The organism is Halorubrum tebenquichense DSM 14210 (genome assembly GCF_000337415.1).
GTDB lineage: Archaea > Halobacteriota > Halobacteria > Halobacteriales > Haloferacaceae > Halorubrum > Halorubrum tebenquichense.
Genome location: NZ_AOJD01000035.1, coordinates 1 through 56550 on the forward strand (window position 1 = coordinate 1; position 56550 = coordinate 56550).

The window sequence follows — 56550 nt, forward strand, 5'->3', positions numbered from 1 at the left end:
GTAAGCACCGCAGCGAGCAACGCGAGCGAGGAGCACAGCGAGCGTCTGGCCGCCTCCCGGCTGGGGCTTCGGGGGCCGTGTTCCCAGCGACAACTACGACGGACGGTCGGTCGGATATTCGGCGGCATCAGCGTCGACGAGAGAGGTTCGAACCACGGGAAACCGGACCCGCCGCGTAAATCGCCGGAACCCGCCGCCCCGAGAGACCATCCCGATCAATCATGATAACGTTCATAGTTCCCGACCACATGGTGTGAGAAGTATGCCAGGCGGACACGCTCAGACCCTGCGACCGTTCATGTGGCGCGCGGAACGACTGTACCCGGACACCGAGATCGTCTCGCGCACCCACGAGGGGCGCACGCGGCACACGTACGCCGAGTACGCCGACCGGACCGCGCGGCTCGCGAACGCGTTGGACGCCCACGGGATCGAGCGCGGCGACCGGGTAGCGACGTTCTGTTGGAACAACACGCGGCACTTCGAGACGTACTTCGGCGTCCCGAACACGGGGGCGCAGCTCCACACGATCAACCCGCTGTTGCCCGACGAGCACATCCAGTACATCGTCGACGACGCCGACGACGAGATCATCTTCGTCGACCCCTCGCTGGCCGAGAAGATCGCGGGCGCGGCGGAGGGCGCGGAGGAGTTCGAAGGAGTCGACTTCGTCGCGATGGGATCGGAGGGGATCGACGCGCTCGACGCGCCCGCCTACGAGGAGTTCATCGCGGACCACTCGACCGAGTACGACTGGCCCGACCTCGACGGCGACCAGCCGGCCGGCCTCTGTTACACCTCCGGCACGACGGGGAAGCCGAAGGGCGTCGAGTACACCCAGTCGATGCTGTGGAGCCACACGATGGCCTCCCAGACGCCGCAGGGGATCCCGATGGAGGACTCCGACGTGGTCATGCCCGTCGTCCCCATGTTCCACGTCAACGCGTGGGGGATGCCGTTCACGGCGACCGCCGCGGGCGCGAAACACGTCTACCCCGGACCGTCGCCGGATCCGGCCGACCTCGCGTCGCTGATCGAGGAGGAGGGCGTCACCGTCTCCGCGGGCGTCCCGACGGTGTGGCTCGGGCTCCGCGAGTTCATCGAGGAGGGTAACGAGGTGGACCTCTCGACGCTCGACACCGTGATCATCGGCGGCGCGGCCGCGCCGAAGGCGCTGGTCGAGTGGTACGACGAGCGCGACGTCGAGGTGCTCCACGCGTGGGGCATGACGGAGCTGTCGCCGATCGGCACCGTCTCGCATCTCAAGCACGACCTGCGCGACGCCGACTACGAGACGCAGGTGAACAAGCGCTCGAAGCAGGGGCTCGTCGCGCCCGGCTTGGAGTTCGAGGTCATCGACGAGGACGGCGAGGAGATCGCGTGGGACGGAGAGGAGTTCGGCGAGCTCCGGATCCGCGGTCCGTGGGTCACGAAGGAGTACTTCAAGCGTCCCGAGGCCAACGAGGAGGAGTTCGTCGACGGCTGGCTGAAGACCGGCGACGTGGTCACCGTCGACGAGGACGGCTACATGCAGCTCGTCGACCGGACGAAAGACGTGATCAAGTCGGGCGGAGAGTGGATCTCCAGCGTCGAACTCGAGAACGCGATCATGGCGTACGACGGCGTCAGCGAGGCGGCCGTGGTCGGCGTGCCCCACGAGCGGTGGCAGGAGCGCCCCGTGGCGTTCGTCGTCGTTGCCGAGGGCGTCGACCGCGAGGAGCTCGTCGACCGGATCGAGTCCGGCCTCCGCGAGGAGTATCCCAAGTGGTGGCTGCCGGACGCGGTGGAGTTCATCGACGAGGTGCCGAAGACCGCCACCGGGAAGTTCTCGAAGAAGGACCTCCGCGAGCAGTACGGCGACCAGTCGCTCGTCGAGGGCGCGGTCCCCGAGGACGACGCGCCCGACTCCGAGTGACGGCGGTGTAGCCCGGGTTCCGCGGGCTCGGTCGTCGCAGCCGCTTTTCAGGCGTCGCGCTCGCCGATTACCCACTTGTGCGAGTAGCTCTCGCCGCAGGTACAGTGGGCGTACGCGTGGACCACGTCGCCCTCGGCGTAGAGCCCGCCGACCTCCTCGTTTTGCGCCTCCGCGAACGCGAAGACGAATCGGATCTCGTGGTCGTCGTCGGGATTCTCCGCGGCGAACGGACACGTCCCGTCGTCGAGCGAGCGCGCGATCTCCCCGTCCGCTCCCATCGCCGTCTTCGCGAACTCCATCGCGCCCATGCCCGTGCCGGCCTGGAACGCGGACCGGCCGGTCTCGCCGTCGAGGATCAGCCGGACGCCGCCGCCGACCTCGGTGCCGACGCTCCGGAGCCGGGAGTCGTCGTCGAGGTACGCGTCGCTCACGTAGAAGACCACGTCGTCGAGCCGCTCGCCCGCGAGGAACTCGTCGAGGTTGCTCATGCCGGGCGGAGGCGCGTGAGCGGTAAAAGGCGTGCGAGTCGCGGCCGAGAGCGCGGGCCGCGGCGGGGCGAGAGGGGGTCGCGGCGGGGCGAGAGGGGGTCGCGGCGGGGTGAGAGGAGGTCGTTCCGCGCCGACCGATGCTAAATCGTGTAGAATAGGGGTAAGCGTTAATACGTCTCACGGAGATCCGTCGCGTGATGAGCGCGCAGACACGATCCGGCGACCGGCTCGCGGAGTGGGCGCAGCTGGTCGACGAGGACGTTCCGGAGGAGCTCCGAGAGGAGCGCTCGACCGACGGTTAACTTCCACCCCGCTTCGCGAAGGCTTTAGGCCGAAGGCGGCGAAGCACCGCCGATGGCGACCGAAGCCGCCGGGATCGACCGACACCTGCTCGTCGACGGGTTCTTACAGCGACGCCGGTACCAGCTCCAGCTGGCGGACGCCGCCGCCGACGAACACACGCTCGTCTGTCTCCCGACCGGCCTCGGCAAGACGACGGTCAGCCTGCTCGTCACCGCGGAACGGCTCCACGAGGCGGGCGGGAAAGCGCTGTTTTTAGCCCCCACGAAGCCGCTCGTTCAGCAGCACGCGGACTTCTACCGCGAGGCGCTCTCGATCCCCGACGAGGAGATCGTCGTGTTCACCGGCGACGTGAAGCCCGACGACCGCGCCGCGCTGTGGGACGACGCCCGGATCGTGATCGCGACGCCGCAGGTGGTCGAGAACGACCTCGTCGGCAACCGGATCTCGCTGCGGGACGTGACCCACCTCACCTTCGACGAGTGTCACCGCGCGACCGGCGACTACGCGTACGTCTACATCGCGGAGCGCTACCACGCCGACGCGGCCGACCCGCTCGTCACCGGGATGTCGGCCTCGCCCGGCGGCGACACCGAGGAGATCGAGACGGTCTGTGAGAACCTCGGGCTCGTCAACGTCGAGGTGATGACCGAGGAGGACGCCGACGTCGACGAGTACACCCACGACACCGACGTCCAGTGGGAGCAGGTCACCCTCCCGGACGAGGTCTTAGCGATCCGCGACGCGCTCAACGAGGTGATCACCGACCGGCTGGAGAAGCTCAAGTCGCTCGGCGTGACGAACACGACGAACCCCGACCTGTCACAGAAGGACCTCAACAAGATGCGGGGGAAGCTCAAGAAGATGATGGACAACGACCAGTCGGACGGGTACAAGGGGATGAGCACCCACGCCGAGGTGATGAAGCTCCGGCGCGCGACCGAACTGGTCGAGACGCAGTCGGTCGAATCCGTCCGGCGCTACTTCGAGCGCCAGCGCGAGGCCGCCAGGTCGTCGGGCGCGTCGAAGGCGAGCCAGCGGATGGTCGCGGACCCCAAGGTGCGCGAGGCGATGCGGAAGGCGGAGTCGTTCGACGGCCTCCACCCGAAGTTCTCGAAGGCCCGGATCCTCTTGGCCGAGACCCTCGGGATCGACGGGGGCGAGCGCGCCATCCTGTTCACGGAGTCGCGCGACACCGCCGAGGCGCTCGTGGAGTTCCTCTCCGCGAGCTTCGACGTGCGGAAGTTCGTCGGGCAGGGCGACAAGGACGGCTCCGACGGGATGAGCCAGAAACAGCAGCAGGAGACGCTCGACGAGTTCAAGGCCGGCGAGTTCGAGGTGCTCGTCTCTACGAGCGTCGCCGAGGAGGGGCTGGACGTGCCCGAGGTCGATCTGGTCTGCTTCTACGAACCGGTGCCGACCGCGATCCGCTCGATCCAGCGCAAGGGCCGGACCGGCCGGCAGGCCGAGGGGAAGGTGGTCGTCCTGATGGCCGAGGACACCCGCGACGAGGCGTTCTTCTGGATCTCGCGCCGCCGCGAGAAGGAGATGGCGAGCCAGCTCGCCGAGCTGAAGGAGGCGACCGACGACATCGAGGAGACCGTCGGCGACGACGGGCAGGCCGGCCTCGGCGCGTTCTCCGGGGGGTCCGACGGCGAGAGCGACGACGCCGGATCGGACGGTGACGAGGGGGTAGACGACACGGCCGAGGAGTCCGGAGGCGACGCGGACGACAACGCCGGACTCACCGACTTCGCGGCCGAAGCCCGGGACGGGTCGGATGGCGGCGACGAGGACGCCGAAGAGGACGAGACGACCGACGACGAAGCCGAAGAGAACGAGACGACCGACGACGAAGCCGAAGAGAACGAGACGACCGACGACGAAGCCGACGCGGACGACGACGGCGTCGTCGCGACCGCCGGCGTCGACGGCGGAGTCGAGGTCGTCGTCGACCAGCGCGAACTCGACTCCTCGATCGCGAAGGACCTCTCGACGCGCGACGGGCTCGTCACGCGGCTGGAGACGCTCGCGGTCGGCGACTACGTCCTCTCCGACCGGGTCGCCGTCGAGCGGAAGTCCGCGGCCGACTTCGTCGACTCCATGCTCGATTCCGACCGCTCGATGTTCGAGCAGGTGGGCGAGCTCTCGCGGGCGTACGCCCGCCCCGTGATGATCGTCGAGGGGACGAACCTCTACGGCCAGCGCGACATCGACCCTAACGCGATCCGCGGCGCGCTCGCGTCGCTCGCGGTCGACTTCGACGTGAGCGTCCTCCGGACCGAAGGCGAGGAGGACACCACCGAACTGCTCGCGACGGTCGCGAAACGGGAGCAGGAGACGCGCGACCGGGAGGTGAGCGTCCACGGCGAGAAGACGACGAAGACCCGCGCCGAACAGCAGGAGTACGTCGTCTCCTCCATCGCCGACATCGGCCCGGTCACCGCCCGAACGCTCCTCGAACACTTCGGCACGGTCGAGGCCGTGATGACCGCGCCCGAGGACGACCTGCTCGAAGTCGACGGCGTCGGCCCGGTGACCGCGGAGCGCATCCGCGAGGTCGTCGGGAGCGAGTACGAGTAGCGCTCTCCGCTCGCGCTCGGACCGTCAGCGGGTCAGTCGAAGCCGCTCACCAGCGTCACGACCCACTGGCCGAAGTCGTACTCCGACCGGACCTCCACGCGCGTCACCCACTTCACCCACTGGAAGCCGCGCCGGTCGGGAGCGACGAGGCGAGCGGGCGCGCCGTGGCCGTGAGTCAGTTGCTCGCCGCCGACGCGCGTCGCGATCAGGGCGTCCTCGGCCTCGTCGATCGGGAGGCTCCAGCGGTAGCCGGTGACGGAGGTGAACCGGACGTAGGCGGCGTCTTCACCCAGTTCGCCGGCCGCGTCGAGCAGGTCGCCGACGCGGATCCCACCCCACTCCTGGACCGTGTACCAGCCGCTCGTACAGTCGAGCAGCGCCTCCGCCTCGTGGCCGGCCTCGAGGTCGTCGACGGTCAGTTCGGCGGGGTCGGAGACGAGCCCCGCGACCGTCAGCCGGTAGTCGTCGCGGTCGATCGGGCCGGGGTCGTCGGCGACCCACGAGGTGATCGGGAAGGCGGCGTTGCCCGCGCCCTCGCGGGGTTGTGATCCGGTAAATCGCCGGTCGGCCCCCGCGGTGTTGAGCGCGTCGTTGATCCCCTGCTGGACCCGGTAGGTCGCGCCGCCGGCCGCGAGCAGCGCGAAGTAGCTGAGCGCGGTCCGCCGCCGCTCGAAGTCGACGCGGCGGGGGAGCCGGAACCGGGTCGACGCGTGCGCGGCCACGAGCGGGACCAGCGCGAGCCCGAACCCGACGTGGACGGAGAGCAGCGTCCAGTACGAGAGTCGCACGTCGAGGCCGAACACCCACGCGACGCCGGTTCCGATCGCGCCGACCGCGGCGACGAGCGTGAGGACGGACAGCGCGGTCGAGCGCCGCCAGAGGTCGGGATCGGTGAGCCGGCGGCGGACCCGCGCGAGCTTCCACCCGAGCAGCGCGACGATCCCGACCCCGAGCGAGCGGTGGAACCAGAACAGCGGCCACCCCTCGGGGACGCCGACGGTGAACGAGACCAGCCCCGTGACCGCCTCGGCGACGACGAACGCGAACAGCGACCAGTCGACCGCGCGCGGCGGGGGGTCCAATCGGTCGAGCACGGCGCGGAGTCGGTCCGTCGCGGCCATCTACGCGTGATAGGTGCCACCGAGACAAAAGAGTACAGTCGAGCGGGACCGCTTCCGGCGGACTACAGCTCGTAGGTCTCGCCGTCGACCGCGAGCGGTTCCTCGAACGCCTCGTCGGCGGGGTAGAAGTGCGCGAGGTGGACGAGCCGGGTTCGCTCGGCGTCGAGGTCGTCGGCGAGCGCGAGCGCGCCTTCCCGGGTCATGTGCTTCGTGCCGAAGGTGCGCGGGACGCCGTCGGGACCCTCGTGCCGCCCGCCGATCGGGTGGTGCTCGCAGAGGGAGGCGGGGACGATGGCGTCCGCGAGGAGGAGGTCCGGGTGGGCGAGCGCCTCGCGCGAGCGGTCGGGGACGTCGTAGCTGGTGTCGCCGGTGAGCGAGAGCTTCGCGCCCGTCTCCGGGTCCTCGATCACGACGCCGTAACAGACGAGCGGCGGGTGGTCCACGGGGACGAACCGGACCTCGAACCCGCAGGTCTCGAACGGCTCGAACGGGTCGCGGGCGTGGACGCCGATCCGGTCTTCGAGGTAGTCGTACTTGTCGCGGATCGTCTCGGCGACGCTCCGATCGGTCGCCGGGTCGGTCTCCGACGGGGCGTGGACCGGAAGCCCGTCGACGAGGCGGTAGACGTTGCCGAGCCCGTCCAGGTGGTCGAAGTGGATGTGCGTCACGAGCCCGGCGTCCGGGAGGGGGACGTCGGCCGCGAGGAACTGCTGTCTGAAGTCGGGGCTGAAGTCGACGAGCAGCGACTCGCCGGTGCGCTCGTTGGCGACGTGGACGGAGAAGCGCGACCGCGACACCCCGCGCTCGCGGGCCGCCTCGCAGGTGTCGCAGTCGCAGCCGACCGTCGGGGTCCCGGTCGTGTCGCCCGTCCCGAGCAGGGTGACGCGCATGGGACGTGATGGACGGGCCACGGCCTTAGCGTCCGCGGTCGCGGCGGCCGCGGCGGCGGAACCGCCGCGCGCTCTGCCGGACCGTATCCCGGACGTATAACCCGGAGCCGGACCGACCGGGACGCATGCACACCAGTCGCAGCCTCACCCTCGCGCGGCTCCCCTCGGGCGTGCCGGTCCGGACGACCGTCCACGCGTACGGCGAGGGCGAACTCGTCGACGGCGACGGCGGCCCCGAACTCGACGCGCCGGCGGACTCGCCGGTCGTCTACGCGCAGGCGGCACAGCACGGCCGCGAGGTGAACGGGGCCGCGGTCCTCCGGCGGCTCCACGACCGCCTCGTCGGGTCGGACTCCGAGACCGGCGACGGAGACGGACCGTCGGCCGCCGACCTCGACGGGACGCTCGTGACGGTCCCCGTCGCCGACCCGCTCACCTTCGACCGCGTGTCGTACACGACGCCGGAGTCGCTCGACTCGCGGCAGCCGAACATGAACCGCTGCTGGCCGGGCGACGCGGCGGGGTCGCTCCACGAGCGGATGGCGGCCCGGCTCTGGGCGTTCGCGAGCGAGGCCGACGCGGTCGTCGACCTCCACACCGGCTCGCCGGCGATGGCGACGCACGCGGTGTACATGCGCGGCGACGAGGACTGCCGCGGGCTGGCGGAGGCGTTCGGCACCGACCTGCTGCTCGCGGAGGCCGCGGGAGACGACGCCGACACCGAGTGGGACGAGCGCGGGTTCGCCGGGAAGTTCCGCGTCGCCGCCACCCGCGAGGGGATCCCCACGATCACGCCCGAACTCGCGCACAGCAAAGAGATCGTTCCGGAGGCCGTCGCGACCGGCGTGACGGGGATGCTCGGCGTGTTGCGACGCGAGGGACTGCTCGCCGGCGACCCCGACCCGTGGGACGGGACCGTCGCCCGAAACCACCTCGGACGGGTGATCGCCGACGACTCGGGGCTGTTCGTCCCCGAGCCCGACCTCGCCGTCGGCGACCGGGTAGAGGACGGAGAGCGCGTCGGTGAGGTGTTCGACCCGACGACGTTCGAGACGCTTCAGGTCGCGCGCGCCGACCGCGACGGGATCGCGTACTCGGTCGCCCGGGAGTCGACCGTCACCGCGGGCGCGACGCTGGTCGGCGTCGCCGAGCGGATCGACGGGGAGTGAGGAACGGATCGCGGTGAGCGCGCCGGTTCAATCCGGCGATTACGGTCTCCGGACGCGGATCTGTCCGTCGGCCGCGACCGTGACGAACAGCCGGCGGCGGACCTCGCGGCCGTGGACCGCGTCGCCCGCGCGGTCGCCAATCGCTCGCATCAGCTCCGGGGCGGTCTGGTTCACCTTCACGCCGGCCTCATCGCAGGCGTCGTAGACGCGCTTGGGGGCGTCGTAGAGGTCGGTCCCCTCCTCGATCTCGACGCGGACCGGCGCTGACAGCGCCTCCGCGAACGCGACCGTCTCGCGGGCGCGCTCGACGTTGTCGCGGGCGCTCGCCTCGACGCTGGAGACGTTCGCGCGCGAGGTGCCGAGCCGGTCCGCGATGTCCGACTGCCGGAGCCCGCGCTCGCGGAGCGCCAGCACCTCCGCCTGTCGGCGGGTGAGCACGCTCTCGTCGGCGTCGAACCCCGCCCGGTCGAGGACCGAGTCGGCGTCGACGTCCGCGGGGTCGGAGTACCCGTCGTCTGCCACCATGCGATCACCGACGGGCCGGGCGGTCAAAAAACGGCGGTTTCGCCGGGCGGCGGACGGACCGACCACCTCGATCCGGCGCGCGCCTCCGAACGCCCGTCAGGGCGTGAGGAGCACGCGCGAGGGAGTCGGTCGCCGAGCGAAGCGACGGCGACCGACGAGGCTGGGGGGGGCGTGAGGTGCGGTTGCTGTGCGGTCGCGGTCGGGTGGGACTCGAAGGGGCGGCCGCGAGGGCGAAGCCCGGCGAAGCAAGGACCGCAAGGAGCGAACGAAGTGAGCGACTGAGGACCACAGCGAGCCGCGCGAGTCCTCGCGGCTGGGGCTTCGGCGGTCGTGTCCGTAGAAGCAACTGCGTCGCGGCGAGTAGCTAAGACTTCAGCCGCGTTCGCGTCGAAAAATCGATCGCAATCGGCGGCGTCCGGACTGTCCGTGGGGCGGGGGTCACCCCGAGACGCCGGTCACTTGCCCCAGAAGTTCTCGCGGCTGCCGAGTCGCTCGCGGTCCGGGCGGTCGCGGCGGTGATTCTCGTCGTCGTCCGCATCGATTTCGCCGTCGTCCGCGCCGGCCGCCTCGTCGTCGCCGTCCTCCTCGTCTTCCGGGTCGTCCGGGAGCCGCTCGACCACGTCCTGTGCCGTCGCGTGGCTGGACTTCACCCGGTGGATCTCGACCTCGGCGCGCGCCGGGGGGAGGAGGCCGTCGACGAGGATGATGAAGCCGTCGTCGGTGCGGCCGACGCCGGCACCGCTCTCGTGGATGTCGTCGACCTCGACCGTGACGACCTCACCGGGCTGGACCGGCTGCTGTTTCAGCTCGTAGATCGGCATGTCGTAGTGGTTACACCACTCCGCGCCGCCTTTGTTGCCGTAGTGTTGACACCCCATCCCCTCGATCCGTTCGTCGAAACTGGGGCAGTCGTCGGCGAGTGGACAGTCCGCCATACCGTAGGGGAGACCGGCCGCCGTTGTAAACGTTTTCGACTCTCAGAGCGAAATTTCCGAAAACGGGCGATTCACGCGGCCGAGCGTCGGCTGCTGAGGACGGCCGGGAACGCGGGTTCGACGGCGGCTGTACGTCGGGCGGACCTCAGAGGAACTCCCGGACCTCGGAGTACCACATGTCGTGGTGGTCGACGGCGTCGATCGCCTCCGCGACGTCGACCGCGATGGCGTGCCAGCAGCGCTCGGAGGGGTCCTCGGGGTCGAGGTTGTACGTCGCGTCGGCGCAGTCGCACTCGCCGTCCTCGACCACGTACTCGTCCTCGTGGCCGACGACGACGGTGAAGTCGCGGTACTGTTTCACCCGCCCCTCGCCGACGGCCTCGACGGCGCGCTGCCCGCGGTCGCCGTGTTCGTCGACGATGCCCGCGGCGATCGGGCCGGTCAGCTCTCCGGCCTCCGTGATCGCGGCGCGCCAGTCGTCGACCGGCTCCATGTACCCTCCTTTTCGGGCGGTCGGTTAAATCCCGTCGGTCAGGAGAAACGGGATCGGCTCCTTCGGACGCGAACGCCGGACCCGGCGGTCACGGTCGCGGCAGCGCCCCGGACTCGTAGACCGGTTCCATGAGGAGCGCGACGGCGACCGCGAACGGGAACGAGTACGACTCGGACGCGTCGAAGGAGACGCCGATCAGTCGGCCGCTGAGCGCTCCGACAACCGCCATTAGGATGAGAAGTCCGAACGCCGTGAACCCGAACCGCCAGAGCCGTCCGACGTCCAGATCGGGACGCAGCCGGAGCAGTCCGAGCGCGACGGCGAGCGAAGCGACGAGTCCGGTTATTCCTTCGACGGTCGGCGAGACGGACGAGACGGTCCCGACGGTGAACCACGTGAGCTGTCCGACGGTGAGACAGAGCGCGATCCACGCCTCGACGACGCGACGCGGGGAGGGCATACCGATCGTTGATCGCCCTCGGTGAAGTTTTTTCCGGACAGAGTCTTTGTGATAACATATTTCATTTATAAATCGCCGATCGATACGAGGACGAACACCACCGAAGCCCCAGTCGCTCGGCCGTACGTGATCGGTTTCGCGGATAGTAGCTCCGTGACCGAGACCACCGAAGCCCCAGCCACGAGGACTCGCGCGACTCGCTGCGCTCCTCAGTCGCTCACTTCGTTCGCTCCTTGCGGTGCTTGCGTCGTCGTGCTTCGCCCTCGCGACTGCCCCTTCGAGTCCCGCCCCACTCCGCACAGCAACCGCACCTCACGCCTCCCCAGCCTCGTCGCTCACTTCGTTCGCGACTCCCTCGCGCGTGCTGTCTCGCGGCGCTTCGCGCCGCTCGCAGGCACGCGCCGACAGGGTGGAAAAGACGGGTTTCGCGGCGTGTGACGGGTTACTCCAGTACGATCAGCACGTCGCCCATATCGACGCTGTCGCCCTCGCCGACGTGGACGCTCGCGACGGTGCCGCCGCGCTCGGCGACCACGTCGTTCTCCATCTTCATCGCTTCGAGGACGCAGACCACGTCGCCGGCCGCGACCTCGTCGCCCTCGCTCACGTCGACCGAGAGGATCGTCCCCTGCATCTCCGCGTCGATCGACTCGCCGCCCTCGGCGACGTCGACCCCGTCGTCGCCCCCGTCGTCGGACGTCGCCTGCGGGGGGCGCTGCTGGCCGCCCGCGCCACCGCCCCCGCTCTCCGGGACCGGGATGGCGGGCGCGCCGCGCTCCTCCAGTTCGACGTCGAAGCGCTTGCCGTTCACCTCGACGGTGAACTCGCGTTCGGTCACCTCCTCGTCGTCGTCGCCCGCGCTCGCCGTCTCGGAGCCCCACCGCTCCTGCGCGTCGGCGACGAGGTCGGCGTCTAACTCCTCGTCGAGGTACTTCGTCGTGTGCGTGCCGTCGACGAAGCGCTCGTCGTCGAGCATGAGCCGGTGGAACGGGACGATGGTGACGACGCCGTCGATGTCGTACTCTGTGAGCGCGCGCTTCGACCGCGCGAGACACTCCTCGCGGTCCGGGGCCCACACGATCAGCTTCGCGATCATCGAGTCGTAGTCGGTGACCAGCTCGTCGCCCTGCCGGAGCGCGTCGTCGACGCGCACGCCGATCCCGCCCGGCGGGTCGTACGTCTCCAGCGACCCCTCGTTTGCGGGCTGGAAGTCGTTCGCCGCGTTCTCGGCGTTGATCCGGAACTCGATCGCGTGGCCCTCCAGCTCGACGTCGTCCTGCGAGACGGACATCCCCTCGCCGCTGGCGACCCGGAGCTGCTCTTTGACGATGTCGATCCCCGTCAGCGCCTCGGTGACGGTGTGTTCGACCTGAATGCGGGTGTTGACTTCGAGGAAGTAGAAGTTCGTCTCCGGGCCGAGCGGCTCGGACGGGTCGCGGTCGGGGTCCTCCTCGACGAGGAACTCGACCGTCCCGGCGTTGGTGTAGTCGGCGGCGGCGACGCCCCGGCGGGCGGCCTCGCCGATCTGCTCGCGCAGTTCGTCGGAGAGCGCGGGTGAGGGCCCCTCCTCGATCACCTTCTGGTGGCGGCGCTGGAGCGAGCAGTCGCGCTCGCCGAGGTGGACCACGTCGCTCTCGGCGACCGAGGCGTCGCCGGCGTCCTCGCCGCCCGACCCCGCGGCGGGGTCGTCTGCGACGATCTGGACCTCCACGTGGCGGGGGGTCTTGAGGTAGCGTTCGAGGTACACCGAGTCGTTCGAGAAGTACGCCTCGCCCTCGCGTTTCGCCGATTCGAGCGCCTCCTCGGCCTCGTCGGCGCTCTCGACGACCTTCATCCCGCGACCGCCGCCGCCGCCCTCGGCCTTGATGGCGACGGGGTAGCCGTACTCGTCGCCGAACTCGGTCACCGCCTCCACGTCGGTGACCGGCTCCGTCGTCCCGGGGACGATCGGGACGCCCGCGTCGTCCATCACGCGGCGCGCGTGGGTCTTCTCGCCGAGGCGCTCCATCGCGTCGCTCTCGGGGCCGATCCACGTGATCCCGTCGGCCGCTTCGACGCGGGCCGCGAAGTCGGCGTTCTCCGCGAGGAAGCCGTAGCCGGGGTGGATCGCGTCGGCGTCGGCCGCGCGCGCCGCCTCGACGACCGCCTCGCCGTCGAGGTAGGAGTCGGCCGCGCGCGCCGGCCCGACGTTGTACGCCTCGTCCGCGTACCGGACGTGGCCGCCGTGTTTGTCGGCGTCGCTGTAGACGGCGACGGTGTCGACGCCGAGCTCCGCACAGGCGCGCATCACTCGGACCGCGATCTCGCCGCGGTTCGCCACGAGAACCTTATCGAACATTCCTGTCGGTTCTTCCACGAACTGCTACCAAACTCTGTCGGTCCGCGACGGGGCGCGGCGGGGCGCGGCGGGGCCGACGCCGACCGGCGGAACGTGTCGAGACGGTTAAGGGGGCCCCGGGCGACACGACGAGGTATGCTCGACGCGGGAAACCCGTACGTGCTGCCGTCGACGCTGGCCGGGGCCGCCGTCTACCTCGGCCTCACGGTCGTCACCGACGCGTCGCTGCCGATTCGGATCGGCGCGCTCCTCGCGTTCGTCGTCGTCGTGCCGACCGCCCTCAACCGACTCCTCGGCGGGCGCGAACCGTCGGAAGGCCTCGGCGGGGACGACGAGCCGACCGGCGACGAGGGAGCGCGCTGAGCGCGCGACCGAGAGACGCGTTACCACAGGTATATATGTCAGCGGACGAACCTGCGAACGCGCCCTGAGCCAGGGCCGAGTCGACGGCGCGACGGTTCGACGCCGCGTCGTCGGGGGAATGTGCGCGGCCGGACGCCTCCGCGTCCGGGAGTTCCGTTCGACGTGTCCGGGTCCCGATACCGGCCGGTCCGGCGGTCGGTAGGGTCTCGGGACGGGGCGTTCGGCGCGACGGACGCTCAGAACCGGTCGCTCCGCCCGGCCGCGGTCCACGGGTCCGTCGGCGCGTCCGCGGGCACGCGCACCCGGCGTCGGTGGAGCCGGTCGATCCGGCCGGCGAGCCCCCACCGGTCCTCCTCGCGGCCGTCGTCCGGGTCCCCCGCGGCGGCCGCGGCGGCGAGTTCGCCGTCGCGCAGGTGGGCGGCGACCGCCGCGGCGATGGCGGCCGCCTCCTCGTCGCCCGCGTCGTCGGGGATCGACAGGCCGGCGAGCGCGGCCGCCGCGGGGTCCACCCCCTCGCCGACGGCCGCCTCCGCGTCGCCTGCCGGCCCCCCGTCGGCCGGGTCGTCGTCGACCGCCATCAGATCGGGATGTTTCCGTGCTTCTTGGCGGGCTGGTCCGTGCTCTTCCCCTTCAGCATCTTCAGGTCTTGGATGAGGCGCGCGCGGGTCTCGGTCGGCTCGATGACGTCGTCGACGAAGCCGCGGTCGGCGGCGGTGTAGGGGTTCGCGAACTCCTCGCGGTACTCGTCGATCAGCTCCTGCCTGCGCGCGTCCGGATCGTCCGCCTCGGCGAGCTCCTCCCGGTAGAGGACGTTGACGGCCCCCTTGGGTCCCATCACGGCGATCTCGGCGGTCGGCCACGCGTAGTTCACGTCGCCGCCGATGTGCTTCGACGACATCACGCAGTAGGCCCCGCCGTACGCCTTCCGGGTGATGACGGTGAGAAGCGGGACGGTCGCCTCCGAGAAGGCGTACAGCAGCTTCGCGCCGTGACGGATGATTCCGTTGTGCTCCTGGTCGGTGCCGGGCATGAAGCCGGGCACGTCCTCGAAGGTGACGATGGGGATGTTGAACGCGTCACAGAAGCGGACGAACCGCGCGCCCTTCTGGCTCGACTCGATGTCGAGGGTGCCGGCGTTCACCCGGGGGTTGTTCGCGACGACCCCGACGGAGTGGCCGTCGAGGCGGGCGAAGCCGACGACGATGTTCTTCGCGAAGTTCTCCTGCACCTCGAAGAAGGAGCCCTCGTCGGCGACGCTGCCGATCACGTCCTTCATGTCGTACGGCTTGCGGGGCGCGTCGGGGACGATTTCGGCCAGTTCGTCGTCGGCGCGCTCGGGGTCGTCCCACGGCTCGACGCGCGGCGGGTCCTCGACGTTGTTCGCGGGGAGATACGAGAGCAGGCGAGCGATGTTGTCTAACGCCTCCTCCTCGCTCTCCTCGGCGAAGTGCGCGACGCCGGAGGTCGACGTGTGGGTGACCGCGCCGCCCAGCTCCTCGAAGCTCACCTCCTCGCCGGTGACCGTCTCGATCACGTCCGGCCCGGTGATGAACATGTGCGAGGTGTCCTTCACCATGAACGTGAAGTCCGTGATGGCGGGCGAGTACACCGCGCCGCCCGCGCACGGCCCCATGATCGCCGAGATCTGCGGGATGACGCCCGACGCCTCCGTGTTGCGTCGGAATATCTCCGCGAAGCCGCCGAGCGAGGCGACGCCCTCCTGAATCCGCGCGCCGGCGGAGTCGTTGAGGCCGACGACGGGCGCGCCCACGTCCATCGCCTTGTCCATCACCTTACACACCTTCTCGGCGAACACCTCGCCGAGCGACCCGCCGAAGACGGTGAAGTCGTGCGCGAACACGAACGTCTTCCGCCCGTTCACCTCGCCGTAGCCGGTCACCACGCCGTCGCCCGGGATCTGTTTCTCCTCCATCCCGAAGGTGTGGTTGCGGTGGGTGCGGAACCGGTCGAACTCGTGGAAGGTGCCGTCGTCGAGGAAGTAGTCGATCCGCTCGCGGGCGGTCATCTTCCCCTTGTCGTGTTGCGACTGGATCCGGTCTTCGCCCCCGCCCTTCGCCGCCCGCTCGCGGCGCTCGCGAAGGTCTTCGATGCGGTCGTCCATCGTCACGGCGGACCACCCTGCGTCATTACCTCGTGGGTCGGCGAGCGCCGTCAAAAGGGTTCCCCTATCCGACGTTTTCGGCTTCGACGGGCGTCGAATCGCCGCCGCGGCCGGGCGGTCGCGGTCGAGTTCGTCGCTGTCCGGCGGCTAGTCGCCGTCCTCCTCGTCGTCGTCCGGCGGCTAGTCGTCCTCCGGCGGCCGCCTTCCCTCGACCACCCACCCGCGACCGCCCGCACAGGCCCTGTCTTCGGTTCGCACGCGGACGGGCGGTTCGACGCTTTTAAACCTCCGATGAACCACTCTCCGATGAGACAGGCTTCGCCTGTTTCACTGACCCGTAGGAGCGACCTGCGTACTACGGAGGTGAAAATGGCAGACACAATACAAGAGGCCGTAACCCTCGCACTCGACGATGCGCCCGAGCGGAACTTCCGCGAGACCGTGGACATCGCGATCAACCTGCGAGACCTCGACCTCAACGATCCGTCGAACCGTATCGACGAGTCCGTCGTGCTGCCGGCTGGAACGGGGCAGGAGACACAGATCGTCGTCTTCGCGGAGGGCGAAACCGCCGTCCGCGCAGAGGAGGTCGCTGACGAAGTGCTCGACAGCGACGCCCTCGAAGACTTAGGAGACGACGACGACCGCGCAAAGGACCTGGCCGACGATACTGACTTCTTCGTCGCAGAGGCCAACCTGATGCAGGACATCGGTCGGTACCTCGGTACCGTCCTCGGTCCGCGCGGGAAGATGCCTACCCCACTACAGCCGGACGACGACGTCGTCGACACAGTCAACCGGATGAAGAACACGGTGCAGCTCCGGTCGCGCGACCGGCGCACGTTCCACACCCGCGTCGGTGCCGAAGACATGGGCGCTGACGCGATCTCGGACAACATCGACGTCATCATCCGGCGACTCGAAGCAGACCTCGAGAAGGGGCCGCTCAACATCGACGGGATCTACGTGAAGACCACGATGGGTCCCGCGAAGGAGGTGCCCGTATGAGCTCGGTCCGCAAGACCGAGACGATCCCCGAGTGGAAACGCGAGGAGGTCGACGAGCTCGTCGACTTCATCGACTCGTACAACTCGGTCGGGATCGTCGGCGTGGCCGGCATTCCGAGCCGCCAGCTCCAGGCCATGCGCCGGGAGCTTCACGGCTCGGCCGCCGTCCGCATGAGCCGCAACACGCTCACGAACCGAGCGCTGGAGGAGGTCGACGACGGCGTCGAGGCGCTGACGGAGTACGTCGGCGGTCAGGTGGCGCTCGTCGGCACCAACGACAACCCGTTCGGCCTCTTCAAGCAGCTCGAAGCCTCGAAGACCCCCGCCCCCATCAACGAGGGCGAGGTGGCCCCCAACGACATCGTGATCCCCGAGGGCGACACCGGCGTCGACCCGGGACCGTTCGTCGGCGAGCTCCAGACCGTGGGCGCGGCCGCCCGCATCCAGGACGGCTCGATCAAGGTCACCGAGGACTCGACCGTGCTGACGGAGGGCGAGGTCGTCGACGCCGACCTCGCGAACGTCCTCGTCGAGCTCGGCATCGAGCCGAAGGAGGTCGGGCTGGACCTGCGCGCCGTCTACTCCGAGGGCGTCCTGTTCGAGCCGGACGAGCTCGAAATCGACGTCGACGAGTACCGCGCGGACATCCAGTCCGCCGCGGCCGCCGCGCGCAACCTCTCGGTCAACGCCGCGTACCCGACGGCCGCCACCGCCGGCACCCTTCTCGCGAAGGCGTCCGGCGAGGCGAAGTCCGTCGGCCTGTTCGCGGAGATCGAGAGCCCGGACGTCGTGCCCGACCTGATCGGGAAGGCCGACGCCCAGCTGCGCGCGCTCGCGTCACAGATCGACGACGAGGAGGCGCTCCCCGAGGAGCTTCAGGGCGTCGAGGCCGCGCCGGCGACGGAGCCGGCGGCCGACGACGACGACGAGGAGGAACAGGCGGACGAAGAGACGGAAGACGCCGAGGAGGCCGACACCGCTGACGACGCCGACGACGAGGACGACGGCGGCGACGGCGGCGACGGACTCGGCGCGATGTTCGGATAACACGAGGTACACACCAATGGAATACGTTTACGCTGCGCTCATCCTGAACGAGACTGGAGCAGAGATCAACGAAGACAACGTCACCGGCGTGCTGGAAGCCGCCGGCGTCGACGTCGAGGAGTCCCGCGTCAAGGCGCTCGTCGCCGCGCTGGAGGACGTCGACATCGAGGAGGCCATCGAGACGGCCGCCGCGGCACCCGCCGCCGGCGCGTCCGCGGGCGGTTCCGCCGACGCCGACGCGTCCGCCGACGAGGCCGACGACGACGACGAGGAGGACGAGGCCGACGCCGCCGAGGAAGCGGCCGACGACGACGAGGAAGACGGCGACGGCGGCGAGGGTCTCGGCGAGCTCTTCGGCTAACCCCGGACGACCGCTCGGACCTCGACCGCGCCGACCCACCGCTCAATTTTTATCGGCTCTCGCTATCCCGAGTGATAACGCCGTCCGCGAGTTTATGTGTCGATCGCCGGAACGAGGAGTCGATGAAGATCGTCGACGGCGACAAGGCGGAGTGCGATCGGTGCGAGTCGGTGTTTCCGCTCGCGGACGTCTCGCTGTTGGAGAAGGAGACCAACCGCGACTACGAGCGGGTGCTGTGCGGCGAGTGTCTGGGGGTCGTCGGGGTCCCGCGCGGGTACACCCTGCGACGGGACATCACGCACCTGGCGAAGTGAGGCGGAGGGGCGGCGAGCCCATCGAAGTCCTTTTTTAGCGGCGACGGGAAGCCGCGAGCATGGAAATCGACGCGGAGCTCCGTCGGCAGATCACCGTTTCGCTGGCGGCGGCCGCGGCGTTCATCGTCGCGCTGGTCGGCATCGGGGTCACCTTCGGCGGGTCGACCGTCCTCCCGGAGGCGGGCGCGCTCGCGCTCGTCGCGCTGTTGGCCGGGTTCGTCCTCCTGATGGCCGGCGTCGGGACGTACCTGATGCGCGCGAACGACGAGTCGTAAGGTTCCGTCCCGTCTTCTCCGGTGTCCGTCAGCGACCGTAGCTGCGCGTCGGCGTCACGCCTCGGTCGCGTCGTCCGCCTCCCGTCCCGCCCGCCAGTCGGTCACGTCGTCGGCGGCGGCCACCCGCTTCTCGTAGTACGAGAGCGGGTCGGCCGCGACCTGCATGTGGTCGTCCTCGTTGTGACAGATCCCGTAGTTCGCGAGCGTCTCGCAGGTCGGCGGCGGGTACTGGGTGCCGCGGTCGTCGGTCAGGTACTCGGTCTGGTAGCGGATCCCCTCGGCGTCGAGGCTGGTGTCCGCACAGAAGGCGACCACCTCGTCCGGCGTCATGCCGATGCCGACGAGGAACGCCATCAGCGCGAACGACTCGGCCGACGAGAGCTTCGTGTCGCGCTCGGCCTTCTCGATGAGGTTGGTCATACACGGCGGGAACAAGTCCCGGTCGATGACGTCCGGCGGCTCGGCGTAGGTGCGCTCGGAGAGCAGCCGCCTGAGGTCGGCGACGCGCGATTCGAGCGCCTCGCCGATCCCCTCGTCGGCCGCCAGCTCGAAGGGGAGTCCCTCGGCGACGCGGGCCTCGACGGCCGCCTCCAGCGCGACGAGCAGCTCGTCGCGAGAGACGCGCACCGCGCCGTCGGCGAGCGCGCGGTTGACGAGCCGCCACGAGTCGCCCCAGTCGGGCGAGGTGAGCCGGAGGTACGGCCCGACGTCGATCCGGTAGTGGCTCGGGTCGCGGCCGGCGCTCCCGGTTCCCGCCGCGCCGCCGCCCGCGACCCCCCGACCGACGCCGGCCGAGGTGGTCGCGTCGGGGCGGACGGCGTCCGCGAGGTCGAACTCGGCGAGCAGGTCGTCGAGCGTGACCGTCGCGGACGAGACGGACCGCAGTTCGTCGTCGGCGTCGAGGTCGCGGCGGACCCGCTCCATCGCGGTCGCCGCCTCCGCCGCCGCGTACTTCTCGATGGCGGGGTCGGAGTCGAGGAGGGAGACGAGGATCCGCGCGATGGGGTACGAGAGCAGCTCCGCCTGCGCGTCGTACGCCGACTCGCCGGGGAACGCGCCGCGCTCGGAGGCGACCGTCCCTTCGAGGAGGGCGCGTTCGACCCGCTCGCGCGCGCGCTCGACGGCGGGGGCGTCGGCCGCGACGAGCTCCGGCAGCGACACCGCGGCCGCCGCGACCGCCTCGCGGGCGCTCGCGAAGAACGGGTACTTGGCGTCGAGCGCGTCCATGTCGGCGAGAGGTAGTGAGGGCCGGCGAATAAGCGGTGCGGTCCGCGGTCGACCGGAGACCGTCGCCGGGTCAGGACGCGGCGGGAACTACTCGTCGGACTCCTCGACGGCCGCGCCGGGGGCGTTCGACTTGACGCTGCGGAGCCCCTGTTTCGCCTTCTGCTTGGAGGCGTACCCCTGCCCGCAGTCGGCGACGACGTTGCCGTTGTCGTGGCGGAGCCGCCAGCGGTACTCGTCGGCGCTGTCGCGGAACAGCTCGAAGGTCGCGTCGCTGCCGCCCTCGTCCGGCGCTTCCTCGTCGCGGGAGACGTCGACGACGTGCGCGCCGGGGGCGTTGCGCTGGACGCTCTCGATCCCCGACCGCGCGTCGCGCTTGTCCGAGTACCCCTCGCCGCCGTCGGCGATGATGTTCCCGTTGTCGTGGCGGAGCCGCCAGCGGAAGTCGTCGGCGCTGTCGGCGTACAGCTCGAACGTCGCCTTGCTCGCGGCCGCGTCCTCGTCGACGGCGGCCTCCTCCTCGGGCCACTCCATCTCGACCTCGAAGTGGACCGTGCCGCCCTCGCGTTCGAGTTCGACCTCGACGTCGCCGGCCGCGGCCGCGTCGACCGTCACCGTGCCGTCCTCGTCGACCGGGACCGGGTCGCCGCGACCCAGCGCGCGGGCGAGCCGGCGGAGGTACGTGGCCAGCCCCTGTCGCGTCCGCGACCGCCTCGACTCGTGGATAGTCTCTTCTGGCATACAGGAGACCCCTCACCGCCGTGAAACAAAAGCGTATGGCCGAACCCCGTGCGGAGCTACGCGTCGTCCGACCGCTCCGCGATGATGGTCTCGCCAGCGCGCACGCTGTCGCCCTCGGTGACGAGTAGGTCGTCGCGGGTCACGTCCGCGGGCAACACCACGTCCGCGCGCGAGCCGAACGAGACGTGGCCGACGCGGTCGCCGCGCTCGACGCGGTCGCCGCGCTCGACCGACGGGTGGATCCGCCGGGCGAACCAGCCCGCGATGACGAGCAGTTCGTACTCGCCGAAGTCGATCGCGACCTGCTCGTTGCGGTCCGACTCCTTGTCGAACGCCGGGCGGTTCGCGCCGGGGCGGTGGCGCACCTCGCGGACCTCGCCCGCGAGCGGCGCGCGGTTGACGTGGACGTCGGTGACGTTCATGAACACGCCGACGCGGAGCCGCGCCCCCTCCTCGCGCACCACGGAGACGGTGCCGTCGGCCGGGGAGACGACGGTCTCGTCGCCCGTCGGCGGGTGCCGCTCCGGGTCGCGGTGGAACCAGAGGATCCCGACCGCGAGCGCGACGAGCGCGACCCCGACCGGCGGGACGAGCGGGAGCGCGACGGCACCCGCGAGCGCCGGGACGAGCGCCAGGTCCCACGCGGCGTCGACCACCGGGAACGGGAAGAGCCGAGAGAGCGGCGGGCTCCGGGTCACGGCGCGACCTCCGCGTCCCGCAGCGCGGGCGAGAGCTCGGTCCGGCCCGCGGCCCACGCCGCGAGCAGGTGGACGAGGTGGGTGGTGTCGTCGAGGCCGTCGGAGAGGTCGAGGTCGGCCTCGCCCGCGAGGGCGTGGAGGCGCGCGAGGTCGTCGCCGCCGTACTCGGAGCCGGCGCGGGCGACCCGGAGCGTCTCGCGGAGCAGTTCCTGCCCGTCGTACCCCTCGTCGAGGAGGTCGTCGAGCGTCGACCGCGCGTCCTTCAGGTCGCCGTTGCGGGCGTCGGCGAGCGCCTCGCGGAGCGCGTCGTCGTCGCCGACGTCGCCGAGCGTCTCGTAGGCGGTCGACATGGTGATCTCGCCGCCCTCGACCGCGGTCGCCTGCGCTGAGAGGATCGCCTCGCGGAGGTCGCCGCCCGCCGCGCTGGCGACGAACTCCAGCCCGTCGCCGTCGTAGTCGACGCCCTCGCGGTCGCAGATCGCTTCGAGGACGTCGATCGTCTCGTCGGTCGTCGGCGATCGGACGCGGACCGGGAAACAGCGCGACCGGATCGGCGCGATCAGCTTCGAGGGCTGGCGGGTGGCGATCACGAACTGCGTGGTCCGGTGGTGCTTCTCCATCACGCGGCGCAGCGCCTGCTGGAAGTCCTCCCGGATCGCCTCAGCGTTGTCCAGCAGGACCGTCTTGTACTCGCCGGACATCGGCGCGTACGACGCGGACTCCTTCAGCACGCGGTTTATCATGTCGCGTTTCGCCATCCGGCTCCGCCCCTCGAGGAACCCCTCGAACCGCGGGTCGGTCCGGATCTCCTTTTTCGTTCGGCCGAAGAAGTCAGCAACGTTGATCTCGATCAGGTCGGCCTCCGGGTCCGCGTGGGAGGCGTCGGCGAGCGCCCGGGCCGCCGCCGTCTTCCCGACCCCCGGCGGCCCCTGAACGACGAGGTTCATCGGCTCGTCGACGGCCCGGCGCAGGCGGTCGCGGGCCTCGTCCTGCCGGATCTCGTCGAGGTCCGGCGCGTGCGTGTCTATCCAGAGCGGTCCCTGCATTACCGACATGTCGGGACCGCGCGGTCAAGAATCGGTCGGTCACGCCGTCCGCAGCCCGCGCCGTCCGCAGTCCACGCCGTCCGCAGTCCGCGGCGTCGCCTCACCGCCGTCTCGCGCGCTCGACCGCGCGACCCCAGAGGTACACGGTCACGAGGAGGCCGTAGGCGAGGACGAAGGTGCCGGCGAGCGGCCCGATCCGCGAGAGCGTGAACAGCGCGCCGCCGACGCCGACCGTGACGACGAGCGCGGTGAATCCGAGCGTCCACCCGAAGAAGTAGGCGGCGTGGCCGGCCACCGGCCGGAGCGTCGCCCCCGAGAACGCCCCTCGGAGGGAGCCGTCGCGGCCGTACGCCGTCAGGGCCACCGGCGCGAGATACGTCCCGAGGAGTCCGACGAAGAGGACGGCGGTCGACCCGGCGAGGATGCGACCGACCGGCGCGTTCGCCCCGGGTTCCAGCGTGACGATGCCGTAGACGGTCACGAGGAGGGCGGCGAACGGAACGCCGAGGAGGGCCAGACAGACGACCAGTCCGCCGAGCGACCGGCGGAGGAGCGTCCGCCCGTCGGCGAGGAACGGCGGAAGGGAGTCGCCGCGCTCGCTGGCGGCCAGCGCGCGGACGAGGTAGCCGACGACGGGAATCGCCGGGAGGACCGGCACGACGACCGAGAGCGCGAGCAGCAGCCAGACGGCGAGGAGCGGCCGCTCCCCGGCCTCGCCGGCGACGGGATACGAGACCGCGGCGATCGAGGGGCGCATGCGTGTGCCCATCCGCCGGACCGTAGTATGCCCGTCGGTCCGGCGTCGAGATCACCTCCGACCCAGCGCCGGGATCACCCCCGACCCAGCGCCGGGATCACCTCCGACCCAGCGCCGGGATCACCCCGGGTCCGGCGTCGCGATCGCCCTCGATTCGGCGTCGATATCCCCGTCGTTCCGACGCGTCGGAAAACGGAGATCGACGGAGTACGACCGAGTGAGGGTGGTCGGCGACGTTTCAGAAATTGTTCTAGAGTAATGAGTAAGTATATATGGCAATCGTCCATTGTCTACCGTGAAGTACCATGACAGACCAAGACAAGCGGTTATCGCGGCGACACTTCGTCGGAGCGACAGGGGCGGCGACCCTCGCGGGTCTCGCCGGCTGTTCGGGCGGCGGCGACGGCGGCGACGGGGGCGACGGGGGCGACGGGGGAAGCGGAGGCACGCTCGAAGTCCTTCACGCGTGGACCGGCGGCGACGGCGCGACGGCCGCGGAAGCGCTCGTCGAGGCCTTCGAAGAGGAGTATCCCGACATCGAACACGAGTTCAACCCGATCGGGGGCGGCGGCAACCAGAACCTCGACGCGGTCGTGGCGAACCGGCTCCAGAACAACGAGCCGCCGAGCGCGTTCGCCGGCTGGCCCGGCCCGAACCTCCAGCGGTACGACGGCGTCCTGGGCGACGTCGGTAGCGTCTGGGAGGAGGAGGGCTTCGAGGACGTGATGGTCCAGGAGGCCGTCGATCTCCACCAGCAGAACGGCGCGTACCGCGCGGTTCCGCTCGGCTCCCACCGGCTGAACTGCCTGTTCTACAACACCTCGGTCGTCGAGGAGGCGGGCGTCGACCCCGACTCCCTGACGAGCGTGTCCGCGTTCATCGACGCGCTGGAGACCGTCCAGAGCGAGACGGACGCGATTCCGATGACCCACGGCGCGAGCGGCACCTGGACGACGACCCAGCTGTTCTCCTCGACGATGCTCGGCCAGGAGGGGTACGAAGCGTACATGGACTTCCTCGACGGGAGCCCCGACGAGGAGGCCGTCCGCGCGACCTTCGAGTCGCTCGCCGAGATCCTCGGGAACTACATCAACGACGACGCGTCCTCGATCGGACTCACGGAGTCCAACCAGAACATCATCGAGGGCAACGCGGCGTTCATCCACCAGGGGAACTGGGCGGCCGGTGCCTACCGGAACGCCGAGGACTTCAATTACGACGAGGACTGGGGCTTCAAGACGTACCCCGGCTCGGAGGGCATGTACATGCTCCACTTCGACTCGTTCCTCTATCCGTCCGACAACCCGTCGCCGGGCGTGACGGACCAGTTCATGGCGTTCGTCGGGAGCGAGGCGGCGCAGGTCGCGTTCAACCAGTATAAGGGCTCGATCCCGACGCGGACCGACGTCGACATGAGCGAGTTCGGCCCGTACCTCCAGGAGACGCAGGAAGACTTCGCCAACGCCGAAGAGCGTCCCCCGAACCTCCAGCACGGGCTGGGCGTCACCTCGGAGACGATGACGGCGCTGAACGACGTGATCTCCAGCGAGTTCTCCGGACCGTACAACGTCGACGCCGCCACGCAGGGCTTCGTCGACGCGGTCTCCAACTAACACCGGTCCACGATGCGACCGGATTTCGGCGGTTTCGGCACACGACGAACCATATGACACGGAACACTGACACCGGTGACGACAGTGGCGACGCAGTCACGGACGGCGGCGTCACCGAGGACCCGAGCGGGTCCGGATTCAGTCCGATCGCCGCGTTGAACGACCGCTTCGGCAGCGACTTCGTCGAGTCGTCGCAGTTCTGGCTCCCGCCGTTCCTGCTGGTGGGGCTGTTCGTCTACGGGGCGATCATCTGGAACTTCCTGATATCGCTGACGGACTTCAGCGGCTTCGGAAACCCTAACTACGGCGATCTGGACCTCGAAATGTACACCCGGGCGCTGGCGGAGAGCGGCTTCGTCGACGCCGCGGTCAACACCTTCATCCTGCTCGTCGGGTTCACCCTGGTGACGCTCGGGCTCGGACTCGGGCTGGCGATTCTGGTCGACCGGAACATCCGATTCGAGAACACGTTCCGAACGATCTATCTGCTGCCGATGAGCCTCTCGTTCGTCGTCACCGCCCAGTTCTGGGCGTGGATGTTCAACTTCAACAACGGGGTCATCAACATCGTCACCTCCTCGCTCGGGCTCGGCCGGGTCGACTGGCTCGGGAACCCGGACATCGTCCTCTGGGCGGTGATGTTCGCGCTGATGTGGCAGTTCGCCGGGTACGCGATGGTCGTGTACCTCGCGGGCCTGCGCGCCATTCCGAACGAGCACTACGAGGCGGCGAAGGTCGACGGCGCGTCGACGGTCCGGATGTACTGGCGCGTGATCATCCCCCAGCTGAAGGGGTCGACGATCAGCGCGTCCGTCGTCCTGATGGTGTTCGCGCTGAAGGCGTTCGACTTCCTGTACTCGCTGGTGGGCGGCTACCGGCCACCGAACGGGGCGGACATCCTCGCGACCAAGATGGTTCGTGAGGCGTACGCGAACCTGAACTGGGCGTACGCGTCGGCGATAGCCATCGCGCTGTTCCTGATGACGCTCGGCATCGTCGGTCCGTACCTCTACTACCAGTACAACAGAGGCAACCTATGAGCGACGACGCACGAACCGACGGCGGAACGGTATCGGAGACGAGCGCCGGGGCGTCCGACGGGGCGCTCTCGGGGGTCGACGGGTACCGAGTCCTCCTGTATCTCGGGCTGCTCGGGATGCTGGCGTTCTTCCTGATCCCGATCGAGTCCGGACTCGTCACCTCGTTTAAGACCTCCAGCGGCGTCACCGGGTCGCTTCCGTTCGCGCCGCCGACCGGGGCCACGTTCACCCTCGGAAAGTGGCAGGCCGCGTTCGACGCGCTCGGACGTGGGCTGGTGAACAGCGCGCTGTACGCGATCCCCGCGACCGTCATCTCGGCGCTGCTCGGCAGCTTCGCTGCCTACGGGATCACGCAGTCGGACTGGAAGCCGAAGTACAAAGCGCCGATCCTCGCGCTGTTCGTCGCGGGGATATTCATCCCGTATCAGGCCGTGCTCGTGCCCCTCTCGCAGTTCTGGTCGATGGTTCCCCTCGAGGAGTCGCTGGGGTTCCTGTGGAGTCTGGGGATCAACGACGATTACGTGGGCATCGTCGAGCTCATCGTCACCCACGTGGCCTACGGCCTGCCGATCTGTACCGTCCTGTTCAGGTCGTACTACAAGAACATGAGCGAGGAGATGATCGAGGCGGCGCGGCTGGACGGCGCGTCCATTCGCCGCATCTACCGCCGGATCGTCCTCCCGCTCTCGGGACCGATGTTCGCGGTGGTCCTGATCTATCAGTTCACCCAGATCTGGAACGACCTCCTGTTCACGCTCGTGTTGGTCCAGACGGAGTCCAGCGCGGCCGCGCCGATCGTCCTGATCCTCGCCGGGCTGGGGACGTCGCTCGAAGGCCAAGACTTCGCGCTCCGAATGGCGGGCGCGTTCATCGCCGCCCTGCCGACGCTCGCGGTGTACATCGCGTTCGGCGAGGAGTTCGCCGAGGGGGTGGCGACGTGATCGCGACCGCTCGCCAGCAGCAATCTATGATCCGACAGCAACCACGTACCCGACCTGACGTATCGCTCTCGAACCGCCGCGCCGTCGAACGGGGGCGATAGCATGGGAACGCTCGAACTCGACGGCGTGACCAAGGTGTTCCCCGACGGCGACGGCGAGATCGTCGCCGTCGACGACGTCGACATCGAGATGCGCGACGGCGAGTTCCTCGTCGTCGTCGGCCCCTCCGGGTGCGGCAAGTCGACGACGCTGCGGATGGTCGCGGGCTTAGAGACGATCTCCAGCGGCGAGATCCGGCTCGCCGGCAAAACCATCAACGACGTGAAGCCGCAACACCGGGACATCGCGATGGTGTTCCAGTCGTACGCGCTGTACCCCCACATGACGGTTCGGGAGAACATGGCGTTCGGCTTGGAGGAGTCGACGGACCTCTCCGACGACGCGATCGACGAGCGCGTCACCGACGCCGCGGGGACGATGGGAATCTCCGAGCTGCTCGACCGGAAGCCCTCGGACCTCTCCGGCGGGCAGCGACAGCGGGTCGCGCTCGGGCGAGCGATCGTCCGCGACCCGGAGGTGTTCCTGATGGACGAGCCGCTCAGTAACCTCGACGCGAAGCTCCGGTCCGAGATGCGAACGGAGCTCCAGCGGCTTCAAGACGAACTCGACGTGACGACGATGTACGTCACGCACGACCAGACCGAGGCGATGACGATGGGCGACCGGATCGCCATCCTGAACGCCGGCGAGCTCCAGCAGGTCGCGACCCCGCTGGAGTGTTACCACGAGCCGGCGAACCGGTTCGTCGCCGGGTTCATCGGGGACCCGTCGATGAACTTCTTCGACGTTCGGCGGGACGGCGAGACCCTCGTCGGCGACGCCTTCGACTACCCGCTCTCGGCGTCGACGCTCGACGACGTGGGCGACGTGACCGACCTCACACTCGGGGTCCGTCCCGAGGACGTCTCGCTGGCCGGCGACGCGACCGGCGAGCACACCTTCTCGACGGTCGTCGACGTGGTCGAGCCGATGGGCGACGAGAACACCGTCTATCTCCGGTTCGAGGACGCGCCGGAGGGCGACACGTTCATCGCCACCGTCGGCGGCCTCCAGCAGGTCTCCGCCGGCGACGAGATCACGATCGAGATCCCGGAGGAGACGATCCACCTCTTCGACGGGAACTCCGGCGAAGCGGTCCACAACCGCGAAATCGACGAGTAACGGTCGGCTTCGCGGCCGCGGCCCGCCGCCGGTCAGAACCGGCGGCCGCCGGCGCGTCTCACTCGCGGAGCCGTTCCACTTCGCGGCGGACTCCCTCGCGCACCCTGTCAGCGACGGCACCGTCGCCCGGGTCGGCGACCTCGGCGTCCTCGGTCTCCAGCAGCCGGTCGAGTTTCCGCTCGAACTCCCGCTCGTCGATCTCGCCGTTGGCGTACCGCTCGCGGAGGGCGTCGAGCGCGGGGTCGCCGGTGGCGTTCTCGGAGTCGTCTGCGTCGTCCTCCGGGATCGGCTTCACCAGCGTGTGGAGGACCGGGAGCGCGACGACGAGGCCGAAGAACCACACCAGCGGGAGGGTCCACCAGAGGCCGGAGAGGAACGGGGCGGCGACGCCGGCACCGACGACGCAGAGGGCGAACACCCGCCGCCAGCGGTGGCGGAGGTTCCACGCGACCCGGCGAGCGAGTCCGGTCATGGTCGGGGCGACGCCTGCGAGGCTGAAAGCGGTTTCGTCGGGTGACCGCGCCGGGTCGGCGGCGGTCTCACGCCCCGTCGATCACCAGCCGGTCGCCCGGCTCGACGCCGTGGCGGTCGCTCCACCCCCGCGGCACTTCGAGAACGTAGCGCCCGGTCCCCTCGTAGCGCGTGAGCGGCCGGGACTCGGGTTCGGCCTCGTGGATCCGGGTGACGGTTCCGTTCGCGTCCGCGAAGACGATGTCGAGCGGGAAGGCCATGTCGCGCATCACGTAGGCGCGCTTCGCCGTCTCGCCGTGGACGAACAGCATTCCCTCGCCCCCGGGGAGGTCCTCGGTCGCGGAGAGCCCGACGTACTGTTTCACGACGCCGTCGGCGACGCGGGCGTCGACGGTCGCGAGCGACTCGCCGGTGTCGCCGTCGACGGCCTCGACCGCGGCCGTGTCGTAACCGGTGATCAAAAGCGCCGGGTTCGTCGCGGCGACGGCGACGCCGACGAGGGCGAGACACGCGAGGAGGCCCGCGACCCCGATGAGGCGGCGGTTCACGGTCGGGGTTCGCGGCGCGGAAGGAAATCGTTTTCCGCTCTCAGGTGGTCGTTCGGGTGAGGGCTCGTGGTCTAGCTGGTTATGACGCGGCCTTTACAAGGCTGAGATCGGCGGTTCGAACCCGCCCGAGCCCATACCTGTGGCGAACCGAACGGTGAGCCGCAGGTATGCGCTGTTCGAGGGCGGGTTCGGAGCAGGGAGCGGAGCGAGCGCAGCGAGCGGAGTGAGTAGGGTTCGAACCCGCCCGAGCCCGCTTCCCGCGGCGAGCGACACCGCGAGTCGCGGACGGGTCGCGGCCGCTCAGAGGTCGTCGGCGTCGAACTTCAGCAGTCCGACGAGCGGCGGCGCGACCGTCCAGAACACCAGCATCGCGGCCGCCGAGATCTGTCGGTTCGCGGTCTCGCCGGCGAACAGCCGTCCACCGAGGAACTCGCGCGACAGCACCTCGACCGCCGTGGTGGGGTTCGACACTCGGAGGAACACGTCGATCTGCGCCGCCGACACCGGCAGCGCGTCGACGGCGGGGCCGGCGGCGTTGAGCAGGCGGCCGGTCATGAAGCTCCACAGGAGGACGAACAGCACGTAGACGCCGATGCTCCCGATGAGCGCGCGCAACTGGGTCGACGAGGCGGCCGAACAGCCCACGGAGATGGCGACGAACACGACGCCGAGCGCGGCCGCGAACACGGTGTAGCCGAGGAACGCGCCGGCGTTGAACGTCACCGGCGCGACGATCAGCACGGCCGCGGGCAGCAGGAAGCCGGCGAACACCGCGAGCGAGAGCGCCGCCCCGCGGCCGACCACCTTCCCGAACACCACGTCGGCCCGCGAGTGCGGCAGCGACAGGAGCAGTTTCAGCGACCCCGACTCGCGCTCGCCGCTGACGGCGCTGTAGCCGACGACGACGCCGACCAGCGGGACGAGGTACGTCACGAGGACCGGGCCGACGAAGACGCTCAACAGCACCTCCGTGGCGAACTGCTCGTTCTGTCCCGTGGGACGGACAATGAACGCGAGCAGGGAGACGAGCAGCGAGAACAGCGCGATCAGCGCGATCATCCCCCGCGACTGGACCGTCTCCCGGAGGTCCTTGCGGGCGACGGCGGGGAGGCTCATCGGTCCACCTCCTCCGCCGCGGCGTCGTCGTCGGGAGCGTCATGGTCGCCCGAGTCGGAATCGTCTGGGTCGGGGGCAGCAGCGTCGGAATCGACCGAGTCCTGGTCAGTCGGACCAGACACGGACCGGCCCGAGTCGGACTCCGAGCCGACCGCGTCGCCCTCGGTGTACGTCAGGAAGAGGTCCTCCAAGGAGGCCTCCCGGGTGTGGAAGTCGGCGACCGTGACGCCCGCGTCCTCGAGGGCGGCGATCACGTCGGTCTTCGCGTCGCTGGCGCAGTTCACCACCAGCACGTCGCCGTCGCGGGTGACGCCGGAGACGCCCGCGAGCGCGCGGACGGCGTCGACCGCGGCGTCGTCGGCACCCGCGGCCGCGACTTCGAGCGTCTCCTCGCCGCCGACGGCCTCGCGGAGCCCCTCGACGGAGTCCTCGGCGACCAGTTCGCCGTCGCGCAGGATGCCGACCCGATCGCAGACGGCGTCGACCTGTTCGAGGATGTGCGAGGAGAAGAAGACGGTCGCGCCGCGGTCTGCCTCGGCGCGGACGATCTCGCGCATCTCCTTCGCGCCCGCCGGGTCGAGGCCGGAAGAGGGCTCGTCGAGGATCAGCAGGTCCGGGTCGTCGACGAGCGCCATCGCCAGGGCGAGCCGCTGGCGCATCCCCTTCGAGTACTCGCCGGCCGGGCGATCGCCGTCGCCGTCGAGGCCCACCCGATCGAGCAGCGCGTCCGGGTCGTCGTCGGCGTCCTTCGACTCGACGGCGAACTCGACGTGTCGCCGACCGGAGAGGCGGTCGTACACCGAGAACCCGTCCGGGAGCACGCCGGTCCGCCGGCGGATCTCGACGCCGTCGGTCGCGACGTCCGCGCCGAGGACGCGGACCGTCCCCGCGGTCGGGCGCACGAGGTCTAAGAGCATGTCGATCGTCGTCGACTTGCCCGCGCCGTTCGGCCCGAGGAACCCGTACACCTCGCCGTCTTCGACGGTGAGATCGAGGTCGCGAACGGCCGTGACGTCGGCGAACTCCTTGGTCACGCCCCGCAGTTCGATCGCGGTCATGCCTTCCGGTTCCGGCGGTACGGGATAAAGGGTTGTGGGTCGAGACGCGCGGGATCCCGTTTTTCGACCGGTACTGCCGACGCTCGGCGCTACGCGTCGGCTTCCGGCGGCCAGGCGACGCCGCGGTCGGCGAGCAGGTCGGCGAACTCCCCCTCGTCGAGGACGGGCACGTCCTCCGCCGCGGCGTCGTCGCGCTTCGACCGCCCCGGACTCTCGCCGGCGACGAGGTAGTCGGTGTTGCCGGAGACGCTGGAGGTGGCGTTCGCGCCGTGCGCCTCGACGTGCGCCTGCGCGTCGCTCCGGGGGACCGACAGCGACCCGGTGAACACGAAGGTGAGTCCGCCGAGCGCGTCGGCCGGGCCGTCGCCCGCGCCCGTCTCGAACGGCTCGGGGTCGACGCCGCGCTCGCGGAGCCCCTCGATCGCGGCGCGGTTCTCCTCGTTGTCGAGGAAGGTCCGGATCGACTCGGCCACCTCGGGCCCCACGTCGTCGACCTCGCGGAGGGCCGCCTCGTCCGCGTCGAGGAGGGCGTCGAGCGTCCCGAAGTGCGCCGCGAGCGCCCGGGCGGTCGTCGCGCCGACGTCCGGGATCCCGAGCCCCGCGAGGAAGTCGTCGAGCGACGGCTCGCGGGTCGCGTCGAGTTCGGCGATCAGGTTCTCGGCGCTCGTCTCGCCCCACCCCTCCAGTCCGGTCAGGTCCTCGACGGTCAGGTCGTAGAGGTCGGGCAGCGACTCCACGAGGCCGGCCTCCCGGAGCTGTTCGACCCGCTCGGGGCCGAGCCCCTCCACGTCGAGGGCGTCGCGGCGCGCCCAGTGTTCGACCGCGCGCTCCAGTTGCGCCGGGCAGCCGAGCCCGCCGGTACAGAACGCGAGGGGACCGTCGCGCACGACCGCGGCCCCGCAGACGGGGCAGGCGTCGGGGAACGCGTACGTCCCCTCGCTGCGCTTCTCGACGACCTCGGGGACGTAGGGGATCACGTCGCCCGCGCGGTAGATCCGGACGCGGTCGCCGACGTTCACGCCGAGCGCCTCGATCTCCGCGGGGTTGTGGAGCGTCGCGCGCGAGACCGTGACGCCGCCGACGTCGACGGGGCTGAGCTCGGCGACGGGCGTGAGCCGCCCGGTGCGACCCACCTGGACCGTCACGCCCTCGACCGTCGTCGTCGCGGTCCGCGGGGGGAACTTGTGCGCGAACGCCCAGCGGGGCGCGCGCGAGGTGGTCCCGAGCGCCTCGCGGTGGGCGAGCGCGTCCACCTTGATCACGACGCCGTCGACCGCGTAGTTCAGGTCCTCGCGGGCCGCGAGGATCTCGTCGCGGTAGTCGATCGCGGCCTCGATCCCGTCGACGACCGCGACGCGGTCGTTCCGACGGAGCCCGAGCGACTCGAACGCGTCCAGCGCGTCGCGGTGTCGCTCGGGGCGCGCGGAGGCGTCGGAGTCTTCAGAGCCGTCCGTCTCCCACGCCAGCACGTCGAAGAAGAACACGTCGAGCGGGCGCTCGGCGACGACCGCGGGGTCGAGCTGTCGGAGCGTGCCCGCGGCCGCGTTCCGGGGGTTCGCGAACGGCTCCTCGCCGCGCTCGATCAGCGCCTCGTTGTACGCCTCGAAGGCGTCGCGGGGCATGTACACCTCGCCGCGGACCGCGAGCCGGTCCGGGTGGTCGTCGCCGCGCAGGCGGCCGGGGACGGAGGGGATCGTGCGGACCTGGTCGGTGACGTCGTCGCCCTCGCGGCCGTCGCCGCGGGTCGCCGCGCGGACGTACTCGCCGTCCTCGTAGATCACCTCGATCGAGAGGCCGTCGAACTTCGGCTCGCAGACGTACGCGAGGTCGTCGGGGTCGAACTCGGGGAGGTCGCCGGAGTCGGCGGCGTCAACCAGCCCCTCCCGGACGCGCTCGTCGAACTCGCGGACCGCCGCGGCGTCGGTGTCGTTGTCGATGGACAGCATCGGCGCGACGTGTTCGACGGCCTCCAGTTCGTCGAGCGGCTCGCCGCCGACCCGCCGGGTCGGGGAGTTCTCGGTCGGAAGGTCGAACGCGTCTTCGAGCGCCCTCAGCCGGGCGAAGAGGGCGTCGTACGCCTCGTCCGAGATCAGGGGGTCCGCCTCGACGTAGTACCGGTGGTCGTGTTCGCGGACCGCGGCCCGGAGGCGGGCGGCCTGCTCGGCGGCCGCCTCGGGCGAGAGCTCCGCGACCGGGTCGAAGTCCGTCGGCGGCTCCTCGACGTACGGGTTCTCGTCCGGGTCGGCGTGCCGCGTCGACGAGGTGGTCATCGATTGAAACTGGGGTCGGGACCGGGTAAAAGGAACCGCTCGCCGCCCGTGCGATAGGGCGTCAGGGCGCTCGCGGTCGGGGTCGTGGAGTGGCGGTCGCGCCCGCCCCGCTCAGACGACCCGCCCGCCGCGCGCGAACACCGCGTCCGGATCCTGCCACGCCTCGGCGTCGGCGTTGGGGTCGGAATCGAGGACGACGAGGTCGGCCCGGTACCCCTCGGCGACGCGCCCGACATCGTCGAGGCCGAGCAGGTCCGCGGCGTTGACGGTGGCGGCCTCCAGCGCCCGCTCCGGCGAGAGCCCGTACTCGACCATGTACTCGAGCTCCCGCGGGATGTCCGCGAAGAAGTTGAACGGGGTGCCCGCGTCGGTCCCCATCGCGATGGGGACGTCCGCGTCGAGCGCGTGGTCCCACGCGTCGTCGAAGCGGTCGGCGGCGTCTTCGGCCTTCGCGACCGCGTCCTCGGGGATGCCGGCCTCCACGCCGTTCTCGACGATGCCGCGGAGCGCGCTCGCGGTCGGGACCCAGTAGGTGCCGCGCTCGGCCATCATCTCGGCCGCTTCCCGGTCCATGAACGTCCCGTGTTCGACGCTGGAGATGCCGGCCTCGACCGCGTTCTTGATCCCCTCCTCGCCGTGGGCGTGGGCCGCGGTCGGGGTGTTCGTGGGGGCGGCCGCGTCGGTGAACGCCGCGAGTTCCTCGGGCGTCAGCTCCGGCGCGCCCGTCACCGCGCCCTCGGTGAGGACGCCGCCGGTGGCCATACACTTGAGCACGTCAGCGCCCGCCTTCAGCTGTTCGCGGGCCGCCTTCCGCACCTCGGCGGGGCCGTCGGCCTCGCGCCCGAACCAGTTGCCGTGCCCGCCGGTCATGATCACGTTGCGGCCGCACGCGAGCACCCGCGGCCCGTCGAGGTCGCCGGCGGCGACCGCCTCGCCGGCGTCGAGCGCGAGCGTCCCCCGGCTCCCGAGGTCGCGGACGGTCGTGACGCCGGCCTCGACCGCCGCCGCCAGGTTGCTCGCGGTCCGGTAGCTCGCCGTGTAGTCGCTGTCGGAGACCGCGGTCGAGACGTCCGGGCGTCCGTCCATCATCGCGTGGACGTGCGCGTCGATCAGGCCGGGCGCGACGACCCGCCCGTCGGCGTCGACCGTCGTGACCTCGCCGTCCGCCTCGTCGACCGCGGCGTCGACCGTCTCCGGGTCGCCGACCGCGACGATCTCGCCGTCCGCGACCGCGACATCCGCTTTGCGAGTCCCGTCTACGTCCGCGACGCGTCCGCCTCGAAGCACGTACATACGTCCCAACAGGGACCGTTCGACGGGTAAACGCTCGGGTCGCGGTAGTCGAACGAGACGGGGACCCAAGGTGCCGTTCACCCCCACTTATAAACGGGTAGCCGGAGTTCCACCCGGCATGGCAACTGATAGCGAATCGAACGGCGGCGGACTGTACGAGCGACGGATCGGGACGCCGACCACGAACGACGAGGTGAACGGCTACTGGCTGTTCGGGTTCGGGGTGTTGCTCGGGCTGGCCGGGGTCGCGGTGTTCCTCCTCACCGAGTCGGCGACGACGACGCGCGGGATCGGGTACGCGCTGGCGGCGCTGGCACCGGTGTTCGTGATGCTCGGGGCCGTGATCCGGTTCCCGCTCCGGCGGGCCGGGACCTACCTCGGCTACCTCGGCACGGCGGTGAGCGTCGTCGGCGTCGTCTGGTTCGTCAACATCTTCCCGGACGGGTGGTTCACCGCGTCCGGCGACGCGACCGTGATCGGGCTGTACGGCCTCGGACTGTTGCTCATCGGGCTGGCCGGGACGGTCGTCCCGCTGCTCTCGGACCCCGTCTACGAGGACTACGACCGGATGCGCGCCGAGAGCGCGAGCGCGGCCGCCGAGCGCGACGAGGCGAACGCGGAACTGGAGACGGCGCGGGCGGAACTCGACGCGACAGAGTCCGAACTCGACGCGACAGAGTCCGAACTCGACGCGACCGCCGCCGAGCTGTCCGAGACCGAGTCGGCGCTGGAGTCGGCGCGCGCCGAGACCGCGGCCCTCCGCGAGAGCAAGGCCCGGTTCGAGCTGTTCGAGGACGCGAGCGGGAAGCCGCGCTGGCGGCTCCGCCACCGCAACGGCAACGTGATCGCCGCGTCCGGGCAGGGGTACAGCAGCCGCGGGAAGGCCCAGCAGGGGCTCCACAGCGTGCGGCGGAACGCGCTCGGCGCGGGCCTCCTCCGGATCGAGACGCCGGTCGCGGAGGCCGAGGCGGTGGCCGACGACGACGGACCCGAGCCGGAGGACGCCGCGGAGCCGGACGTGGCCATCCCGGACGAGGACGCCGCGCCGGAGAGCCAGGCGACCTTCGAGCTGTACGCCGACAGCGCCGACGAGTGGCGCTTCCGGCTCCGCCACGACAACGGCGAGATCGTCGGCGACTCCGGCGAGGGGTACGCCTCCAAGTCGAACGCGAAGCGCGCGCTCTCGAAGCTGCGCGACCACGTCGCGGCCGCGGACTACCTCCGGATCGACCCCGCGGCGTTCGAGGTGTACGAGGACAGGGGCGGGAGCTGGCGCTGGCGGCTCGTCCACGAGAACGGGAACGTCCTCGCCGACTCCGGCGAGGGGTACGCCTCCCGGCAGAAGGCCCAGCAGGGGCTCGACAGCGTCAGGTCGAACGCGGGCGGCGCGGGCCTCGCGTTCCCCGACAGCGACGACGAGGGGCGGGCGGGCGGCGACGAGAGCAAGGCGACGTTCGAAGCCTACGAGGACAAGGGCGGCAAGTGGCGCTGGCGGCTCGTCCACGACAACGGGAACATCATCGCGGACTCCGGCGAGGGGTACGCCTCGAAGTCGAACGCGACGGACGCGGTCGAGCGCGTGAGCGAGTACGCGCCGGACGCGAGCGCGCTGGCCGCCGGCAGCGCGGCCTTCGAGATCTACGAGGACGCCGGCGAGGAGTGGCGCTGGCGGCTCCGCCACCGCAACGGGAACATCCTCGCCGACTCCGGCGAGGGGTACGCCTCCCGGTCGAACGCGGTCGAGGCCGTGACGCGGGTGAAGGCGAACGCCCCCGGCGCGGAGACGGTCGAGAAGTAGCGGAGCGGTCGCGATCGGTCGCGGTTCGACTTTTCCGGGGTCAGGTTGCCGCCAGTAGCTTCAGGCGCAGGTCCCGCTCGTCGACCTCGTACTTGAACGCCGGGTGGCCGTCGACCAGCACGTACGGGACGCGTTCGCCGTACTCCTCGGCCAGTTCGGGGTCGGTGTCCACGTCGACCTCGTCGAGGTCGACCGCGACGCCGTCGAGGGCGGCCGCGACCGACTCGATCGTCTCGCGAGCGACGACGCACAGCGAGCAGTCCTCCCGGGTGTAGAGGGTGACCGGAACGGTCGCCTCCGCGTCGCCGTCCGGGTCCGGGTCAGCGCTCGCGTCCGGGTCGTCGACTGCGCCGTCCCCGGTCACGGCTCCGACTCGTCGTCCGGTTCCGCGCCGACCGACTCCGCGTCGTCCGCGTCGTCGTCCGCGAGCAGCTCCTCGGCCACCGTCCCGGGCCCCAGCAGGTCGGGGTCGACCGCGAGGTCGGCGACGGTCGCGACGAACTCCGGCAGCGACCGGCTCGCGTACGTCACGATCCGGACGTCGGGGTTCAGCTCCTTCGCGACCGGGATCCCCGTCGCCTCCTCGACGTCCGTGAGGACGAACAGGTCGGCGTCGGCGATTCCGGCGGCGTCGAGCTTCGCCCTCGTGACGAGGCCGTCGATCCGGGTGATCTCGACGCCGAGCGCCGCGAGCTCCTCGCCGAGGCCGCGCTCGTCCGGACCGGCGACGACGGCGGTTGTCCGGTCCGCCATCACTCGTACTCGATCGTCGCGGGCGGCTTGTGGGTCACGTCGTAGACGACGCGCGCCACGTTCTCGTTCTCGCCGGTGATCCGGCTCTGGATCCGCTGGAGCGTGCTCCAGTCCAGCTCCTGTGCCCGGGCGGTCATCCCGTCGCGGCTCTCGACGGAGCGCACGGCGACCACCCAGCCGTGGACGCGGTTGTCGCCCTTGACGCCCGTCGCCTTCCCGAGGACCGCGGCGAACGCCTGCCACGGGTCGTACTCCTCGAGCTCCTCCTCGACGACGTGGGTCGCCTCGCGGGCGACCGCGGCCTTCTCCGGCGTCACCTCGCCGACGATCCGGACGGCGAGCCCGGGCCCGGGGAACGGCATCCGCTCGGAGATGATCGCTTCGAGGCCGAGCGCGCGGGCGACCTCGCGGACCTCGTCCTTGTAGAGGTCGCGCACCGGCTCGACGATCCCCTCGAAGTCGACGACCTCGGGGAGCCCGCCGACGTTGTGGTGCGACTTGATGTTCCCCTCGGACTCGATGCGGTCGGGGTAGATCGTCCCCTGAACGAGGTAGTCGGCGTCGACGTCGCGGGCGACCGTCTCGAACTCGTCGATGAACCCCTCGCCGATGACGTGGCGCTTCTCCTCCGGATCGGTGACGCCTTCGAGGCGGTCGAAGAACCGGTCCTGCGCCTCGATCACCCGCAGCGACTCCATGAAGTCGAAGGTGTCTCGGATCTCCTCCGTCTCCCCTTTCCGCATCAGCCCCGTGTCGACGTAGACGGGGGTGAGCTGGTCGCCGACCGCCTCGTACGCGAGCGTCGCCGCGACCGAGGAGTCGACCCCGCCGGAGAGGGCGATCACGGCGTTCGCGTCGCCGATCGCCTCCCGGATCTCCGCTTTCGCGTCCTCGATGAATTCCTCCGTCTCGACCATCTATAGCCTCACGTCCGCGTTCCGCTCGGTTGTGTCCGTCGATTCCAGCGCCGCCTCGACGAGGGAGACGAACGGGGGGCTCGCGCGGTCCGGGCGCGACCGGAACTCGGGGTGCGCCTGCGTCCCGAAGAAGAACGGGTGGTCGGGCCGCTCTAAGATCTCCATCCGGTTGTCCGCGCGGCCGGAGAAGACGAGTCCGTCCGCCTCTAAGGCGTCGATGTACTCGGGGTTCACCTCGTAGCGGTGGCGGTGGCGTTCGGTACAGGAGTCGGCGTCGTACACCCGCGCCGCGAGCGTGTCCGGTTCGATGTCGGTCTCGTGTGCGCCGAGCCGCATCGTCCCGCCCATGTCCTCCGTCTCGTACTGGTCGGGGAGGAGGTCGATGACGGGGTGGGGCGTGTCCGGGTCGATCTCGGCGGAGTGAGCGCCCTCCAGCCCGAGGACGTTGCGCGCGTGTTCGACGACCGCCATCTGGAAGCCCAAGCAGAGCCCGAGGAAGGGGACGCCGTTCTCGCGGGCGTACCGGATCGCCTCGATCTTCCCGTCCGTGCCGCGGGAACCGAACCCGCCGGGGACGACGACGGCGTCGGCCGCGGCGAGGCGCTCCTCGTGGCGGTCGGTCGTCTCGTCGGCGTCGACCCACAGCACGTTCACCTCCGTCTCCGTCTGGATCCCGGCGTGTTTCAGCGCCTCGTGGATCGACATGTACGCGTCTTCGAGGGCGTACTTGCCGACGAGCGCCACGTCGATCGCCTCGTCGCGGTCGCGAGTGACCAGGTCCCGCCACTCGGTCGACCGGTCCTCCTTCGGGAGGGCCTCCTCTTCGAGGCCGAGCCGCTGCATCACGTGCTCGTCTAACCCCTCGTCTTCGACCATCAGCGGGACGTGGTAGATGTCCTCGACGTCGGGGTTCGAGAAGACGGCGTCCGTCGGCACGTCACAGAACAGGGCGATCTTCTCTTTCGTCTCGGGGTCCAGCCGGTCCTCGGAGCGGCCGACGAGGACGTCGGGCTGGAGGCCGATCGACCGCAGTTCCTTCACGGAGTGCTGGGTGGGCTTGGTCTTCTGCTCGCCGTTCTTCGAGTAGGGGACGAGCGTGACGTGGGTGAAGAGGATGTCCTCGTCGTCCTCCTCGTGGGCGAATTGGCGCAGCGCTTCGAGGAACGGCATCGACTCGATGTCGCCGACCGTCCCGCCGATCTCGACGAGACAGACGTCAGACCCCTCGGCGGCCTCGCGGATGCGGCGCTTGATGTCGTCGGTGACGTGCGGGATGATCTGGACGGTCTTGCCGAGGTAGTCGCCGGCGCGCTCGCGCTCGATGACGTGCTCGTACGTCTTCCCCGTGGTGACGTTGTGGTCGAACGTCATGTCGGTGCCGAGGAAGCGCTCGTAGTTGCCCAAGTCGAGGTCGACCTCGCCGCCGTCCTTGAGGACGTACACCTCGCCGTGCTCGTACGGGTTCATCGTCCCGGCGTCGACGTTGAGGTACGGGTCCACCTTGACGGCGGTCACGTCGAAGCCCGCGTTGGCGAGGAGTCGCCCGGTGCTGGCGGCGGTGATGCCCTTGCCCAGCCCGGACATCACTCCGCCCGTGACGAACACGAACTTCCGACCCAGCGAGGGGTCGTACCCCGTGTCGGGATCTGCTGGCATATCGACCGTCCGTCAGGGGGCGGCAAAACCGTTTCGGACCCTCCGTTTCCGGTGGACGTTCGTGTTGATTCGGGACGCGCGGGGATCGTCGTGGAGGAGTGTGTCGTGTCCGCGGCGGTTCCTCCGGTCCTATCGGCCAGCTATTCATAAGCCGCCGCACCCGAATTCGGGAGAAACGCCGCCAAAGACCCGGCCGACCGCGGTACGACGTTTCCTTTTATAAACAGCCGATCGGCACGAACACTCCCGAAGCCCCAGTCGCGAGACGGGCGCACGCTCGCTGCGGTCCTCAGTCGCTCACTGCGTTCACTCCTTGCGGTCCTTGCTTCGCCTGCGCCCGTCTCGCGACTGCCCCTTCGAGTCCGCCCCGCCCCGCCCCGCACGGCACCGCACCTCACGCCTCCCCAACCTCGTCGCGGCCGCTTTTAAGCGGCCGCGACTCCCTCGCGCGGCGCTCCGTCGCGGTCGCCGAGGGCGACCGCTCGCAGGCACGCGCCACCGGGGATCCGTTTATAAATAGCCGCCGCTGGTCGCGTTCGAGTGAAGTTTTGCGAGGGAAGAACGCTCCGAGAGCGCCCTTCCGCACTGTCGCCAGTGCGAGGGGAGGGATTTGAACCCACGGACCTCTACAGGAGCGGAGCTTGAATCCGCCGCCGTTTCCGGGCTTGGCTACCCTCGCACGCGACTCGTCGTTCAACGGCGTCGGTCTTTATTTCGTCGGTTCCGCGCCGACCAGCGTCGCGCGGAAACCGCCGGTCGCCGACTCGTCGACCTCCAGCGTCCAGCCGTGAGCGGCCGCGACGCGCTCGACGATGGCGAGTCCGATCCCCGTGCCGCCGCCGTGGGAGACGCCGAACTCGGTCAGGGCCTCGCGGTCGTCGTCCGGGAGTCCCGGCCCGTCGTCGGCGACGTACAGCCCGCGGTCGTCGACGCCGATCCGGACGGTGGGGGCGTCGCCGGCGTGGTCGAAGGCGTTGCCGATCAGGTTCCCGACGGCGCGCCGGAGCAGCGTCGGGTCGCCCGCGACCGGCCCCGGGTCCTCGACGACGACCTCCGCGTCGGCCGGCCGATCGCCGAAGTCGCCCGAATCCAAGCAGTCGGCCGCGAGGTCGTCGAGGTCGACGGCGGCCGCCTCGGTCTCGATGGCGTCCGGGTCGCGGGCCATCACGAGCGCCTCGCCGATCATCGACTCGATCCGGTCGAGCGCCTCCCCNCCCCCCCCCCCCCCCCCCCCCCCCCCCAGCCGCTCCGTGCCGCCCGTCTCGCGTGCGAGTTCGACGTAGCCGCGGGCGACCGACAGCGGGTTCCGCAGGTCGTGTGAAAGGAACCCGGCGAGGCGTTCGAGCCGCTCGTTGAGCCGCTCCAACTCGCGTTCGCGTTCGACCCGCTCGGTGACGTCGCGGATGACGCCGACCGCGCCGACGACCTCGCCGCCGCGCTCGATCGGCGTCAGCCGCGTCTCCGTGGTCACCTCGCTGCCGTCCCCGAGCGTCGTCGTGAGTTGGACCCGCTCGTCGTCGGCCTCGCCCGAGAGGACGCGGGCGACCGCCGCCCGGTAGCGGTCGCCCGTCTCCGCGCTCCAGTACCCCTCCTCGACGAGCCGCTCCGGGTGTCTGTCGTGGAGGACCGCCTCGTCGAACTCGGTCACCTCGCGGAGGCGGTCGTTGACGAAGACGCGATTTCGGTCGGCGTCGAGGACGTACGCCCCGTCGCCGAGCGCGTTCACGATCGACTCGGCGTGGTCGATCGGCGTCGATTCCGGGGCGGACTTCATGCGATCGCTACGGGCCGAGCGGTCAAGTGTCTCTCGGGTAGCGGCAACCGACGGCCGCGCCAGCGGGACGAACCGACGACCGCCGCCGCGAAACGGTTAGGTCGCTCCCGCGCGAACGCCGCGCACATGGACGAGCACACCCGCGATCCGGGCGTCGCCCCGCCGCTCGGGGACCCGACCGGGTGGCACGCGGGCGGCGAGTTCGACGGCGGGGCGGACGCGTCGCAGGGGTCCGGAGAATCGCCCGACTCACGGGTGGTCGGCGGCTACTGGGAGCACGCGACGCTCCGCCGCGCCACCGAACACGGCGTCCGGCTGTTCAACGACGGTGCCTACCACGAGAGCCACGACAGCTTCGAGGACGAGTGGTACAACTACGGGCGCGGCACCGCCGAGAGCGCCTTCCTCCACGGAATGGTCCAGGTCGCCGCCGGCGCGCACAAGCGCGTCGACTTCGAGAGCGACGCCGGGATGCGGTCGCTGTTCGAGACCGCGCTCCAGTACCTCGACGGCGTCCCGGGCGACTTCTACGGCGTCGACGTCGACGACGTACGCGAGACGCTCCGGGCCGCGCTCGACGATCCCGCCGCGATCGACGGGTGGCAGATCCGCCTCGACGACGCGCGGCCGCCGGCGTACCCCGCGGACTACGAGTACGCGGAGCGAGTCGACGAGACGCACTGAGGGGGCGAGCGGCGGGTGTGCGTCGGTCCGCCCGCGATCCGAACGCCACTTACCCGCCGCGCGCCTGTGAGTGGTATGGAAGTCCACGATCTGGGCGACGGGGAGCCGGAGGTCGCCGTCGTCGGCGCGATCCACGGCGACGAGCCCTGCGGCGCTCGCGCCGTCGAGCGCCTGCTCGACGCCGACATCGACCCCGAGCGCCCCGTCCGGCTGATCGTCGCCAACGAGGCGGCGCTGTCGGCCGGCGAGCGCTACCTCGACGCCGACCTCAACCGGGCGTTCCCCGGGAACCCAGACGCGGAGGCCCACGAGGTGCGGCTCGCGGCCGCCCTGCTCGACGCGCTGGGGGGGTGTACGACCCTCGCGGTCCACTCCACCCAGTCGTACGCGGAGCCGTTCGCGGTCATCGACTCGATGGACGAGGTGACCCGCGCCGTCGCGCCCCACCTGCCGGTCGACGCCGTGATCCAGACCGACGCGTTCACCGAGGGACGGCTCATCGAACACCCGCACACCCTCGAAGTGGAGGCCGGCCTCCAGGGCACCGAGCGCGCCGCCGACAACGCCTACTGGCTCGCCCGCGCGTTCCTCGCCGCGACCGGGGCCATCTCCGCGCCCGGTGCCGACGACGTGTTGGACGCCGGCGGGCGCGAGGACGTCTCGGTGTTCCGGCTCCGCGACCGGATCCCGAAGCCCGCCGCCGACAGCTACGAGGTGTTCGCGCGCAACTTCGAGCGCGTCGAGTCCGGCGAGCGGTTCGCGGCCGCCGACGGCGAACCCCTCCTCGCCGACGAGCCGTTCTACCCCGTGCTGCTGTCGCCGAACGGCTACCGCGACCAGTTCGGCTACGTCGCCGACCGCGTCGGGACGCTGGAGTAACTCCGGTCAGGCGGGGTCACGGCGGCTCCCGAGCGCCTACTCGACGAGTTCGATCGCGTCGTCGCCGTTGGGGACGACGCAGAGGAACGCGCCGGCCTCGTCCCCCTCGTTCCGGTACCAGTGTTCGACGCCGGCGGGGATCAGGAGGGCGTCGCCGGGCGAGACCGTTCGCTCCTCGTCGCCGACGCCGACGACGTACTCGCCGGCGAGGACGTACTGCTCGTGTTCGACCGCGTTGGTGTGGCGCGGGACGGCCGCGCCCGGGTCGAGTTCGAACCGCCGCATGGCGAAGTTCGGGGCCCCGTCCGACTCGTCGAGGAGGACCGCCTTCGAGAGGCCGTCGGCGGCGTCGACGGGTTCGAACGCGACGTCGTCGCCGCGTTTCACGACCGGATCAGATTCGGTTGCGTCGCTCATGGCGTCCGTGACGGCCGCCTCGCACTTAACCGACCGGCAGGGGTCCGCGAGGTGACTGATCGCCGGGTGAACCCCGTTACTTAACCGATCACCGGCCGAACCCGCTGGCATGCGTGGAATCAAGATCGGGAGCGCGTTCGGGATTCCGATCAGGCTCAACTGGACGTTTCTGTTCGTCTTACCGCTGTTCGCGTACCTCATCGGGCAGCAGGTCGGAACGATCGTCGAGGTGATGAACGAGGCCGCGGGACTCGGGGTCGACGCGGCCGTGCTCGCGTCGGGGCCCGCGCCGTGGTTCCTCGGGCTGGCGGCCGCCATCGGGCTGTTCGTCGGGGTGCTGCTCCACGAGTTCGGCCACTCGCTGGTCGCGATGCGCTACGGGTACGAGATCGAGTCGATCACCCTCTGGCTGCTCGGCGGCCTCGCCAGCTTCGAGGAGTTCCCCGAGGACTGGAAACACGAGTTCTGGATCGCGATCGCCGGCCCGCTGGTCAGCGTCGGAGTCGGGATCGCCTGTTACGCGGTCGTCTTCGCCCTGCCCGCCGGGGCGGGGGCCTCCGTCGGGGTGAACGCCGCGCTCTTCGTCTTCGGCTACCTCGCGCTCTTGAACGTCGTCCTCGCCGTGTTCAACATGCTCCCCGCGTTCCCGATGGACGGGGGGCGCGTCCTCCGGGCGCTCCTCGCGCGGAACCAGCCGCACGCGCAGGCGACCCAGCGGGCCGCCTCCGTGGGAAAGGTGTTCGCGTTCCTGATGGGGATCTTTGGCCTGTTCACGGGGCAACTGCTGCTCATCGTCCTCGCCTTCTTCGTCTACATCGCCGCCTCCGGCGAGGCCCAACAGACGACGCTGAAGGCCGCCTTCGAGGACGTGACGGTCGGCGACGTGATGACCCCCCGCGAGGATCTCCACACGGTGAGCGGGGACGCCTCGGTCGCGGAGCTGATGAGCCGGATGTTCGAGGAACGGCACACGGGCTACCCCGTCATCGACGGCGACGAACTCGTCGGGATGGTCACCCTCGAAGACGCGCGGTCGATCCGCGAGGTCGAGCGCGACGCCTACCGCGTCGACGACGTGATGGCGACCGACGTCGTCGCCGCGGCCCCCGAGGCCGACGCGCTGACCGCGCTCCAGACCATGCAGGAACACGGCGTCGGGCGACTGCCCGTCGTCGACGGCGACGGCGAGCTCGTCGGCCTCATCTCGCGGTCCGACCTGATGACCGCGTTCAACATCATCCAGACCGGCGGGACGCCGCGGGTCATCGGCGGTCGCCGAGGGGTCGAGGAAGACACCGGCGTGTTCTGACCGCTCGGCCGCTCGACGCCGGCCCGTCTACTCCCCCGCTCGACGCCGGCCCGTCTACTCCCCCGCTCGACGCCGGCCGGCCACGTCACCCGGCGTGGGGTATATACGCCGCAACGACCTATCTCGGTACGTGACAACCCGGACCATCCGCGCCCGCGACCGGCCGGTGTTCGGCGTCGACGTCCACAGCGGCGACGTCCGCGGCGACAGTCCCTCCTACGCCCTCGTCATCTTAGACCCCGTCGACGAGGACGACCCGGACGCGCCCGACGCCGACGGGCCGATGGCCCGGGTCACCCGCGACGTCGTCTCCTTCCGGAAGCTCTGCCGGCTGATCGACGACCGCGAGCCCCTCTACGTCGCCACCGACAACGCCTACGAGCTGGCGGCGGACAAAAACGAGCTGGTGGGGTTCCTCCGGTCGCTGCCGGACGGCACCCGACTGGTTCAGGTGACCGGCGCGGAGCGTCCGGAGCCGCTCTCGCGGGTCGCCTCCCGACACGGGATCCCCTACGGCAAGGAGCCGATGAAGGAGGCGGAGGCGTCGGCCCGGCTCGCGGCCGCCAACGTCGGCCACGAGGTGACCGCGTTCACCGACGAGACGACGGTGAAGGTGTCCCGGGGGCGCTCCACCGGGAAGGGCGGGTGGAGTCAGGACCGCTACACCCGGCGGATCCACGGCAACGTCCGGAAGCGGACGCGGCAGGTCCAGTCGAAGCTGAAGGAGGCGAACCTCTCGTTCGAGCGCGACGTGACCGAGAAGTACGGCGGCTACGCGAACGCGACGTTCACCGTCGAGGCCCGTCCGGAGGAGATCCCGGTCTCGAACTCGCGCGCCGGCGACGTGCGCGTCGAGGTCGAGCGCGAGCGCCGCGACGGCATCGAGTACGAGCCGCTGGTGAAGCGGCGCGACCGCGTCATCGTCGGGATCGACCCCGGCACCACCACCGCGGCCGCGGTCGTCGGCCTCGACGGCACCGTCCACGCGCTGTACTCCTCGCGGACCGGCGACACCGCCGAGGTGACCGAGTGGATCGTCGAGCAGGGGCGACCGATCATCGTCGCCGCCGACGTGGAGCCGATGCCGGAGACGGTCGAGAAGTTCCGGCGGTCGTTCGACGCGGCGGGCTGGCGGCCCACCACGGACCTCCCGGTCGACGAGAAGCTCCACCGCACCCGCGAGGCGAGCTACGACAACGACCACGAGCGGGACGCGCTGGCCGCCGCGCTGTACGCGTACGACGACCACGAGGACCAGTTCGAGCGGATCGCGGCGAAGACCCCGCCGCGGCTCGACCGCGGGGCGGTGATCGCCGGCGTCGTCGCCGGCGGCTCCTCGGTCGAGGCCGTCATCGAGGACCTGAGCGAGGACGACGGTGGCGACGGCGGCGGGAGCGGCGACGGCGACGACGAGACCGACCCCACGGAGCCGGAGCGCAGCGAGGAGGAGGAGACGATCCGGCGGCTCCGCGAGCGCGTCGACCGGCTGGAGTCGCACGCCGAGTCGCTGGAGGACGACCTCGACGAGCGCGACGACCGGATCGCGGAGCTGGAGTCCGAGCTGGAGGAGGCGAAGCGCGAGGAGCGCATCGAGGCGCGGACGCGGCGGGCGGTCTCGCGGCTGGAGCGCGAGACGGACCGGTTGGAGCGCGAGCGCGACGAGGCGCAGGAGCGCGTCGCGGACCTCGAACGGAAGGTGGAGACGCTGAAGGAGCTGTGGCGGCTCGACCACTCGAACTTCGGCGACGTGGCCGAGGGGCAGGGGCTGGTGAGCGTGAAGGTCGTCGAGCAGTTCACGCTCGACGCGCTCGACGCCGCCGACGAGGCGTACGGGCTCGTCGCGGGCGACGTGGTCTACCTCCGGGACGCGTCCGGGGCGGGCCGGCGGACCGCGGAGTGGCTCGCCGAGGCGGAGCCGCGGGCCGTGATCCGCGGCGAGGGGAACCTCTCGGACGTGGCCGACGAGGTGCTGTTCGAGCGGGCGATACCCGTCGTGCCGGCCGACGCGGTGCCCGTCCGAGAGGTGGACGAGCTGGCGGTCGCGAGCGAGGACGACCTCGCCGCCGCCGTCGACGACTGGGAGGAGCGCGCCGAGGAGCGCCGGCGCGACGAGAAGGCCGAGCGGATCGACCGTATCATCTCCGAACACCGCGCGGGGCGGACGCTCCCGGAGACTGAGGAGTAGCCGCCCCGCCGAACCGACGCCGTCGCGCTCGGGCCGCGTGGGCCGGCACAACACGCTTCCAGAAGTCATATGTCCGGGAACGCACACTCGCAGGTATGGACGCTCACGAGCTGATCACCCGGAACGCGGCCGAGGTGGTCACCGAGGCGGAGATCGAGGCGCTGGCCGACGACCCCGAGGGCAAGCGGGCGTACGTCGGCTACGAGCCCTCGGGCGTGCTCCACATCGGTCACATGCTCACCGCGAACAAGCTCATCGACCTCCAGGAGGCGGGCTTCGAGGTGACGGTTCTTCTGGCCGACGTCCACGCCTACCTCAACGACAAGGGCTCGTTCGAGGAGATCCGGCACACCGCCGAGCGGATGCGCGACCAGTTCATCGCGTACGGGCTCGACGAGTCGAACACGCAGTTCGTCCTCGGCTCCGACTTCCAGCTCGACGACGACTACACCCTCGACCTCCACGCGCTCGAGTTGGAGACGACGCTCGCGCGGGCGGAGCGAGCGATGGCCGAGATCAGCTCGGGCGACTCGGTGAAGGTGTCGCAGGCCGTCTACCCGCTGATGCAGGCGCTCGACATCCCGTACCTCGGCGTCGACCTCGCGGTCGGCGGGATGGAGCAGCGCAAGGTCCACATGCTCGCGCGCGACGTGCTCCCGAGCATCGACCGCGAGCCGCCGACGAGCCTCCACACCCCGCTCATCGCCGACCTCGGAACCGGCCGCGGGAAGATGTCTTCCAGCGAGGGGGTCACCATCTCGATGGAGGACTCCCGCGGGGACATCGAGTCGAAGGTGAACGACGCCTACTGCCCGCCGACGGCCGACCCCGAGCCGACCGAGGACGGCGTCGAGCGCGAGAACCCCGTCCTCCAGGTGTTCGAGTACCACGTGTTCCCGCGGTTCGACTCGGTCGTCGTCGAGCGCCCGGAGGAGTACGGCGGGGACTTAGAGTACGACGGCTACGACGACTTGGAGGCGGACTTGGAGTCCGGCGAGCTCCACCCCGCGGACGCGAAGGGCGCGCTCGCGGAGTACCTCGACCGGCTCATCGCGCCGGGCCGCGAACAGCTCGCGGAGTAACCCGACTCACTCGGCGTCTGCGCTTTTCCTCGCCGCGTGGCCCTCGATCTTACAGCTTCCGTCCAGACAGCTCCGCCCGGCGGCCGTCTCGAAGACGGGGAGCCCGCAGTCGCACTCGTCGACGACGACGCCGGCCGGGAACGAGAACGTGGTCTCGCAGTCGTCGCGCTCGCAGGCGAGGTAGACGCGGCCGGGCGCGTACCGGACGGCGAGGTCGCCGTCGCAGTCCGGGCAGGGCCACGCGCGGTCGAAGCGGTCGCTGACGGCCTCTTCGAGGGGGTCGCAGGCGGGGTCGAGACAGAGGTGGAACGGCTCGCCGCGCTCGACGCGCACCTTCGGCAGGCCGCAGTCGTCGCAGGTCGCGTCCGTGACGCTCGCGCCGGCCGGGAGTCCCCACCGCATCTCGCAGTCGAGACAGGCCACGTCGCCGCGCGAGCGCACGAGCGGCCCGCCGTCGTCGGGACAGGTCCCGACCGGCACGCCCGCCTCGGTGACGGGGAGCGCCCGGCTCGCGGTCGCCTCCCGGGCGACCACGCGGAGTTCCCGGGAGCCGTCGCGGGCGGTGACGGTGAACCCGTCGCCGTCGCCCTCGACGACGACGCTCTCGGGGCGGGTGAGCCACGCGACCGGCTGGTAGCCGTCGGCGTCGTGGACGAGCGTGGTGTCGTCGGGCTTTATCAGTATCACGACGCGGCCGCGGTGAGTGCGGGTCCGGTCGCCGCGGTCGGTCACGTCGCAGTCGCCGGCCAGCACGCGGAGTCGTTGCGGCATGGGAGGGGTGGTCGCGGAATCGGGGTTAAGCGGTCGGATCGGGGGTTTATACGGGATGTGGGGCGGGGAAACGTCGGATGACCCCGGGATCGTCGTTCCGATCGCTCGACCGTACGTAGCCGTTTATACATCACCGACCGGCACGAACACCTCCGAAGCCCCGGCCGCGAGGCCCTACGTCGCTGGTTTTCCTTATAAATCACCGAGCGACACAAACACCGCCGAAGCCCCAGCCGCTCGGCCCTACGTTACTGGCTTTACCTATAAACCACCGAGCGACACGACTACCGCCGAAGCCCCAGCCGCGAGGCGGGCGCACGCTCGCTGCGCTCCTCACTCGGTCGCGTCGCTCCCTCGTTGCGGTGCTTACGTCGCCTCTGCCCGCCTCGCGACTGCCCCTTCGAGTCCCGCCCCCGCACCGCAACCGCACCTCGCGCCTCCCCAGCCTCGTCGGCCGCCGTCGCTTCGCTCCGGCGGCCGACTCCCTCGCGCGACGCTCCTCGCGCCCTTAAGAGGGCGCTCGGAGGCACGCGCCACCGCGTTCGATTTATAAGGGACATCCACTCTCACCTCGGGGAGACGTCCGTCCTACTCAACTCGAACCGTCCGCGTCGCCGTGACGGGCAACAGCGGGAGATCGGGGAAGACGACCTCGACGACGAACTCCAGTTCGTCGGCGTCAGGGGGGCCGAACACGCCGACCGGGACCGTCGTCTCGCCGTCGAGGTAGGTCGTCGTCGCGGTCATCTCCACGTCGTTGACGGTGACGCGGATCCCCGTGCGAGCGCTCCCCGAAACGGTCGAAACCGCGACCTCGCACATCTCGTTTTCGCCGACTGCGATGGCGTCCGGGAAGTCGCCCCAGTCGACGTCGATCCGGGGACAGTCGCGGGCCGCGTCGACGATCCGCTCGGCGACGGAGTCGCTCAGGCCGGCCCCGGCGAGCGCCTCCGGACCGGCGTCGACGACGTCGGCGGGGGAGGTGAGCCCGGCGTCCGCGAGGCGCTCGGCGCGGCCGGAGCCGACCCCCTCGACCGCGGTGAGCGCGACCGCCTCGCGGGAGACGCCGTGTTCGACGCGCGCCTCGACGCGGCGGGCGAGGTTGGCGGCGCGGGGGCCGGCGAAGCGGTCGAGGAACTCCGCGAGCGCGGCGAGCAGGCGGAGCGCGTTCTGCCGGATCACCCACGCGTCCGAGCGCAGGTCCGAGGGGATCGAGTCGGCCATCCCGGCGAGCAGGATGGCGAACACCTTGCGGTGGCCGTCTTCGAGGTCGGTGTCGCGGCCGTCGAGGATCCGGTCGACCGCGTCCGCCTCGGCCGAGCGCGCCGACACCGAGTCGAACTCGCCGGCGGACGCGACGGTCTCCAACACCGCGTCGGCCGTCAGCGTCTCGCGGTCGGCGAGCCGCCGGAAGCGGCGGGCGGTGTCGAGTCGGAGGTAGTACTTCGAGGCGAGCCGTCCCAGCCCCGTCGGCTCGATGGCGAGGGCGTCGTCGGCCGCGACGAACCCGTCGTCGACGAGCGATTCGAGCGTGTCGCGCACTCGGTCGCGGAGCGTGGAGAACTCGTACGCTTCCGGCTGCGACTGCGCGCGGACGTAGTAGAAGGTCGTCTCCAGCCACGCCATCACGTCCTCCAACCCGCGGATCGTCCCCATCGCGATCTCGGCGTTGAGGTGCGACTCGAGGTCGGCGGCGAGCCGCGACTCGATCGCCTTGCCCTCGCGCAGCAGTTTCCGATACTTGTCCGCGTCGCCGCGGTCGCAGACCACCCAGCCGTACCCCACGTCGTCGTACTCCGGGCGGCCGGCGCGCCCGAGCATCTGGAGCACGTCGAGCGGCGAGATGTCGGTCTCGCCCTCCAGCGGGTCGTGGTACTTCGTGTCGCGGATGACGACGCAGCGCGCGGGGAGGTTCACCCCCCACGCGAGCGTCGACGTCGAGAAGAGGAACTTGATCTTCCCCTGCTTGAACCACTCCTCGACGCGGTCGCGGTCGTCCTTCCCGAGGCCCGCGTGGTGGAAGCCGACGCCGTCGGTGACCGACTGTCGGAGCGTGTCGTTCGTCAGTTCCTTCGCCTCGTTGTGGAAGTCGTAGTCGTCCCGCGAGTCGATCGGGATGTCCCGTTCCGTGATCTCGTCTCGGGCTTTCTTCGCCGCCTGAACCGTGTCCTGCCGCGAGGAGACGAACACGAGCGCCTGCCCGTCCTCGCGGACGTGCGGCTCGGCCAGGTCGAGCGCGCGGTAGAGCCGGCGGTACTTGTCGGCGAACGCGTTCGAGCCGTGCGAGTAGGTCTTCACGCCGGTCTCCAGATCGACCGGGCGGTACTCGTCGCCGAAGGCGTAGGTCGTCTCCGCGGGCGCGTCGAGCCACTCGGCGACGTCGTCGATGTTCGGCATCGTCGCCGAGAGCGCGACGACGCGGGGGTCCTGAAGCCGGCGGAGCCGCGAGACGGTGACTTCGAGCACCGCGCCGCGCTTCTCCGAGTCGAGCAGGTGGACCTCGTCGATGACGACGCAGTCCACGTCGGTGATGAAGGAGTAGCGCGCGGAGTCGTGTTTCCGGGTCGCGCTGTCGGCCTTCTCGGGGGTCGTCACCAGCACGTCCGCGCGCTCGGCGCGGCGCGGGTTCAGGTCGCGCTCGCCGGAGACGACGTACACGGAGTAGCCCAGCTCCTCGAACCGCTCCCACTCGCTCTCCTTCTCGTTGGTGAGCGCGCGCAGCGGCGCGACGAAGAGGGCGGTGCCGCCCTCCGAGAGGGTCCTACAGATGGCGAGTTCGGCGAGCGCCGTCTTCCCGGAGGCCGTCGGGGCCGACGCGACCACGTTGTGGTCGGTCTCCCAGATGCCCGGCAGCGCCTCGCGTTGCATCCGGTTGAACTCCTCGAAGCCGAAGGCGTCGGCGAACTCCGGCACCGCGTCCGCGACCTTCACGGCACACCACACCCGTGCGCGAGTCGTCGGGAACCGCGGCTGTGTCGCATCGGATCGAGAGGGGGGCTTCGAGGGCAAAGGCGTTTCTCATGCGAGCGCGACGAACGGATCCGGTCGCGGGAGCGCGGGCACGTCCGGGTCGCCCGGCCGACCGCCGTCGCGGACCCACATCGTTTAGGCGACCGCGGTCGACCGCACGGGTATGATCCCCTCGTCGCCGCTCGTGCTCGGTGTCGCGGTCGCGGTCGCGCTGCTCGCGCTGTTCGTGCTCGCCCGCCGGCTCAGCGGCCCGTCCGCCGAGGCGCGCGAATCGAAACGGGCTCACGAGGCCGCCCAGAAGCGCGACGCCCCCGTCGAGACCGGCGAGACGTACGAGTTCGGCGTGACGGAACTGACCGACCACCACTCCGGCTCGGAGGTCGCCGTCGGGAAGGTCGAGGGGTTCGTCGTGTTCACCGAGGACATCCCCGGCGGACTCGAACCCGGCGACGTGATCCGAGCGAAGGTGCTCTCGTTCAACGAGGGCCGCACCTCCGCGGACGCGACGTTCGTCGGACGGGGGTAGTCGGGGCGACCGGCCGCCGCGCCCGCGCTCCGCCCGCGCTTCGACCGACCACGTCCGCTCCGAACCGGAGGTTGATACGTGATGGTGACGAAGTGGTGTCGCAATGGCACAGGCCTCCACCCAAGACCTCACGGAGCGGTTCATCCAGTTCTATCGGAACTACTACCGCGAGGAGATCGGACAGCTCGCGCAGCGGTACCCCAACGAGCAGCGCTCGCTGTACCTCTCCTACGACGATCTCTTTCAGTTCGACCGCGACCTCGCCGAGGACTTCCTGAACAAACCCGAACAGATGCGCGAGTACGCCGAGGAGGCGCTGCGGCTCTACGACCTCCCCGCCGACGTCAGCCTCGGCCGCGCGCACGTCCGGATCGAGGACCTGCCCGAGAGCGTCGACATCCGAGGGATCCGGGTCCACGACGACCATATCGGCAAGCTCGTCTCCGTTCAGGGCATCGTCCGCAAGGCGACCGACGTGCGCCCGAAGGTGACCGAGGCCGCCTTCGAGTGCCAGCGCTGCGGGACGATGACGTACATCCCGCAGAGCGACGGCGGCTTCCAGGAACCCCACGAGTGTCAGGGCTGTGAGCGACAGGGCCCGTTCCGCGTCAACTTCGACCAGTCCGAGTTCGTCGACTCCCAGAAGCTCCGCATTCAGGAGTCGCCCGAGGGCCTGCGCGGCGGCGAGACGCCCCAGTCGCTCGACGTGGACATCGTCGACGACATCACCGGCGAGGTGAGCCCCGGCGACCACGTCACCTGCGTCGGCGTCCTCCACATCGAGCAGGTCGAGCAGGGCAACGAGAAGTCCGCCATCTTCGATCTGTACATGGACGGCGTCTCCATCGCCATCGAGGACGAGGAGTTCGAAGACATGGACATCACCGAGGCGGACAAACGCGACATCATCGAGCTCTCCGAGCGCGACGACATCTACGAGGCGATGGTCGGCTCCATCGCGCCGGCGATCTACGGCTACGAGGAGGAGAAGCTCGCGATGATCCTGCAGCTGTTCTCCGGCGTCACCAAACACCTCCCCGACGGCTCGCGGATCCGCGGCGATCTCCATATGCTGCTTATCGGCGATCCCGGAACTGGCAAGAGCCAGATGATCAGTTATGTCGAGAACATTGCTCCGAGATCAGTGTATACCTCAGGAAAGGGGTCATCCGCAGCAGGCCTCACCGCCGCAGCTGTAAGAGACGACTTTGGCGACGGTCAGCAGTGGTCGCTCGAAGCCGGCGCGCTCGTCCTCGCAGACAAGGGGATTGCGGCGGTAGACGAGCTGGACAAGATGGACTGCGTCACGGGCGACACGCTGGTCACACTCTCCGACGGGCGCGTGGAGCGTATCGACGAACTGGCGCGGGAGGCCGCCGAAGACGGCGAGATCGAGGAGCTCTCGAACGGCCGCCGGGTTCGCGACGTCGACCTCGCTGTCTGGTCGATGGACGAGGACGGGCGGCTGGTCGAACGCCCCGTCTCCGCCGTCCACGAGTACGACGCCCCCTCGGAGCTGACCCGCGTGACGATGGAGACGGGCGAGTCGCTCCGCTCGACGGCCGACCACCCGTTCTTCGTGCTCGACGACGGCGAGCGAGTCGAACGCGAGGCGGCCGCGCTCGACGAGGGCGACTGGGTGTACGTCCCGCGCGAGGTTCCGACCGCGGCCGCCGACGGCGGGGGAGCGGTCGCAGCGACCGGTACCGAGACCGAACTCCTCGGCGGCGACGAGGACGTCGGCGCCGAGATGGCGACCGTACTCGGCTACCTCTCCGGCGACGGCAACGTCTGCTACGACCGCGACGAGGGCGTCTACGGCGTTCGGTTCACCAACGCCGACGGCGAGCTGTTGGACGACTTCGAGCGAGCGGCGCGGGAGGCGTTCGACGCGGAGCCGACGCGGCCGCCGAGCGAGAGCCGAGACGACGGCGTGGAAACCGTCCGCGTCCACGGGAAGGAACACGCCGACGCCGTCCTCGACGCGGGGATGAATCTCGGCCGGTACGACGAGAAGTGCTTCCCGGCCGCGGTGTCGACGGGAGGCCGCGCGGCGAAGGCCGCGTTCGTTCGCGCGCTGGCCGACAGCGAGGGCCACGTTGACGAGTCCGCGGGCAACGTCCGAGTGGCCTCCGCGAGCCGAGACCTCCTGCGAGGCACGCGGAACCTCCTCTTACAGTTCGGCGTGTCAAGCCAGGTACAGCGCCGTACTCGGGACGGCGGTCGAGACGTGTACTACCTCACGGTGACGGACGCGGCGTCGCTGGCGGCGTTCCGGCGGTCCGTCGGATTCACCGCCTCCCGGAAGGCCGCGGCCCTCGATCGCGTCGTCGAGTCCGCGGACGGCGATCGCACGATCCTCGACGTGGTCCCGGAGATCGACGAGACGCTCGCGCGGTGTCGCGACGCTCTCCGGCTCCACCAGAGCGAGTGCGGGATCGACGCCGTCACGTATCACGACTTCGAGAACGGCGCGGCGAACGCGTCGCTCCACCGCGCAGAGCGGATCCTCGCCGCCTTCGAGGAGCGAGTCGAGACGGCGAGCGAAGACCGTCACCGACTCGACGGCGAGCCCGCGTGGGAGACGCTCGCCGAACTGCGGCACCGGTACCACGTTTCACAGTCCGAACTCGCCGAGGGGACGGCGCTGTCACAGCAGCAGATCTCCCGCGCGTGGGGCGAGGAAGCCGGCGTTCGACGAACTGTGACGGAGCGGCTTCGCGATATCGTCGAGGGCGTGGCCGAGAGCGACCTCGAAGACCTTCGCGAGTTCGTCCGCGGGGACGTGAAGTGGCGGCGGGTGGAGTCGGTCGAGACGGTGCCGCCGGAGTCGACCGAACACCGCGGTGAGGTACTCCGGCAGCGTCTCGCGGACCTCATTGGGGGACCGGTGGAGACGGCCGAGGAGCGTGCTCGTGAACTGCTCGATCGGGGTCCGATCGGCGAAACGCGGGCGGAGCTGTCGGCCGCGCTCGACGCGTACGGCGTCAGTCAGGCCGACGTCGCGTCGTCGCTCGACGTGACGCAGGCGACCGTCTCCCGCTGGCTCTCCGGTGCCGTCGAGACCGATCGGCTCGGCGACCTCCGGGAGGCGGTCGCAGCGGAACTGAAGTCCGTCGAGGACGAACTGCGGTCGCTTCTGGCCCGGATCGACGACGGCCGACGGCCGAAAGTGTACGACCTGACCGTCGAGGGCACCCACAACTTCGTCGCGAACGGGCTGGTGACCCACAACTCCTCGGACCGCTCCGCGATGCACGAGGGGCTCGAACAGCAGAAGATCTCCGTCTCGAAGGCGGGAATCAACGCCACCCTCAAGGCCCGCTGCTCGCTGCTCGGCGCGGCGAACCCGAAGTACGGCCGGTTCGACCAGTACGAGCCGATCGGAGAGCAGATCGACTTAGAGCCCGCGCTCATCTCCCGGTTCGACCTCATCTTCACGGTGACGGACAGTCCGGACGCGGAACACGACTCTCGGCTGGCGCAACACATCATCAAGACGAACTACGCGGGCGAACTCAACACCCAGCGGGCGGAGGTCCCGTCCTCGGAGTTCACCGCAGAGGAAGTCGACGCCGTCACCCAAGAGGTGGCCCCCGAGATCGACGCGGAGCTCCTCCGGAAGTACGTCGCGCACGCGAAACGGTCCTGTTACCCGACGATGACGGACGAGGCGAAGGATATCATCGAGGAGTTCTACGTCGACCTCCGCTCGAAGGGGGCCGACGAGGACGCGCCGGTTCCGGTGACCGCCCGGAAACTGGAGGCGATGGTGCGGCTCTCGGAGGCGAGCGCGCGGGTCCGGCTCTCGGACACGGTCGAGCGCGAGGACGCGGACCGCGCGACCGACATCGTCGAGTCGTGTCTCAAGGACATCGGCGTCGACCCGGAGACGGGCCAGTTCGACGCCGACGTGGTCGAGACGGGCACCTCGAAGAGCCAGCGCGACCGTATCAAGAACATCAAGGGGCTCATCGCCGACATCGAGGAGGAGTACCAGGAGGGCGCGCCCGTCGACGAGGTGCTCGACCGCGCCGGCGAGATCGGGATGGACCCGGGGAAGGCGGAACAGGAGATCGAGAAACT

At 70.3% G+C, this 56550-nt stretch carries 50 protein-coding genes and 2 tRNA genes (1 of these 52 only partly in view); 22 read left to right on the forward strand and 30 right to left on the reverse strand.

Annotation, left to right across the window (positions count from 1 at the left end; genetic code table 11):
- The first annotated feature begins 262 nt into the window (after positions 1–262).
- Positions 263–1915 (forward strand): long-chain fatty acid--CoA ligase, encoded by a 1653-nt coding sequence (locus tag C472_RS06225; protein ID WP_006628958.1) that lies wholly within the window; start codon positions 263–265, stop codon positions 1913–1915.
- Positions 1916–1962: 47 nt separating this feature from the next.
- Here the strand turns inward: C472_RS06225 and C472_RS06230 are convergent, their stop codons facing one another.
- Complete coding sequence (locus tag C472_RS06230) at positions 1963–2403, reverse strand: DUF5807 family protein (RefSeq protein WP_006628959.1); 441 nt, start codon at positions 2401–2403, stop codon at positions 1963–1965.
- 354 nt (positions 2404–2757) lie between these two features.
- Between C472_RS06230 and C472_RS06235 the strand changes: the two genes are divergently transcribed.
- Positions 2758–5286 carry a DEAD/DEAH box helicase gene (locus tag C472_RS06235; protein WP_006628961.1) on the forward strand — a complete coding sequence of 843 codons (2529 nt, stop codon included), beginning with the start codon at positions 2758–2760 and terminating at the stop codon, positions 5284–5286.
- Positions 5287–5318: 32 nt separating this feature from the next.
- Here C472_RS06235 and C472_RS06240 read toward each other — a convergent pair whose 3' ends face one another.
- Complete coding sequence (locus C472_RS06240) at positions 5319–6407, reverse strand: molybdopterin-dependent oxidoreductase (protein WP_006628962.1); 1089 nt, start codon at positions 6405–6407, stop codon at positions 5319–5321.
- Positions 6408–6469: 62 nt separating this feature from the next.
- The gene (locus tag C472_RS06245; RefSeq protein WP_006628963.1) at positions 6470–7297 is read right to left on the reverse strand and encodes an MBL fold metallo-hydrolase; all 828 of its coding nucleotides are present in this window, start codon (positions 7295–7297) and stop codon (positions 6470–6472) included.
- A gap of 125 nt (positions 7298–7422) precedes the next feature.
- On the opposite strand from C472_RS06245, the gene C472_RS06250 reads away from it, so the two are divergent.
- The gene (locus C472_RS06250; protein ID WP_006628964.1) at positions 7423–8466 is read left to right on the forward strand and encodes a succinylglutamate desuccinylase/aspartoacylase family protein; all 1044 of its coding nucleotides are present in this window, start codon (positions 7423–7425) and stop codon (positions 8464–8466) included.
- Positions 8467–8505: 39 nt separating this feature from the next.
- On the opposite strand, the gene C472_RS06255 is transcribed toward C472_RS06250, so the two are convergent.
- From C472_RS06255 to C472_RS06275, 5 genes are all read right to left on the reverse strand, one after another.
- Positions 8506–8991, reverse strand: coding sequence for a Tfx family DNA-binding protein (locus tag C472_RS06255; protein WP_006628965.1), 486 nt, complete (start codon positions 8989–8991; stop codon positions 8506–8508).
- Between the two features lie 455 nt (positions 8992–9446).
- Positions 9447–9926 carry a TRAM domain-containing protein gene (locus C472_RS06260; RefSeq protein ID WP_006628966.1) on the reverse strand — a complete coding sequence of 160 codons (480 nt, stop codon included), beginning with the start codon at positions 9924–9926 and terminating at the stop codon, positions 9447–9449.
- Between the two features lie 145 nt (positions 9927–10071).
- Positions 10072–10419: a hypothetical protein gene (locus C472_RS06265; protein ID WP_006628967.1), complete on the reverse strand. Its 348-nt coding sequence runs from the start codon at positions 10417–10419 to the stop codon at positions 10072–10074.
- 88 nt (positions 10420–10507) lie between these two features.
- The gene (locus tag C472_RS06270; protein ID WP_006628968.1) at positions 10508–10879 is read right to left on the reverse strand and encodes a hypothetical protein; all 372 of its coding nucleotides are present in this window, start codon (positions 10877–10879) and stop codon (positions 10508–10510) included.
- A gap of 442 nt (positions 10880–11321) precedes the next feature.
- The gene (locus C472_RS06275) at positions 11322–13217 is read right to left on the reverse strand and encodes an ATP-binding protein (protein ID WP_006628969.1); all 1896 of its coding nucleotides are present in this window, start codon (positions 13215–13217) and stop codon (positions 11322–11324) included.
- Between the two features lie 135 nt (positions 13218–13352).
- Here C472_RS06275 and C472_RS06280 point away from each other — a divergent pair, with 135 nt between their 5' ends.
- Positions 13353–13580 carry a hypothetical protein gene (locus tag C472_RS06280; protein ID WP_006628970.1) on the forward strand — a complete coding sequence of 76 codons (228 nt, stop codon included), beginning with the start codon at positions 13353–13355 and terminating at the stop codon, positions 13578–13580.
- 236 nt (positions 13581–13816) lie between these two features.
- On the opposite strand, the gene C472_RS06285 is transcribed toward C472_RS06280, so the two are convergent.
- Positions 13817–14158 carry a hypothetical protein gene (locus C472_RS06285; RefSeq protein WP_006628971.1) on the reverse strand — a complete coding sequence of 114 codons (342 nt, stop codon included), beginning with the start codon at positions 14156–14158 and terminating at the stop codon, positions 13817–13819.
- The gene (locus tag C472_RS06290) at positions 14158–15702 is read right to left on the reverse strand and encodes an acyl-CoA carboxylase subunit beta (RefSeq protein ID WP_006628972.1); all 1545 of its coding nucleotides are present in this window, start codon (positions 15700–15702) and stop codon (positions 14158–14160) included. Before C472_RS06290 ends, C472_RS06285 begins: the two co-directional genes overlap by 1 nt.
- Before the next feature lie 369 nt (positions 15703–16071).
- Between C472_RS06290 and C472_RS06295 the strand changes: the two genes are divergently transcribed.
- The 5 genes from C472_RS06295 to C472_RS06315 all read left to right on the forward strand — a co-directional run bounded on the left by C472_RS06295 (position 16072) and on the right by C472_RS06315 (position 18706).
- Entirely contained in the window at positions 16072–16710 is a 639-nt protein-coding gene (locus tag C472_RS06295) for a 50S ribosomal protein L1 (RefSeq protein WP_006628973.1), read from the forward strand.
- On the forward strand, positions 16707–17756 hold the full coding sequence (locus C472_RS06300) for a 50S ribosomal protein L10 (protein WP_006628974.1): 1050 nt from the start codon (positions 16707–16709) through the stop codon (positions 17754–17756). The genes C472_RS06295 and C472_RS06300 overlap by 4 nt, the downstream gene beginning before the upstream one ends.
- A 16-nt stretch (positions 17757–17772) precedes the next feature.
- Positions 17773–18117: a 50S ribosomal protein P1 gene (gene rpl12p / locus C472_RS06305; protein WP_006628975.1), complete on the forward strand. Its 345-nt coding sequence runs from the start codon at positions 17773–17775 to the stop codon at positions 18115–18117.
- 122 nt (positions 18118–18239) lie between these two features.
- The gene (locus tag C472_RS06310; protein ID WP_006628976.1) at positions 18240–18431 is read left to right on the forward strand and encodes a hypothetical protein; all 192 of its coding nucleotides are present in this window, start codon (positions 18240–18242) and stop codon (positions 18429–18431) included.
- 59 nt (positions 18432–18490) lie between these two features.
- On the forward strand, positions 18491–18706 hold the full coding sequence (locus C472_RS06315) for a DUF7472 family protein (protein WP_006628977.1): 216 nt from the start codon (positions 18491–18493) through the stop codon (positions 18704–18706).
- A gap of 54 nt (positions 18707–18760) precedes the next feature.
- Here C472_RS06315 and C472_RS06320 read toward each other — a convergent pair whose 3' ends face one another.
- The 5 genes from C472_RS06320 to C472_RS06340 all read right to left on the reverse strand — a co-directional run bounded on the left by C472_RS06320 (position 18761) and on the right by C472_RS06340 (position 23172).
- Positions 18761–19933 (reverse strand): DNA primase large subunit, encoded by a 1173-nt coding sequence (locus C472_RS06320; protein ID WP_006628978.1) that lies wholly within the window; start codon positions 19931–19933, stop codon positions 18761–18763.
- A gap of 87 nt (positions 19934–20020) precedes the next feature.
- Entirely contained in the window at positions 20021–20671 is a 651-nt protein-coding gene (locus tag C472_RS06325; protein ID WP_006628979.1) for an HVO_2922 family protein, read from the reverse strand.
- A gap of 56 nt (positions 20672–20727) precedes the next feature.
- Positions 20728–21369 carry a protein sorting system archaetidylserine decarboxylase gene (locus C472_RS06330; RefSeq protein WP_006628980.1) on the reverse strand — a complete coding sequence of 214 codons (642 nt, stop codon included), beginning with the start codon at positions 21367–21369 and terminating at the stop codon, positions 20728–20730.
- Positions 21366–22415: an AAA family ATPase gene (locus tag C472_RS06335; RefSeq protein ID WP_006628981.1), complete on the reverse strand. Its 1050-nt coding sequence runs from the start codon at positions 22413–22415 to the stop codon at positions 21366–21368. Before C472_RS06335 ends, C472_RS06330 begins: the two co-directional genes overlap by 4 nt.
- Positions 22416–22515: 100 nt before the next feature.
- The gene (locus C472_RS06340; protein ID WP_006628982.1) at positions 22516–23172 is read right to left on the reverse strand and encodes a DUF4013 domain-containing protein; all 657 of its coding nucleotides are present in this window, start codon (positions 23170–23172) and stop codon (positions 22516–22518) included.
- A 305-nt stretch (positions 23173–23477) separates the two neighbouring features.
- On the opposite strand from C472_RS06340, the gene C472_RS06345 reads away from it, so the two are divergent.
- From C472_RS06345 to C472_RS06360, 4 genes are all read left to right on the forward strand, one after another.
- The gene (locus tag C472_RS06345; protein WP_006628983.1) at positions 23478–24785 is read left to right on the forward strand and encodes an ABC transporter substrate-binding protein; all 1308 of its coding nucleotides are present in this window, start codon (positions 23478–23480) and stop codon (positions 24783–24785) included.
- Between the two features lie 53 nt (positions 24786–24838).
- The gene (locus tag C472_RS06350; RefSeq protein ID WP_006628984.1) at positions 24839–25825 is read left to right on the forward strand and encodes a carbohydrate ABC transporter permease; all 987 of its coding nucleotides are present in this window, start codon (positions 24839–24841) and stop codon (positions 25823–25825) included.
- Entirely contained in the window at positions 25822–26766 is a 945-nt protein-coding gene (locus C472_RS06355; protein ID WP_006628985.1) for a carbohydrate ABC transporter permease, read from the forward strand. The genes C472_RS06350 and C472_RS06355 overlap by 4 nt, the downstream gene beginning before the upstream one ends.
- Positions 26767–26868: 102 nt before the next feature.
- Complete coding sequence (locus C472_RS06360; protein WP_006628986.1) at positions 26869–27987, forward strand: ABC transporter ATP-binding protein; 1119 nt, start codon at positions 26869–26871, stop codon at positions 27985–27987.
- Between the two features lie 58 nt (positions 27988–28045).
- Here C472_RS06360 and C472_RS06365 read toward each other — a convergent pair whose 3' ends face one another.
- The gene (locus C472_RS06365; RefSeq protein ID WP_006628987.1) at positions 28046–28459 is read right to left on the reverse strand and encodes an SHOCT domain-containing protein; all 414 of its coding nucleotides are present in this window, start codon (positions 28457–28459) and stop codon (positions 28046–28048) included.
- A 67-nt stretch (positions 28460–28526) separates the two neighbouring features.
- Positions 28527–29006, reverse strand: coding sequence for a DUF192 domain-containing protein (locus C472_RS06370; RefSeq protein WP_006628988.1), 480 nt, complete (start codon positions 29004–29006; stop codon positions 28527–28529).
- 60 nt (positions 29007–29066) lie between these two features.
- Here C472_RS06370 and C472_RS06375 point away from each other — a divergent pair.
- Positions 29067–29140, forward strand: a tRNA-Val gene (locus tag C472_RS06375).
- Between the two features lie 166 nt (positions 29141–29306).
- Here the strand turns inward: C472_RS06375 and C472_RS06380 are convergent.
- From C472_RS06380 to C472_RS06395, 4 genes are all read right to left on the reverse strand, one after another.
- Positions 29307–30122 (reverse strand): ABC transporter permease, encoded by an 816-nt coding sequence (locus C472_RS06380; RefSeq protein WP_006628989.1) that lies wholly within the window; start codon positions 30120–30122, stop codon positions 29307–29309.
- On the reverse strand, positions 30119–31180 hold the full coding sequence (locus C472_RS06385; protein WP_006628990.1) for an ABC transporter ATP-binding protein: 1062 nt from the start codon (positions 31178–31180) through the stop codon (positions 30119–30121). The genes C472_RS06380 and C472_RS06385 overlap by 4 nt, the downstream gene beginning before the upstream one ends.
- An 89-nt stretch (positions 31181–31269) precedes the next feature.
- Entirely contained in the window at positions 31270–33450 is a 2181-nt protein-coding gene (gene ligA / locus C472_RS06390; RefSeq protein WP_006628991.1) for an NAD-dependent DNA ligase LigA, read from the reverse strand.
- A 111-nt stretch (positions 33451–33561) separates the two neighbouring features.
- Complete coding sequence (locus C472_RS06395) at positions 33562–34743, reverse strand: metal-dependent hydrolase family protein (protein ID WP_006628992.1); 1182 nt, start codon at positions 34741–34743, stop codon at positions 33562–33564.
- A 118-nt stretch (positions 34744–34861) separates the two neighbouring features.
- On the opposite strand from C472_RS06395, the gene C472_RS06400 reads away from it, so the two are divergent.
- Positions 34862–36541, forward strand: coding sequence for an HVO_2922 family protein (locus C472_RS06400; protein ID WP_006628993.1), 1680 nt, complete (start codon positions 34862–34864; stop codon positions 36539–36541).
- Positions 36542–36581: 40 nt separating this feature from the next.
- Here C472_RS06400 and C472_RS06405 read toward each other — a convergent pair whose 3' ends face one another.
- From C472_RS06405 to C472_RS06430, 6 genes are all read right to left on the reverse strand, one after another.
- The gene (locus C472_RS06405) at positions 36582–36905 is read right to left on the reverse strand and encodes a glutaredoxin family protein (protein ID WP_006628994.1); all 324 of its coding nucleotides are present in this window, start codon (positions 36903–36905) and stop codon (positions 36582–36584) included.
- A complete protein-coding gene (locus tag C472_RS06410; protein WP_006628995.1) occupies positions 36902–37294 on the reverse strand; it encodes a DUF7126 family protein in 393 nt (130 codons plus the stop codon). Before C472_RS06410 ends, C472_RS06405 begins: the two co-directional genes overlap by 4 nt.
- On the reverse strand, positions 37294–38211 hold the full coding sequence (gene guaA / locus C472_RS06415; protein ID WP_006628996.1) for a glutamine-hydrolyzing GMP synthase: 918 nt from the start codon (positions 38209–38211) through the stop codon (positions 37294–37296). The genes C472_RS06410 and guaA overlap by 1 nt, the downstream gene beginning before the upstream one ends.
- Positions 38212–39867 (reverse strand): CTP synthase, encoded by a 1656-nt coding sequence (locus C472_RS06420; RefSeq protein ID WP_006628997.1) that lies wholly within the window; start codon positions 39865–39867, stop codon positions 38212–38214.
- A 595-nt stretch (positions 39868–40462) separates the two neighbouring features.
- Positions 40463–40546: transfer RNA gene (locus C472_RS06425), tRNA-Leu, on the reverse strand.
- 30 nt (positions 40547–40576) lie between these two features.
- Positions 40577–41641, reverse strand: a complete 1065-nt coding sequence (locus C472_RS06430) for a PAS domain-containing sensor histidine kinase (protein ID WP_006628998.1) — start codon at positions 41639–41641, stop codon at positions 40577–40579.
- Between the two features lie 126 nt (positions 41642–41767).
- On the opposite strand from C472_RS06430, the gene C472_RS06435 reads away from it, so the two are divergent.
- Both C472_RS06435 and C472_RS06440 read left to right on the forward strand, forming a co-directional pair.
- Positions 41768–42325 carry a DUF309 domain-containing protein gene (locus C472_RS06435; protein WP_006628999.1) on the forward strand — a complete coding sequence of 186 codons (558 nt, stop codon included), beginning with the start codon at positions 41768–41770 and terminating at the stop codon, positions 42323–42325.
- A gap of 75 nt (positions 42326–42400) precedes the next feature.
- The gene (locus C472_RS06440; protein WP_006629000.1) at positions 42401–43204 is read left to right on the forward strand and encodes a succinylglutamate desuccinylase/aspartoacylase domain-containing protein; all 804 of its coding nucleotides are present in this window, start codon (positions 42401–42403) and stop codon (positions 43202–43204) included.
- Between the two features lie 36 nt (positions 43205–43240).
- Here the strand turns inward: C472_RS06440 and C472_RS06445 are convergent, their stop codons facing one another.
- Positions 43241–43621 (reverse strand): cupin domain-containing protein, encoded by a 381-nt coding sequence (locus C472_RS06445; RefSeq protein WP_006629001.1) that lies wholly within the window; start codon positions 43619–43621, stop codon positions 43241–43243.
- Positions 43622–43730: 109 nt separating this feature from the next.
- Between C472_RS06445 and C472_RS06450 the strand changes: the two genes are divergently transcribed.
- The 3 genes from C472_RS06450 to C472_RS06460 all read left to right on the forward strand — a co-directional run bounded on the left by C472_RS06450 (position 43731) and on the right by C472_RS06460 (position 48197).
- Positions 43731–44930: a CBS domain-containing protein gene (locus C472_RS06450; RefSeq protein WP_006629002.1), complete on the forward strand. Its 1200-nt coding sequence runs from the start codon at positions 43731–43733 to the stop codon at positions 44928–44930.
- Positions 44931–45060: 130 nt separating this feature from the next.
- On the forward strand, positions 45061–47115 hold the full coding sequence (locus C472_RS06455; RefSeq protein WP_006629003.1) for a DUF460 domain-containing protein: 2055 nt from the start codon (positions 45061–45063) through the stop codon (positions 47113–47115).
- Between the two features lie 95 nt (positions 47116–47210).
- Entirely contained in the window at positions 47211–48197 is a 987-nt protein-coding gene (locus C472_RS06460; protein ID WP_006629004.1) for a tyrosine--tRNA ligase, read from the forward strand.
- 6 nt (positions 48198–48203) lie between these two features.
- On the opposite strand, the gene C472_RS06465 is transcribed toward C472_RS06460, so the two are convergent.
- Complete coding sequence (locus C472_RS06465; RefSeq protein ID WP_006629005.1) at positions 48204–48968, reverse strand: endonuclease NucS domain-containing protein; 765 nt, start codon at positions 48966–48968, stop codon at positions 48204–48206.
- Between the two features lie 588 nt (positions 48969–49556).
- Complete coding sequence (locus C472_RS06470; protein ID WP_006629006.1) at positions 49557–51899, reverse strand: DEAD/DEAH box helicase; 2343 nt, start codon at positions 51897–51899, stop codon at positions 49557–49559.
- A 202-nt stretch (positions 51900–52101) separates the two neighbouring features.
- Here C472_RS06470 and C472_RS06475 point away from each other — a divergent pair, with 202 nt between their 5' ends.
- Entirely contained in the window at positions 52102–52464 is a 363-nt protein-coding gene (locus C472_RS06475) for a TRAM domain-containing protein (RefSeq protein WP_006629007.1), read from the forward strand.
- Between the two features lie 103 nt (positions 52465–52567).
- A protein-coding gene (locus C472_RS06480; RefSeq protein ID WP_006629008.1) for an LAGLIDADG family homing endonuclease crosses the window boundary here: on the forward strand, positions 52568–56550 show its 5' portion. The gene runs 55 nt beyond the window's last position; only the first 3983 of its 4038 coding nucleotides appear in the window; it begins with the start codon at positions 52568–52570; its stop codon lies beyond the right edge, outside the window.

Coding starts and splice junctions, on each gene's coding strand:
- C472_RS06380 (WP_006628989.1), bottom strand. CDS start 30,122: ATGAGCCTCCCCGCCGTCGCCCGCAAGGACCTCCGGGAGACGGTCCAG.
- C472_RS06225 (WP_006628958.1), top strand. CDS start 263: ATGCCAGGCGGACACGCTCAGACCCTGCGACCGTTCATGTGGCGCGCG.
- C472_RS06315 (WP_006628977.1), top strand. CDS start 18,491: ATGGAAATCGACGCGGAGCTCCGTCGGCAGATCACCGTTTCGCTGGCG.
- ligA (WP_006628991.1), bottom strand. CDS start 33,450: ATGACCACCTCGTCGACGCGGCACGCCGACCCGGACGAGAACCCGTAC.
- C472_RS06350 (WP_006628984.1), top strand. CDS start 24,839: ATGACACGGAACACTGACACCGGTGACGACAGTGGCGACGCAGTCACG.
- C472_RS06355 (WP_006628985.1), top strand. CDS start 25,822: ATGAGCGACGACGCACGAACCGACGGCGGAACGGTATCGGAGACGAGC.
- C472_RS06275 (WP_006628969.1), bottom strand. CDS start 13,217: ATGTTCGATAAGGTTCTCGTGGCGAACCGCGGCGAGATCGCGGTCCGA.
- C472_RS06340 (WP_006628982.1), bottom strand. CDS start 23,172: ATGCGCCCCTCGATCGCCGCGGTCTCGTATCCCGTCGCCGGCGAGGCC.
- C472_RS06410 (WP_006628995.1), bottom strand. CDS start 37,294: ATGGCGGACCGGACAACCGCCGTCGTCGCCGGTCCGGACGAGCGCGGC.
- C472_RS06325 (WP_006628979.1), bottom strand. CDS start 20,671: ATGCCAGAAGAGACTATCCACGAGTCGAGGCGGTCGCGGACGCGACAG.
- C472_RS06440 (WP_006629000.1), top strand. CDS start 42,401: ATGGAAGTCCACGATCTGGGCGACGGGGAGCCGGAGGTCGCCGTCGTC.
- C472_RS06255 (WP_006628965.1), bottom strand. CDS start 8,991: ATGGTGGCAGACGACGGGTACTCCGACCCCGCGGACGTCGACGCCGAC.
- C472_RS06285 (WP_006628971.1), bottom strand. CDS start 14,158: ATGGCGGTCGACGACGACCCGGCCGACGGGGGGCCGGCAGGCGACGCG.
- C472_RS06365 (WP_006628987.1), bottom strand. CDS start 28,459: ATGACCGGACTCGCTCGCCGGGTCGCGTGGAACCTCCGCCACCGCTGG.
- guaA (WP_006628996.1), bottom strand. CDS start 38,211: ATGGTCGAGACGGAGGAATTCATCGAGGACGCGAAAGCGGAGATCCGG.
- C472_RS06235 (WP_006628961.1), top strand. CDS start 2,758: ATGGCGACCGAAGCCGCCGGGATCGACCGACACCTGCTCGTCGACGGG.
- C472_RS06290 (WP_006628972.1), bottom strand. CDS start 15,702: ATGGACGACCGCATCGAAGACCTTCGCGAGCGCCGCGAGCGGGCGGCG.
- C472_RS06465 (WP_006629005.1), bottom strand. CDS start 48,968: ATGCCGCAACGACTCCGCGTGCTGGCCGGCGACTGCGACGTGACCGAC.
- C472_RS06460 (WP_006629004.1), top strand. CDS start 47,211: ATGGACGCTCACGAGCTGATCACCCGGAACGCGGCCGAGGTGGTCACC.
- C472_RS06320 (WP_006628978.1), bottom strand. CDS start 19,933: ATGGACGCGCTCGACGCCAAGTACCCGTTCTTCGCGAGCGCCCGCGAG.
- C472_RS06335 (WP_006628981.1), bottom strand. CDS start 22,415: ATGCAGGGACCGCTCTGGATAGACACGCACGCGCCGGACCTCGACGAG.
- C472_RS06400 (WP_006628993.1), top strand. CDS start 34,862: ATGGCAACTGATAGCGAATCGAACGGCGGCGGACTGTACGAGCGACGG.
- C472_RS06265 (WP_006628967.1), bottom strand. CDS start 10,419: ATGGAGCCGGTCGACGACTGGCGCGCCGCGATCACGGAGGCCGGAGAG.
- C472_RS06250 (WP_006628964.1), top strand. CDS start 7,423: ATGCACACCAGTCGCAGCCTCACCCTCGCGCGGCTCCCCTCGGGCGTG.
- C472_RS06230 (WP_006628959.1), bottom strand. CDS start 2,403: ATGAGCAACCTCGACGAGTTCCTCGCGGGCGAGCGGCTCGACGACGTG.
- C472_RS06420 (WP_006628997.1), bottom strand. CDS start 39,867: ATGCCAGCAGATCCCGACACGGGGTACGACCCCTCGCTGGGTCGGAAG.
- C472_RS06295 (WP_006628973.1), top strand. CDS start 16,072: ATGGCAGACACAATACAAGAGGCCGTAACCCTCGCACTCGACGATGCG.
- C472_RS06260 (WP_006628966.1), bottom strand. CDS start 9,926: ATGGCGGACTGTCCACTCGCCGACGACTGCCCCAGTTTCGACGAACGG.
- rpl12p (WP_006628975.1), top strand. CDS start 17,773: ATGGAATACGTTTACGCTGCGCTCATCCTGAACGAGACTGGAGCAGAG.
- C472_RS06345 (WP_006628983.1), top strand. CDS start 23,478: ATGACAGACCAAGACAAGCGGTTATCGCGGCGACACTTCGTCGGAGCG.
- C472_RS06360 (WP_006628986.1), top strand. CDS start 26,869: ATGGGAACGCTCGAACTCGACGGCGTGACCAAGGTGTTCCCCGACGGC.
- C472_RS06300 (WP_006628974.1), top strand. CDS start 16,707: ATGAGCTCGGTCCGCAAGACCGAGACGATCCCCGAGTGGAAACGCGAG.
- C472_RS06395 (WP_006628992.1), bottom strand. CDS start 34,743: ATGTACGTGCTTCGAGGCGGACGCGTCGCGGACGTAGACGGGACTCGC.
- C472_RS06445 (WP_006629001.1), bottom strand. CDS start 43,621: ATGAGCGACGCAACCGAATCTGATCCGGTCGTGAAACGCGGCGACGAC.
- C472_RS06475 (WP_006629007.1), top strand. CDS start 52,102: ATGATCCCCTCGTCGCCGCTCGTGCTCGGTGTCGCGGTCGCGGTCGCG.
- C472_RS06450 (WP_006629002.1), top strand. CDS start 43,731: ATGCGTGGAATCAAGATCGGGAGCGCGTTCGGGATTCCGATCAGGCTC.
- C472_RS06280 (WP_006628970.1), top strand. CDS start 13,353: ATGCTCGACGCGGGAAACCCGTACGTGCTGCCGTCGACGCTGGCCGGG.
- C472_RS06270 (WP_006628968.1), bottom strand. CDS start 10,879: ATGCCCTCCCCGCGTCGCGTCGTCGAGGCGTGGATCGCGCTCTGTCTC.
- C472_RS06240 (WP_006628962.1), bottom strand. CDS start 6,407: ATGGCCGCGACGGACCGACTCCGCGCCGTGCTCGACCGATTGGACCCC.
- C472_RS06310 (WP_006628976.1), top strand. CDS start 18,240: ATGAAGATCGTCGACGGCGACAAGGCGGAGTGCGATCGGTGCGAGTCG.
- C472_RS06385 (WP_006628990.1), bottom strand. CDS start 31,180: ATGACCGCGATCGAACTGCGGGGCGTGACCAAGGAGTTCGCCGACGTC.
- C472_RS06435 (WP_006628999.1), top strand. CDS start 41,768: ATGGACGAGCACACCCGCGATCCGGGCGTCGCCCCGCCGCTCGGGGAC.
- C472_RS06245 (WP_006628963.1), bottom strand. CDS start 7,297: ATGCGCGTCACCCTGCTCGGGACGGGCGACACGACCGGGACCCCGACG.